Raw genomic sequence first — 57,671 nt, forward strand, 5'->3', positions numbered from 1 at the left:
CACCGGCATGCGTAGCGCCTCCAGCAGCCGCATGGCGGCCGAACCCGCGGCCTCCCGGGACGGCAGCCGCTGCAGAAGGACGGCGAACTCGTCGCCGCCGAGACGCCCGGCCAGGTCGCCGTGCTGGATGACGCCCCGCATGGCGTCGGCCGCGGCCACCAGCACGGCGTCGCCCGCCTCGTGACCGAAGGTGTCGTTGATGGGCTTGAACCGGTCGAGGTCGATGAGCAGCAGCGCGGTGTGCCGGCCCGGGCGGATCGCCTGGCCGGCGAGATGGTCCAGGCGCTCCGCGACCAGGATCCGGTTGGCCAGTCCGGTCAGGCCGTCGGTGACTGCCATCTCGCGGTTGTCCCGCAGAGCGTGCCACTGGCGGGCCATCACCAGCAGCGTGAGCACGGCCGAACCCAAGATCATTCCGCCGTACGGATTGAGTGGCAGACGCGCCGATTGAACGGCGAGCAGAAGGTAGGCGCCGATGCTGGCCGCGTACGGGAAGAGGAAGACCGCGTTGCGATCGCGCCGTCTCGGCGCGGGGTGCCGCGGACGGCGGTATTGCTGATCGGCGGCCAGCACCAGCAGAAAACAGCCGGCCAGCCACAGCAGGTCCGGCCAGGAGCCGCCGGTGAAACCGCCGTTCAGCTGGATCCAGCTGTACGACACGTCGGCGGTCACGGTCAGTGCGATCGACCCGGCGAGCAACCGGATCGGGGCCGGCGTGTCCGACTGGGGATGCCGCAGCATGGCGGTCGACATGGCCAGCACGAGCAGCAGGTCGCCGATCGGTAGCGCCGCGGTGAACGACCGCTGCCACGTGCTGAGTCCCGGCGCATTGAGAATCGGGCCGAGCAGCAGGTACCAGATCGCGATGAATCCGCCGGCGCCGACGATCAGCGCGTCCAGAGCCAGCTTCTGCCGGTCGCGGCGGCGCCGTAGCCGGCCGGGAAGCATCAGCAGCCCGGCGAACATCAACGGGGAGAAGATGAGTAGACAGTAGTCGGCGGTGGAGGGATAGCCGGTCGTGTACAAGATGTGCGACTGGACGAACCAAGCGACGTGGGCGGCCAACTGGCAGCCGAACGCGATGGTTATCACCAGCCAGGCTCGGCGGGTCCGCGGCTCCTGCCGTTTCGAGAGGGCCACCCGGGCGGCCAGCGCGGTGAAGAGTCACCCGGCCAGCGCGACGGCGACACGGTCACGGCCGGCTGTCTTCGCCTGGTACAGCGCCTGATCCGCCGCGCTCATCAGGGATTCCACCGCCCCGGCGGGGCCGGTGGCCACGCCGATGGACGCGGAGACCAGGATGCGCGTGCCGCCGGAGACAATGGGGGTCCTGGTGATGCTCTCCCGGATCCGCTCGGCCAGGGCCCGCGCCTCGGACTCGTCGGCGTCCGGGCAGAACACGACGAACTCCTCTCCGCCGTACCGGGCCACGACGTCGTTCGCCCGGCAGGCCGCGGCGATGCGGGCGGCGGACTCCCGCAACACCACGTCGCCGACGGGATGCCCGTACGTGTCGTTGACCGTCTTGAAGTGATCGAGATCGATGACGAGCAGGCTGACACGGTGGTCGTCCGGACCGGAGCCCCCCTCGGCGGCCATCCGCTCGGTCAGGAAGCGACGGTTGTGCAGACCGGTCAGCCCGTCGGTGACGGCCAGGCGCTGCTGTTCCCGTACGGCTTGGCGCAGCTCTCCGGCCAGGCTCGCACGGTCGGCCGCGAACAGGTACTGCCGGGTCAGCATGGCCAGGCAGAGCACGCCGGCGATGACCAGCGTCAGGACGCTCGTCGTGCCGGTGGTCACCCGCTCGACGATGACAAGCGTGAAGGAGGCCAGCGTCGCGGTCAGAACCGGCAGCACCGTGAAGCCGCGGTCGAAGGTGCGGCGTTGAGCCACCGGCTCCCGGAACCGGATGGCCACCACGGCGGCCACGAAGGAACAGGTCGCGCTGGCTTCGAAGGCGACGTCGACCCAGCTGCCGCTGGCGTAGTTGCTGAATACCAGTTGATACGTGTAGAGCATGTCGCTGATCGCGTTGAGTCCGCCCGCGTAGCCGACCAAGCGCACCGACAGGGGCAACTGGCGGTGACCGCCGATCCCGACGATGCCGAGACAGCAGATCAGAACGATGTCCAGCAACGGGTAGGCGACGGTGAAGACGTTCGACAGCGCCATCCCCTCGGACAGCTGGGGCCGGATGAGAATCTGCCAGCCCATCGCACCCGCACTGACGATCAGCAGCAAGGTGTCCAGGAGGCCACGCAGATGCCGCAGCCGGCCGGCTCCACCGAAACCGACCAGGATCGCCACAACGGTCACCACGGACGCGGTCAGATAACAGACGTCGGCGAAGGACGGGTCGGGCGGCCCACTCGGCGTCAGATAGTCGTAGCCGGTATAGACGAGTTCCCCGGCCAGCTGAGCCCCGTACGCGATCGCGAGCAGTCGCCACAGCGCACGGTGCCGCCCGGTCAGGCGGCGGGCGGCCACAGCGGAAGCCACGGCGCCGGCGGTGATGGGCAGCAGATAGAGGACGTCACCGACGAACATGGCGCGGCTCGGGTTGTCCGCACTGAGCATGGTGAGCAGCGCGTAGCAGACCATCCAGCCGACTCCGGCCAGCACCGCGATCCGGGACGGGACATCGGCCAGGATCCTTCGGCCGGCGATGGACAGCCTCGCCACGGGTACCGCCCTCCCCCCGGCCGCGACGCGACCCCGGGACATCTCATCGGACGGCAGCCATCGCGGTTGAGGCTTTCACCGGCCAGTCGCGCAGCGTCGAACGGATCAGGCCTTCTGATCCTGCGTGGCGCCGTTGATCGATACCGCCTTGACCGCGCCGCTGCTCAGGTTCCAGCGCTGCAGCAGATCGGCGTAGATGCCCTCGGCGACCACGCGGTCCAGCGCACCCTTGACCGCGTCCCGGAGCTGACTGTTGCCTTTGGCGAACGGGATGCCGATCAAGCCCGGATCGTACTGGGTGGTCGACGCCAGCTCGTAGTAATCCTTGGTCCGCGAGTCGGTCGCCAGGTGGGTCGCCGTCGGGAAGTCGTTGAGTACCGCGACCGCGCGCCCGGTCCGCAGCTGCAGCAGCGCGTCGGCATTCGTCGTGTATTCGTTGATTTTCATCGGCCGGCCGTCGCACCCGCTCTGCGAGCGGTGCAGGAGATCGGCCTGGATGGTGCCCTTCTCGATGGCGACCACGGTGCCGCACAGGCCGGTCAGATCGGCGATGCGGTGCGGATTGCCGCGCTGCACGATGATCGACGATCCGGCCGAGAAGTAGTTGACGAAATCGGCCTTCTTCTCGCGCTCGGCGGTGTCGGTCATCGCCGACAGCACGCCCTCGTAGGTGCCGTCGGCCACCTTGTCCAGGGCGGTCTGGAAGGGGCCGGTCACGATCTGGATTTTGATGCCGAGAACCTGGCCGATGGCGTCGGCGAGATCCGGTTCGAACCCCACGATCGTCCGGCCGTCGGCCGCGAACGATTCCATCGGCGCGTAACTGGCGTCGGTGACGAAGCGGATGTAGCCGCGGTCGCGCACCGCCTGCGGCAGCGAGTCGTGCAGCGCCTGGTCGACTTGGACGGCGCCCTGCCCGGTCGCCTCGTCGGCTTTGGTGCCGCACCCCGCGAGGAGGGCGAGCGCGAGCATCGGGATCAGCAGCTTCTTCATCGGACCGCCTCCGGCATCGGTACGGAAATCTGGGTCCACGGCATCGGCCGCGAGTAGTGATAGCCCTGCGCCTCGTCGCAGCCGGCCGCAGCGAGCCAGTCGGCGATCTCGGCCGTCTCCACACCCTCGGCGGTGACTCGGCAGCCGAGCCCCCGGGACAGGGCGATGACCGCGTGGACGATCGCCTGGTTCTCCTTTTCCTCGAGCACCGTCGCCACGAAGGTTCGGTCGATCTTGAGCTCGACCAGTGGCATCCCGCGCAGCCGTTCCAGGCTGGTGTAGCCGGTGCCGAAGTCGTCCACCGAGAATCCGATACCCCGGCCGGCGAGCCGATCGATCGCGGCCATCGAGGTCGCCCGGTCGTCGACCATCGCTGTCTCGGTGACCTCGAGGACCAGCCGGTCCGGCGCGGTGCCGAACTCGGCCAGCATCGCCTCCACCATCCCGGCGAAGTCGGCGGCCTCGAGGTTGCGGGCCGAGACGTTCACCGAGACCGTCCAGTCCCGGCCGGCTGCCACCCACGCCACCTGGTCGGTCAGCGCCCGTCGCAGCACCCACGCGGTCAGCGGCTCGATCAGTCCGGACTGCTCGGCCGCCGGGAGGAACTCCGACGGCGGCAGCAGACCGCGTTCCGGGTGCTGCCAGCGCACCAGCGCCTCCACCCCGCAGATCGTGCCGTCGTCCAGGCTCACCTTCGGCTGGTAGAACAGCACCAGCTCGTCGCGGTCCAGGGCGTGCCGCAGCTCCGCTTGCACCACCAGCCACTGGGTGGGATGGCGGGTCCGCTCGCCGGCCCAGACGACGATGTCGGCTGTTCCGCGCTTGCCCTGATACATGGCTGCGTCGGCGTGCCGGAGCAGTTCCTCGACCTCGGTGCCGTGCGCGGGGTAGAGCGCGATCCCGAAACTGGCCTCGATCGTGAGCGGCACGCCGTCCAGGACCACTTCGCTGCTGAGCACCGTCCGCAGCGACTCGAGCATCGCCCGTACGTCATCGGCGCCCGCCGCCGGCACGATGAGAGCGAACTCGTCGCCGCCCAGCCGGGCCACCGTGTCCTGCTGCCGCACGCCGCCCCGCAACCGCGCGGTGATCACCTTCAGCAGCTCGTCGCCGGCGTGGTGGCCGAGGGTGTCGTTGACCTCCTTGAACCGGTTGAGGTCGACGACGACCACCGCGCCGCCCTTCTCCTCGCGCAGCGCGGCCGTGGCCCGCTGCCGGAACGCCTCCCTGTTCGGCAGCCCGGTCAGCCCGTCGTGCAGCGCCTCGTGCTCCTGCCGGGCGGCGTAGCGCCGCAACGACCGGGTCGTCGACCAGGAGATCAGACCCAGCGCCAGGTAGAGCACGCCCAGACCACCGCCGAGCCGCCAGTAGGTGACCGCCATCTGTTCGTGCAGCCGCTGGTCGATCTTGTCGTACGGCAGGTAGAGCTCGAGCACCCCGATCGCCTCACCGGATGCTCGCGCGAACACCGGTTGCAACACCCGGATGACCTTCCCACCGGCTTCGGTGGCGTCCTCGATCGTGGTCGCCCCGGCCACCCCCACGGTCGCCGAGTGAAAGGCCGGATCGGAGACCGGTACGCCGCCCGAGGTGGACCCGTCGTCGGAGTAGACGACCTGACCGGTGAAGGTGCGCAACCGCATCCGCAGGACCGAACCGTGGATGAGCGCCAGATCGGTCGCCCTGGCCAGCGAGTCGCGCTCGCTCTCGGTCAGTCCCCGGCTCAGATCCGCGGCGTCGAGCGCCGGCGCCACCGCCATCTCGGCGATGACGGCCGCCTGCGCGACCCCCTGATCCCGCCCCTGCTTGGCCGCATCCTCCTGCACGCCGTTGAGCAACACCGTGGCCAGCGCCCCGATCGGCAACAGGCTGGCCCCGAGGTACGTCACGAACAACCGCGAACCGGATCGCGCCGCTCGTCGCCTTCCTCCGGGTAACCACACGGCCGCATCATCGGCTGAATCGCCTTTCTGCTGAGGGAATCGACCTCAGCGGCAACGGCCGAGGTTCAGCTCACCACCACGGCCGCTCCAGGGCCCGGTCCGTGCCGCCGGTGGCGTCCAAGCCGTCCAGCGCGTCCATGTCGGCGGAGGTCAGCTCGAAGTCGAAGACCTGTGCGTTCTGCTCGATCCGCTCGCGGTGGGTGGACTTGGGGAGCACGATGAGACCGCGCTGCAGCGCCCAGCGGATCAGCACCTGCGCCGGGGTCCGGCCCAGCCGCTCGGCGATCTCGGCCACCTGCTGATCGCGCAGGTGCCGGCCCGTGCCCAACGGGCTGTAGGCCTCGAGCGCCAGGCCGCGGGCTTCGCAGGCCGCCAGCAGTTCCCGGCGGAACTCGAACGGACTGAACTGCACCTGGTTGACGACCGGGGCGACGTCGGCCACCTTGAGCAGCGCGTCGACCTCGGACGCGCTGAAGTTGGAGATACCGATCGAGCGCGCGTAGCCGCGCTCGTGCGCACGCTGCATACCCTCCCAGGCCCAGGTCGGCCCGCCCTGCGGCCAGTGCACGATGTAAAGGTCGACGGAATCGACGCCGAGGCGCTCGAGGCTGCGCTGCGCCTCGGCTTCCGGGTCACTCGAACCGGGGAAGAACTTCGTCGTGAGGAAGACGTCCTCGCGGGCGACGCCGCTGTCCCGCAGCGCCCGCCCCACGCTGGCCTCGTTCCCGTACGCCTGTGCGGTGTCGATGTGGCGATAGCCGGCTTCCAGCGCCCAGCGCACCGCGTTCTCGCACTCGGGCCCGTCCGGCACCTGCCACACACCGAGTGCGAGCAGCGGAATCTCCCTGCCGTCGGCGAGCACACGCGCCCGCCCGTTCCCGGTCAGCTCTCCTGCAGCCATCGTTGTCCTCTCCCGCTTCTGTGATCAGCACCGGCCGGCGCCCCCCTCTGCACTGCCCCAGCCGGCGCCGAGGAAACACAGGAATCGTTCAGGAAATGTCGTTCAGCGGTGAACCTGTGGCGTTCGTCATCGTCATGGTGATCGAGACCGCAACGCCGCCGGCCACCGGAAATGGATTCCACAAATATTGCACTTCGTTTCCAGATCTCTGTAACACCGGAATTCATAACCTTTCCCCACGCTCAATGCGAGAAAGGTCTTGATATCCATGACGGTGACGATGGTCGCGTCCCACGGCACGTCGACGGCCGGGCGCCGCCGTGACGACGAATTGCTGATGGAATCGGTGCACGCGACCCATTACCGGCCCTTGCTGCGTTTCCTGCTCGGGCTGACCCGCAACGAACGCCCGGCGGCCGAGGACCTGCTGCAGGAAACGATGCTCCGGGTCTGGCGTCACCTCGACTCGCTGCCCGCGGAGGAGGAGAACGCCCGTAAATGGTTGTTCACCATCGCCCGGCGCGTCGCCATCGACGCCGCTCGGTCCCGGCAGGCCCGGCCGTCGGAGGTCAGCCTGATGGAGGCCGACCAGATGAGCACGGTCGACAGCGTCTCCGGAACACTGGCGTTGCGCGACCTCACGGACGCTTTCCACCGGCTGAGCACCGAACATCGCATGGTTCTGCAGGAATTGCATTTCCGCGGCGCTTCCGTCGAGGAGGCCGCGCAACGGCTCGGCGTTCCGGCCGGCACAGTCAAGTCCCGCGCGCATTACGCGATGCGATTGCTCCGGACGGCGCTCGATCCCACCGTATGAGTCCGGCCGGCTCGAAGTGTTTTCCCTGAGGTGAGCGACCAGGCGGCACGGCCATCCGGCGCGTACCGTTGCGGCGAGGATTTCGAGCAGCCGTGACAAGCCGGAGCGCGCGACAGTGCCAGACGTACGATTCACCCTGCTCGGTCCGCTGCGGGCCTGGCGGGGCGACGGGGAGCTCGCCCTCGGCGCGAGGCAGCAGCGGCTCATCCTGGCGCTGCTGCTCGCTCGCGCCGGCGAGCAGGTCAGCGTGTTCGATCTGGTCGAGCTGGTGTGGGTCGAGCGGCCGCCCAGCAGCGCCGTCAACGTGGTGCACCGCTACGTCGGGGCACTGCGCCGGCTGCTGGAACCCGATCTGCCGCGCCGGGGCGAGGGTCACTGGCTGGCCGGCGGTGCGGGCAGTTACCAGCTGAAGGTCGGCGCCGGCTCCCTCGACCTGCTCGCCTTCCGCCAGGACGTGGACAGGGGCCGGTCGCAGGCGCGATCGGGCCGCCCGGAGCAGGCCTTGGCACTGTTCGGCTCGGCGCTCGCGCTGTGGCGGGACCGCTGCGCCGCCGGGCTCGACGTCGCGGTGGACAACCATCCGACGTTCGTCGCCCTCGAGAACGAATGCACCTCCGTCGCGCGGGAAGCAGCACGGCTGGCGATGGATCTGGGGCAACCCGCCGCCGTCCTTCCGGCACTGCGCCGGTCGGCGGCGCGCAACCCCTTCGACGAGGCGCTCCAGGCCGACCTCATGCGCCTGCTGGCCGCGGACGGGAAGCAGGCCGACGCCATCCGGCTCTACCAACAGGTCAATCGGCAGCTGGACGACCAGCTGGGGGTGGTCGCGGGAACGGAGCTCCAAGCGTCGCTGCAAGCCGTTCTGCACGGTGCTGACAGCGCCCGGGACGACGAGCCCGCGCCGAAGCAGGCGTACGCCATTCGTCCGGCGCAACTCCCCTCCGACCATCCGTACTTCACCGGCCGCGACGACGCCCTCGACAAGCTGCTGGGGTACGCGCGCCGGCGTACCGAATCGACGGTCGTGCTGGGAATCGACGGCATACCGGGGGTCGGCAAGACCACCCTGGGGATCCATCTGGCCCATCGGCTCGCCGCCGAATACCCCGATGGGCAGCTCTACGCCGACCTGCGAGGTTTCGACGGCCACCGGGCACCGGTCGACCCGGGCGACGTCCTGCTCGCCTTCTTCTCCGCGCTGGGCGTCGTGGAACCGCCCGGCAACGCCGGCGTCGAGTCCCGGGCCGCGCTCTACCGCAGTGTCCTCGCCGACCGTCGCCTACTCGTGATGCTGGACAACGCCTACGCCGCCGAGCAGATCGAACCGCTGCTTCCGGGCACGCCGAACTGCCTGGTCATCGTGACCAGCCGCACCCGGCTCGCTCCCCTGGCCGCCACGATCGGCGCCAACCTGCTGACGCTGGACACGCCCGGCGCCGAGGAGGCCCGAGCCGGCTTTGTCAACCGGATCGGACCCGACCGCGCCCGGACCGAGAAGGCGGCTCTCGACGAGATCATCGAACGCTGCGGACGCCTCCCCCTGGCCATGGCGGTGGTCGCCGCCCGGGCCGCCGATCAGCCGTTGAGCACCATCCTGTCGGAGCTGCGGGAGGCGCGGCTGACTCTCGACGCCTTCGCCGACGACAACCTGGACAACGACCTCCGCGCGATCTTCTCCTGGTCCTACCGACGGCTCACGCCGGCCGCCGCCCGCCTGTTCCGGCTGCTGTCGCTTCATCCGGGGCCGGACATCACCGCGCCGTCGGCGTCCGCCCTGGCCGGCACCGATGGCGGGCGGACCCGCGGGCTGCTGGCCGAACTGTTGCGCACACGACTCGTGACCCAGCACCGGCCGCAGCGCTATCGCCTGCACCTGCTGGTGCGCACCTACGCGCTGGAGCTGGCCCAGGAGAACGATTCCCGGGACACGCGGGAGGTCGCGCTCCACCGGCTCCAGGACTTCTACCAGGACGGGGCCGACTCGGCCAACCGCCTCATCGAGGGCTCCGGCCAGGTGCCCCCGCTCCCCCGCGACGCGGCGGAATCCGCCGACGGAACCCCCGCGATGGAATGGTTCCTCACCGAGCACGACGTGCTCCGGGCGATCGTCGAGGACGCCGTACGCCGGGGTGAGGCTTCCCGGGCGTGGCCGCTCGTGCTGTCCATGCAGCTCTTCTACCACCGCTACTGCTGGTGGAGCGAGTGGCGCGACGTCGCTCAGCTGGCGCTCGACGCGGCCACCGCGGCCGGTGACGTGGAGGGCCGGGCGCACATGGACCGGTCGGTGGCCGGCGCCCTGTTCTTCCTGGGCCACTACGACGAGGCACTGAGGCATCTCCGCTCGGCCCTCGACCTCTTCGACCAGGCCGGGATGGACCCCGAACGGGCCCACGTGCTGATGAACCTCTCCCGCGTCCTGCTCACCACGGGCGCCTACGCCGAGGCCATCCGCTCGCACCGCACGGCCATCCTGCTGCTGCGCAAGCATGGCCTGCGCACCGCCGAGGCCAGCGCACTGCAGGTCATGGCCAACTATCTCGTCACGGAGCGCCCGCAGGCGGCGGAGTCCCTCGCCCGTCGCGCCGCCGAGATCTGCACCGCGACCGGCGACGTCCAGGGTCTGGCGATCTGCGACGAGCTGCTGGCCCGCAGCGCCCTGACCCAGGGCCGGCTCGCCGACGCGCTGAGCTTCTCGCAGCGCGGGATCGACCGTCTCACCGGAACGCATTACCGCATCACCCAGGCCGAGGCGTTCACCACCAACGGCGACATCCTCGCGGCGTCCGGCCGGTGGGACGCCGCCCAAGAGGCCTGGGAGAAGGCGCTCACCTCTTTCGACGACACCCGCACCAAGTACGCGCTGGAGCTGGTCGGCCGGCTGCGGAGCGCCCGGGACCGCGACTGACCGGCGTACCGGCGCGCACGCCGTGGTGACGCTATCCGGCGGCACCGGTCGGGTCACCCAGACCCTGGCCTGACCCGTGGGCGTGCACCAATTGCATGCGTGAGGTGTAGCCGAGCTTCCGCAGGATCCGGGTGACGTGGGTCTGCACGGTCCGGGGCGACAGGAAGAGCTCCTTCGCCACATCCGGGTTGGTCCGGCCCTGGGCGACCAGCTCGGCCACCCGGCGCTCGGCCGCGGTCAGCGCCTCCCCGCCCCCGGCCGGCCGCTGGTCGAGTGTGCGGCTGCCCCGCCGGATGCCGTGGGGACGCAACCGGGAGTCGGCCCGGCGCAGGTCTCCGGCGGCGCCGAGCGCGAAGTATCCCCGTACGGCGTCGTTGAAGACCTCCCGCGCCTCGCTGCCGTGGCCGGTCGCGGCCAACCGGACCGCCAGCTCCTCGGCGGCGAACGCCGCCATGTAGCGCCAGCCGTGGTGCTCGTAGACGCCGATCACCCGGCGCAGCTCGGCGGTGTCGTCCTCGAACTGGGCGCGGGTCAGCCGCGCCGCCGCGCGTTGCATCGGAAGAGCGTCGGCCGCCGCGGCGTCCTCGGCCGCCGCGGCGACGGCCGTGGCCGCGAGTTGCCGATCGCCGATGGCCGACGACACCCGGGTCAGGCCGGGCAGCCACATGTACCGCTCGCGCCCTTCGATGCCGATGGCCGGTTCGACCCACGTGGCCAGCAGCTCGGCGGCCTGCCGCGGGTCGCCGTCCGCCTCCGCGCGCATGGCCTTCGCCGCGACGAGGTAGCCGGAATAGATGTGCGTGTCCGCGCCGGCGATCGTGATGGCCGACCCGGCCGCCAGCTCGAGCGTGGCCTCGCTCCACCGCTGCTGGTGAGCCAGGATCAGCGCGGCCTGCCCATGTCGTCCCATACGTAGCGCGGCGGGCAGTTCGTCCGGCATCAGGCGCAGGTACGACAGCGCGTCGTCCCAGTCCCCGATGTCGTAACTGCCCATGGCCACGCTGAGCACCAGCATCGCGGCCCGGTTGCGCCCGGTGCGCCGGATCAGCTCCGGAACGGTGCGGGCCGCCTCCCGGAACTCCGCCGGGTGGCCGAGGTTGTTCAAGGCGGCCAGACGGTTGTTGAGGAGCATCATGTGCAGGGCGGGTCGCTCACCGGTCACTCCGGCCTCGTCGAGCGCGGCCAGTCCGGCGTCCAGATGGACCAGGGCCGCGCCCGGGTCGTGCCCGATGGCGGCCAGGGCCTGGTGGGCGTACCCGACGGCGACGGCGTCATCGGCCGCTTCCGCCTCGGCCAGAGCCCGGCTGCCTTCGGCCTCGCCGGCCGCGAGCGCACCGCTCTTGAGCAGATACAGGGCCCGGCGGGACCGGATCCAGGCCCGGCTTCCGGCCGTCAGCAGCGGATCGGCCAGGGCCTTCTCGCTCAGCGCGAGCGCCTCCGGGAACCGGCCGGTCCGATTGGTCACGGCCAGCCGGGCCAGCCAGGCGTCGGCCCGGCGGACCGGGTCGGCTGAGATGCGCAGCAGGCCGGCGGCCGCCTCGGTGGTCTGCGCGTCCCGGCCCAGGGCCTGCACGATCGGCATCAGCCGGGCGGCCAGCACCTCGCGCAGGGCGGGCGGCGTGGCTGCTCCCTCGAGAGCCGCCGACAGCAGCACGGCGGCGGGCTCGGGCGAGACACGCAGGACCCATTCGCGGAGCTCGGCCAGCCAGCTCGCGACCCACGGCGCCTGCTGACCGGGCACCGCGAGCAAGTGTGCGGCGACCGAGGCGAAGGGCATGCCGTGCTGGGCGAGGGCCTCGGCGAACTGCTGGTGCAGCGCGGTGCGCAGGGAGGCCGAGAGCTCATCGGTGAGGGCGCGGCGGATCAGTCCGTGCCGGAAGGCGAGCCGCCCGTCGCCGGTCTCGACAATCACGTCGGCGGCGTGGGCCTCCCGCAGGTTCTCGACCAGGCCGGCGGCCGGACGGTCGAGCACGATGGCCAGCTCCTGCGCGTCGAACTCCCCGCCGAGCAGCGCGGCCATCCGCAGCAACCGGTGGGTCTCGTCGCTGAGCAGCCGCAGGCGCCGGTGCAGGGCGGCCCCGAGCGAGGCGGGTGGCTCGGCTCCACCCGTACGCAATTCGGCCTCGCCGCCCCGCTCGGTGAGCAAGCCCTCCCGGACCAGGGACCGCGCGAGCTCGGACACGTAGAACGGATTGCCGCCCGCCTCGGCGAGCAACAAGCGCAGTCGCGGTCCCGGTCTCGTGCCCAGCTCCCGGGAGAACAGGTCGAGCGCCTCGCCGGGGTCGAGGGGGCTGAGCTCCATCACCGTCCCGCCCGCGGCGACGACAGCTGTCCGGGGGCGCCAGGTCCGGCGGTCGATGTCCGGTGCTGTCGCGGCCGTTCCGACCAGCAGAATGCGGTGATGCGACGCCTCGCGGATCAGCCGTAACCACGTCGTCAGCGAATCGGGGTCGGCCCACTGCAGGTCCTCGAGCGCGATCAGGACCGGACCGCGGGCGCTGCGGCGCAGCACGTCGTCGACGATCTCCTCGACCGCCACCAGGAGGGGATCGGGGCCACCGGCGGTGCTCACCGCAGCGGGCGCCTGGTTGCCGAGCAGGCCGCCGAACAGCCGTAGCGGAAAGGTCTGCAGCGCTTCCTCGGCCGTCGCCCGATAGATGTCCATGCCCTCGGTCCGGGCCGCCTCGATCGCCGTGTCGAGCAGGGCGGTCTTGCCGATCCCGGGCTCGCCCTCCAGCCAGAACAGGCCACCCCGGCCGCGGCGCAGATCGCGGACCGCCGCGGTCAGCGAGGCCAGTTCCGGCACACGTCCCAGCAACGGATCCATACCGGCATTCTAGATTCACACCGGCCGGGATCCACTGCTCAGCAGCGGAGGCGGAGCTCTCACCAGGCCGGTGCGGCGATGGGCCGGACGGGCTTGGCGGGGGTGGTCGAGGTGGTGGCGACAGGCATGTAGCTACCGTCGCCGACCGGCTGATACGCGGGCATCCGCCGACACGCGTACATCTCACCGGGCGGCGCTTGCGCTCCCCGTCACTCTCCGTGCCGGGGCAGGGGCAGGCCGGGGCCGAGCATCTCGATACCGTGCTGCGCGGCGACGGCCGCCAGCGTCGCGGCGTCCGCCGGCCCGGTTCCCGCCGAGGCGATGCTCAGATCGCGGACGAAGCGATCGAAGCCGCCGGGCGTGTGCACGGTCAGATACCGGACCGACGGGCTGACCACGACGAAGCTGTGCGGGATGCCGCGCGGCAGGATCGCGACGTGACCCGCCGCGGCCTCCCGGCGTTCGTCACCCACCTCGATGATCATCTCGCCCGCGAGCAGGATGAAGGTCTCGGTGGCTCGCAGGTGCCGGTGCCGGGGCGTGGAATGCCCGCGGTTCCCGGTGCTTTCGACCACGGTGAGCTCGCCCTCGGTCTGTTGCTCGGTGGCCAGCATCCGGGCGTCCGAGTTGAGGAGCCGGTACACCGGCTGATCGTCCGGGGTGGTGAAGACTGACATGACGTCCCTCCGGTAGTTCCTGGGAAGAACGACGGTTCACCGGCCGCATGGTTCGATTCATCAACACCGTGGATGCGGGCGAACTTCGACCGGTCCGGTGCGTCGTCCTGCTCGTGAACTCACTGACTCCCGTTGTCTCCTCCGTCCGGGATCTGGCCCCGCAACTGGCCAACAACCGCGCCTACTGGCTCAGCTGGGGCAGCGCCGACGACACCGATGCCGAACTGCCGATCTACCGCAGCGGTCTCCGGCACGGACTGCTCAACGGCGTCCTGCGGGCCCGCGGCATCGACATCGACACCGCGGTGCGCCGGGCCCGCGAGGTGCTCGAGGGCACCAGCTGGATGTGGTGGAACCATCCCGTTGACAGCGATCCGGACGTCGCGGATCTGCTCCTGAGCCGGGGCGCTTCCCTCGCCGGAGTCGTCCCCGTGATGGCGGCGCGGCTGGACGGTGTGCCCGCCGTGCCGGCACCGGACGGCATCCGCATCGAGCAGGCGCACACCGATGCCGAACTCGCCGCGTTCGCCGCGACCTATCCGGTGCCGAACGGTATGTCCGCGGCCGACACGGACGCCACCACCCAGGTCGAGCTCGCCCGGGACGGCCGGCACGAGGAACAGCTGCGCTACGTCGCGTGGGCCGGCGACCGGCCGGTCGCCTGCGGCGTGCTGTCGATCAGTCATGGTGTGGCCGGCATCTACAACATGGCGACGATCGCGAAGTTCGAGAGCCGTGGCATCGCGACCGCGCTGACCGCGGAACTGCTGCGCGAGGCGAAGGGCCGGGGACTGAAGGTCGCCACCCTGACGGCAAGCCCTCGAGGCGCCATGGTCTATCAGCGCCTGGGCTTCGACCAGGTCAGCGAATACCGTTTGTTCGCCTGGTGACGCGGAGCCGGCCGCCCATGGGCGGCCGGCTGCTCAACCGAGATAGACGCTCGTCATGGCGTCCCGGATGCGCGCCATCGCCTCCCCGGGCTGCCCGAGCGACAAACCGCCGTCCACGACCAGATCCAGGCCCGTCACGTACGAGCTGGCCTCGCTCGCCAGGTAGACCGCCGCCCCGGCGACGTCCGGGCCGAAACCCGGCCGGGGAATGGCCTGCAGGGACCGGGCCTGCTCCCGCGCGTACGCCTCGAGCGCCTCGAGGCGGGCCTGCGCCTGTTCCTCGGTGACGCCGGCCGCCTTGCCGAAACGCCCGGTCGTGATGAACCCCGGGGAGATGCTGTTCACCCGGATCCCGTCCTGGCCCAGGTCGGCCGCCGCCCACTTGGTGAGGTTGATGAGCGCGGCCTTGGAGACCGAGTACGCGACACCGGCGTAGACGACCCGCTGCCCCGTGATGCTGGCCATGTTGATGATGCTGCCGCCGGTCCGGCGCAGGTGGCCGACCGCGTGCTTGATGCCGTACAGCGCGCCCATGACGTTCACCTCCTGGGTGGCGCGGAACGCCGCGACGTCGACGTCCTCGATGCGGCCCAGGTGCGAGGGTGACCCGGCGTTGTTGACCAGCACGTCAAGCCGGCCGTGCCGCCGCACGGCGAAGTCCAGCAGGGCCGCGACGTCGTCCTCGCGCGACACGTCGGCCGTCAGGAACGACGCGGCCGGCCCCAGCTCCACGGCCACGGCCTCCCCCTCGGTCCGCCGTCGCCCGGCCAGGACGACCTGAGCCCCCTCGTGCACGAACGCCCGCGCCACGTCCACCCCGATGCCGCTGGTCGCCCCCGTGACCACGGCGACCTTGCCGGTCAACGCGTTCATTGCGGCCCCTTCCCGATCCGGCGGGCACATCCCGCTCTCCGTCCCGCACGACGGCGTCCGCGACGAGGGGTTCGGCCGGGTCGCGGGTGAACTTCGTCTCCCGCCGCCCGTCGCCGGTGGTATGGACATCATGGTGATCGGGGCCGGACCGACCGGTTCCTTCCTCGCACTCGCTCTGGCCCGGCGCGGACACGCGGTGACCGTGCTGGACCGGGACCCCGGCCCCGCCGCGGACGGCTCCTGGGAGCGTCCCGGGGTCCCGCAGTTCCGCCAACCGCACGCGTTTCGCTCGCAGATCGCCGAGGCGCTGCGGGCGGAGCTGCCGGGGGTGCTGGAGGCGCTCGTGGCCGACGGTGCCTATCTCGCCGAGGGGCAGATGGGGGTGCGGCGGAGCGTGTACGAGGCGGTCTTCCGCCGGGCCCTGAGCGGCGAGCCCGGCGTCACGATGCTCGCCGGCAGCGCCCGGGACATCCGGACCGATGCCGCCGGACGGCCGGTGCTGATCAGCGACACCGGCATCAGCACGGCTGATCTCGTTCTGAACGCCACCGGCCGGGCCCGGTTCCTGAAACATCGGCGTACGGCCGGTCTGGATGTCGATTCCGGCCTGGCCTACGTGTCCCGCGAGTATCAGGTGGCACCCGGGGCACGCGACGAGTTCTACGCCGGCGCCCGGCACATCTGGAATCTCCCCGGATACCTGGTCCGCGTCTTTCCCAGTGACAGCAACGTCATCTCGACGCTGTTCGTGCGCCGCGCGGACGACCGCGACCTGACCGTGCTGCGGCACCCGGAGGCCTACGAGGCGGCGACCGCGGCCGTACCGCCGCTCGCCGCGCTCATGACAGCCGACAAGGTGCGGCCCATCTCCCGCGTGTACCCCGGCGGCGCGATGCGCAACATCTATCGGGGCCAGCTCACGAAGGACGAGATCGACACGCCCGGGGTGATACACGTCGGTGACGCGGTCTTCTCCCCGAGCCCGATGTACGGCCGCGGGATCGCCACATCCCTGATACAGGCCCGGGCCCTGCTCGAGCTCATCGACGCCGGCCACGACCGGGACAGCGTGACCCGCCGGTTCGACGCCTGGTGCACCGGCCGGATGCTGCCCTGGTTCCACGACCAGGTGCTCGACGACGCCGGCGTCATCGGGATGTGGGACGGGGGCGACCTGGAGATCGACGGCCGGCTGCCCTCCGCGACCATCACCCGAGCCGTCGCCGGTGAGCCACGATGGCGCGACGTCATCGGGCAGTACCTGGACATGCGGGTGCTGCCGTCCGCGTTGGCCCCGGTGGAAGTCGCGGCACGGGAACGCATCGCCGCGGGATGGCGGCCCGCCTTCGCCGACGGGCCCGATCGTCAGGAGCTGTTGCGGGTGATCCGAGGCTCCGTCAACCGGACCTCCCCGGTCAGGCCGGCGTTCGCAGCTCGATCGGCCGGCTCATCGGGCCATAAGTCGCCCGGTACGTCCGGGGCAGCATGATCCGGCGGATCCAGGCCGGCGTGCCGGCGCCGCGGCTGGTCAGGTCGGTCATCTTCGCGATGTGGTCGACCCTCGCCCGGCGCCGCGCCTCGAATCGGGGACCGGCCGCATCCCCGTCGGTGTCGCTGAGGACATCGGCCAGCACCAGCGCGTCCTCCATGGCCAGCCCGGCCCCGGCGCCCCAGACCGGCGCGGTGGCGTGCGCGGCATCGCCGATCAGCACGCAGCGCCCCTTGCTCCAGGCCGGGATGCGGACCTCGGTGACAGGCGAGTGGTACAGCCGGGAGGGCTCGGCCAGCAGGGCGTCGACCACCTCGGGAACCGGGCCGGCGAAGTCGCGGAACGTCTGCTCCAGCCAAGCCGGATCGTCCTCGACCGGGCCACCGTCGACCGACGAGGCGTAGAAGTAGACCTCCTCGTCGGACAGCGGGATGAGCAAGGCGGCGCTTCGCCGTCCGGTCCAGGCGCTCAGGCAGTCCACGCCGGGGTTGGGCGCCATGCCCCGCCAGCTGGCCGTGCTGAGCAGCGCACTGCGCGTGCCCGCCGTACCCAGAACCTGCGAGCGGACGACCGAATGCACGCCGTCCGCCCCGACCACCAGGTCGTGATCCTCCACGTGGCGATCGGCGAAGGTCACCGCTGCGCCCTCCGGGGTCAGGCGCACCGCCTCCACCGCGGCGGACCGGCTCGGCGTCCCGCCGCCCGGCGCGTCCTGGAGAAGGGCCATCAGATCCGAGCGGCGGACGAGCCGGGGCCGGCTCCCGGGCCGCCACATCGCCTCCTCGTCCATCGTGCACAGAAGGCGCCCGGTCTCGTTGCGGTATTCCCGGTGGCGGACCGGGCGGCCGAGCTGCTCGACGCCGTCGCCCAGCCCGAGCAGGTGCAGCGCGGCGATCGCGTTACCGGTCAGGTGGATGGCGAGGCCGCTGCGGCCGCCGTCCGGAAAGCGCTCCACCACTGTCGAGGCGATGCCGCGCCGGCGCAGCGCGCGCCGCAGTGCGAGTCCGGCGATGCCACCGCCGACGATCAGTATGGACTTGTCGGCCACGGATCTCCCCCGAGTCGGTCGGTGTGCGATTGCGGCTGCCTTACTCGCCGAGCAGCATGAGCGCGTCGCCTTCGAACCAGGCGTTGGCGATGTCGAGGTGCCGGATGCGCCACTGCTCGCCGTCCCGGACCATGGTGGCGGTGTAGCGGTTCATCATTAAGGCGTGACGGGTCACCGCCGGGTCGGAACCAGCGCCCGGCTTGAAGTGCTGCGCCTGGGCGTAGGCGAGCACCGTGGCGCGGTCGCCGTCGATCGTGATGCGGACGTTGCTGATGGAGTGGCTGGAGTCCAGCGGCCCCACCGCACCGATCAGGGTGGTGACGACGGTCTCCCGCGGGGCGAGCGCGGGGAAGTCGTACCCGATGCGCCGCATGGCCGGGCCGAGATCGACGACGGCGTCCTCGGTGAGCGAGGAGGTGAGCAGGCCGGCGTCGTTGAGATCGAGGCCGGCGGCGTAGCGGTGGAGGGTGTCGGTGATGGCGGCCCGGTCGAGAAGGGCGGCGAGGGTCGCGGGGGTGGTGATCGTGTCAGTCATGATTTGATCCCATCAAGCCGGCGCCGACGCAACGCCGACGAAACGTTGACGCCGGGCCGGCGGATCCGGGCCGCGATCTCCGGCGCGGCCAGTGCGGACGCCGGGTCGACGAGATGGAAGACCCGGAGGAACGCCCGCGCGACGTCGGGATCGGTTGCCGTCGCCGCACGGACCGCACCGAGGTAGGCGGCCTGGGCCGGATCGACCGGCCGGCGAACCCCCACCGCCTGCGGGAAGCGCAGATCGTTGGACGTCGCCGCGGCCCAGGGGCCGTCCAGGACGGCGTCGGCGGCGGCGAAGAACCGGTCACCCAGCTTGTCCGTCCCCGCCCTGAGCACCTCCGCGAGCGCCTGCGCCTGCAAGGCCGCGACGGTCATCCCCTGCCCGTAGACATAACTCAGCGAGCACAGCGCGTCGCCCGCCACCAGATAGTTCCCGGGCCGGCCGGCCAGATCGGCGTACCGGCGCCGCACCGCGTGCGGGAAGCGCATGAACGCCGGCTCGCCGATCGGCTCGGCATCTCGGATGATCTCCGCGAGGTCCGGGTTGTCGAGTGTCCCGGCGTAGGCCAGCATCCCGGCCAGGTCCGTCGGCGGTGTCTCGGAGAACCAGCCGTTCATCGAGACCACCCAGGTGTCGTTCTCCTCGGCCAGCACCAGACCGCTGTGCGGCTGACCCGGATGGGCCGGTGAGTTGCCGCCGAGCCGGCCGTCCAGGTGACGGCCCCGGCTCCGGAAATGCCGCGACACCGAGCTGAGGCCGAGCTCCACCGTCTCCCGCGGGACCTCGGGCAGCCCCAGATCGGCCAGCCACCTCGGGCTGCGGGATCCCCGGCCGCCCGCGTCGACCACCAGATCCGCGTCCACCGGCCGGTCCGCTCCGGCCAGCCGGACGCCGGTCACCAGGGACCCGTCCCCGCTGACTCGCAGGCCGGTCACCTCGGTCGCATCGACGATCCGCACGTTCGCGATGGCGGCGACCCGCTGCCGCACCACGTGCTCGACCAGCGCGCGGCCGGCCATGACGGCCGGCAGGCCGGACTCCTGGGCCAGGATCGGCCGGCCGTCCAGATACCAGCGGATGTCGTTCGCGGCGTCGCCGATCGAGGCACCGGCGGCCACGACGTCCGACTCGAAACCCCCGATCAGCGACTCGATCGTCATCGCGCCCCGGGCCAGCAGGCCGTGCGCCTGACGCCCCTGCGGCACACCACGGCGAGGCACCGGCCGCTCCGGGAGCACGTCCCGGTCGAGGACCACCACCTGCTCGTAGACGTCGCTCAGCACCCGGGCGGCCAGCAGGCCGGCCAGCGACCCACCGACCACCACGGCCTGGCCATTGCGTTCCCTCGTGACGTGCGACATGACAGTCCTCCTCACCCGGTCGGCGCCGGATGGCGCCTCTCCAGGTGAGACGGTCGGTGGCCCTGCTGGTTCGAGGTGAACCTTCTCTCCACGCCGACGTAGTTCCCGGCAAATCCTCCGACAGACAAGGGATCCCATGACCGACACCATGAACTCGATGGCCGCACAGGCCGAGGCCGCAGCCTTCGCGTCTCTTTGGGACGCTGCTCCCACGGCGGACGCACGACGGCTCGGCATGGTCTCGGCTCGCGCCGGCGCGCGCGTGACCCTGGCCATGCGGACCGACCCGACGGGCGGTTATTGGAACCGCGCGCTCGGGCTGGGACTCGACCGGCCGGTCGACGACGACGTTCTCGACGAGACCATCGGTTTCTTCCGCGACGCCGGGGTCACCTCGGCCGTGCTCTCGATTCCGGACGCCTTGCTGCCGCAGGGATGGGACCACCTCCGCGACCGGTACGGCATCGGCACCGGCGCCGCCATGGTCAAGCTCGTCCGCGCCGTCGAGCCGCTGCCGGTGGCGGTCACGGACCTGCGGATCGAGCGCGTCGACGAGGCGACGAGCGCCGAGGTGGCCGACGTCTACCCCCGGGGATTCGGGATGTCGGAGGACCTGCGCGGGCTCATGACCGCCAGCTTCGCCTGGCCCGGGACGATCGCCTACGGGGCGTGGGCGGGCACGGAGGCGGTCGGCGCCTCGGTTCTCGTCGCCGACGGAGAGGTCGCATCGCTGAGCGGGGCCGTGACCCTGCCCGCCCATCGGCGCCGGGGTGGCCAGTCCGCCATGCTCGCCGCCCGCGCGGCGGCCGCGGCGGCCCAGGGCGTCCGATGGCTGTTCGTCGACGTCGAGGAGCCCGAGTCTCCGGGATCGAACCAGTCCTACAACACCATGTTGCGGTTCGGCTTCCGACCGTTGCGGATCGGCCGGGACTGGGTCTGGCGGGAGGTCCGGGACTGAGCGCGGAAGCCGGGCACTCAGGCCACCGCGACCAGCCTGCGGCTCAGGCCGGCCAGCGCCGCCCGGCAGCGGTCCGGGCCTTCGACCTGCTCGGCCCGGCGCCGCGCGAAGGCCTGGATCAGCACCGCGTACCGGTAGGTGTCGATGTCCAGCGCCTCCACCAGGTGGGCATCCACCAGCTCCTCCAGAGCCCCGCGCGCCTCGATCCGGGTGAGCCCGGTCATCGCGGTCACTTCGGCCACGGTACGGATCGGTGATGCGGCAAGAGCGGCGAGACGGAACACCTCGGCCGCCACCGGCCCGAGCCGCGCCTCCGCCCGCCGGATCGGCTCGTCGACGATCTTGCAGTCCTCGTGCATGACGACCGGCGCCCGCAGATCGCCGGCCAGCTGCTCCATGATCTGCCGGATCGTCCACAACGGCCGGTCCAGCAGCCGGGCGGCGGCCACCCGGACCGACAAGGCGTGCCCGGAGCAGGCGGTGACCAGCTCCCGGGCCGCATCCGGTTCGGCGCCGACCCGCCGGTGCCCGGCGATCTCGCCGAGAAGGCGCAGCGACTCCTGGTCGCTGAGCGGGCCGAGCCGCTGCCACGCCACCGCCGGCAGCTCCAGCAGCCGGCGGCTCGCCGTCACCACCACCGCGCAGCCCGGCAACAGCGGCTCCACCTGCTCGCTGGTGTCCGCATCATCGAGAACGACCAACATCCGGCGCCCGGCCGTCATCGTGCGCCACAGAGCGGAGCGCTCGGCTGCCGTGCCGGGCAGCGAGATGTCCGGCCGGAGCGAGCGGAGCAGCGATCCGAGGGCCTCCTGCGCACTCACGGCCCGGCCGGTGCGGGCGCGCAGATCGAGGTACATCCGCCCGTCCGGGAAGCGGTCGGCCAGGAGATGGGCCACGTGGACGGCCAGGGTCGTCTTGCCCGCCCCGCCGAGACCGGTGAGGCCGGCGACCGGTATCCCGCCGTCCTCGGTGAGCACCCGGCACAGCTGGTCGACCTCGGCGTGACGGCCGGTGAAATCCCGTACGTCCGGAGGTATCTGAACCGGCCGGGCCGCCGGCCGCGAGGCGGTCACCTCGGGCTCGCCGACGGCCTCGTCGCCCTGCAGCAGACGCTGATGCAGCCGCTGCAGCTCGGCACCGGGTTCGAGACCGAGCTGGTCGTGCAGCCCGGTGCGCAGCCGGCGGAACGCCTCGAGCGCCTCCACCGTCCGCCCGGAGCGGTGCAGGGCGGCCATCCAGAGCTCGGTCAGGCGCTCGTCCAACGGCCGGTCGGCCACGGCCGCGCCCAGATCCGCGCGGATCGCCTCGTGCCGGCCGAGCGCCAATTCCGCGTCGAACAGCTGTTCACGAGCGGCGCGCCGGGATTCCTCGAGCCGGGTGCGCTGGGTGGCGGCGAAATCGGCTCGGACGCCGCCCAGCGCCGGACCGGACCAGACCTCGAGTGCGGCGCGCAGCGCGGTGGCGGCGCCGGCGATGTCCCCGGAGTGACGGGACTCGCGGGCGGTGCCGACGAGCCGGTCGAACTCGTCCGCGTCGACACCGGCCCCGTTGCGCGCGAGGTGGTAGCCGCTCGCCGACCGCCGCAGTTCGGCCCCACCACCGGCGAGGACGTGCCGCAGACGGGCGGCGTAGGTGCGAACGGTGCTGTGCGCCGACGCCGGGGGGTCCTCGCCCCACAGCGCGTCCACGATGTCGTCGATCGGCACCGGCGTGTTCCGCAGGAGCAGCAGGGCCAGCAGTCCGCGCTGCTGGGGTGTCCCCAGAGCCACGTCTCCGGCATCCATGACGACCCGCACCGGGCCCAGCAGAGTGAAGCGCACCATGCGACGGACGACGGATGCCGCCGCCGGGGGTTCACCGTGATTCAGGCAACTGCCGCAGCCGGCCGGATGTTGTGGTTGAGGTGGAAGACGTTCGCCGGGTCGTATACGGCCTTCGCTCGCGCCAGCCTGCCGTAGACAGCGGCCGGATAGGCCGCGCGGACCGCTTCCTCGGCCAGATCCTCCTGACCGATGAAGTTGAGGTGCTTGCCTTCCAGTGCCCACGGCTTCAAACCGTCGAACAGCTCACCGGTCCAGCGCAGAGCCGGCCCGGTCAGGTCGGGTCCGCCGACGGTGACGACCCACAGGACGAATTCCGCCGTACGCAGGCCGGCCGCCCCGGCGCCGTCCGGGGTGTCGCGCAGCGCACCGCCGAGGTGACGCAGTTCGATGATGTTGGCCGGCACGTCGGCCGCGGGTCCGATGGCCGCGATCAGCCGCGCCACCAGGTCGTCGGTCAGCGGTGGCAGGCTCAGCGTGCGCTCGGCGAACGGCGCCGGGCCCTCCGGGTCGGAGTAGATGGCGGCGAAGTCGGTGTACGGCATGTCGCCGACGGTGTCGATCATGATCGGTGCGGCCGCCCGGAGTGGCGCCAGCAGCGTGTCCGCGTCCGCGGCGGCCCCGAGGAACGAAACCCGCACGTGCACCGTGAAGGTGCCGCGCAACGGCTCCGGGAACACCGGCACGTCCGGCAGCCGCATGAACGCGATCGAGGTGGTCAGCTCGTCCGGCGCCTGGGCGGTCAGGGCGGCGTAGGCCCGCAGCACCGCTCCGGCCTGGTCGCCCGGGAAGATCAGCACCCCGCCGGTCAACCGGGTGACCGGGAACAGCTCGAACTCCATGGCGGTGACGACGCCCAGGTTGCTCTTCGAGCCGCGGACGGCCCAGAACAGCTCCGGCTCAACGTCGGCGTCGGCGTGCCGCAGCTGCCCGTCCGCGGTGACGATGTCGAGCGCGGTGACGTGGTCCGAGGCCCAGCCGTGTTTGCGGCCCATCGTGGCGCTCAGGCCGCCGCCCAGGGTGTAGCCGACGACGCCGACGAGCGGTGAGGAGCCGTTGAGCGGCGCGAGCCCGTGCTCGGCCGCGGCGTCGACGACCTGCTGCCAGCGCACGCCGGCGCCGACCCGGGCCCGGCGGGCATCCGGATCGATGGTGACCTCGTCCATCCGGCGGGTCGTGATCAGCAGCGTGCGGCCGGCCGCGACGACGGTGGTGTGCCCGGTGTTCATCACCGCCACGGCGAGGTCGTGGTCCTTCGCGTACGCCAGCGCGGCCTGGACGTCGGACGGGCCGGCGGCGCCCACCACCACGGCCGGGTTGTTGGGCACGGCCGGGTTGTACGTCGCGCATTCCTCGGCGTAGCCCTCGTCACCCGGGAGCAGAACGGCGCCGGCGACACGGCGGGCGAGCTCGTCGGCGGTGGTCCGGAGGTCTTCGATCGCATCAGTCATGTCCCCAGCCCAGCAGCGCCGTGCCGACGGAACGCCGACGAAACGTTGACGGCCACCCATCCGTACGGCCTGCCGCCTTCGACGCGGTCTGCGAGAACGGTTCGCCGGCCTGTGACGGAGCAGCGCTGAACGCCGCACGCCGGGCGCCGTCGAACGACGTATGACGAACCTGCAGAGCCAGTCCTCGGTCCGCTCACTGACCCTGGGCGGGGTGCGATTCACCTACGTTGTCGACGGCGCCATGGCCTTCCCCCCGGCCAGTTTCTTCCCGTCCATACCGCCCGGCGAGTGGACGCCCGACCTGCTGGACGAGCGGGGCCTGGTGCCGATGTCGGCCGGCGGTCTGCTGGTCGAGACCGGCGAGCGGCGGCTGCTGATCGACGCCGGGCTGGGGCCGATGCAAGGCGAGGCCGGCGGAGGCTTGGTCAACAGCGGCTCCCTGCTGGACACGCTGGCCGTCCTCGGCCACGACCCGTCGGCGGTCGACCTGCTCGCGCTCACCCACCTGCACCCCGACCACGTGGGCTGGGCCGGGGCCTTCGGACGTCACGCGGTCGCCGCGGCGGAGTGGAAGGCCACGCCGGAGATGGCGTCACTGGCCGGCGCCGACCTGCTCGAGGACGGCGACGAGGTGGCCCCCGGCGTCCGAGCGATCGTCACTCCCGGCCACAGCCCGGGTCACACGTCCTACCTCGTCACGGCGGGCACCGAGCGGCTGCTCTGCTTCGGCGACGCCTTCCACCACCCGCTGCAGCTGAACCACCTCGCGTGGGGCGCGGGTCCGGACTGGCACGGCGACAGCGTCCCGGCCGCCCGGCGGCGCCTGATCGACGAGATGCTGGTGCCGGGCACTGTCGCGTTCGCCTTCCACTTCGGCGACCAGCCCTTCGGCCGCGTCGCCCGCGCAGCGGACGGGACGATCACCTGGAATCCGTTCCCCAGCACCGTGATCGCCGGCCCGCCGCGCCTGCTGAGCCAGTCCTCGGAGCCCACCGGCCGCTCGGCGTGAGGAACTAGTCGTCGTGCTGGATCAATGCCCGGGGACGTGTTCGTGCCTAGCGTCGTCACCATGAAGGACGAAACTGAGGTAATCATCGTCGGGGGCGGTCCGGTCGGGTTGATGCTGGCCGCCGAGCTCCGGCTGGGCGGAGTGTCCACCGTGGTATTGGAACGGGCGGACGCCCGGGCCGGACATCCCCGCGCGCTCGGCCTGCACGCCCGTACGCTGGAGCAGCTGGCCATGCGCGGCCTGCAGGAACCGTTCCTGGCCAAGGGAATTCGCGTGCCGTCGTGGCATTTCGGCTTCCTGCGCGAGCGGCTCGACCTGACCCGCCTGGACAGCCCGTACCCGTTCATGCTGGCCTTCCCGCAGGACCGCACGGAGGCGATCCTCGAGCAGCGCGCTCTCGAGCTGGGCGCCCGGGTGCTGCGGGGCGTGTCGGTCACCGGTCTGACCCAGGACGCGGACGGCGTGCGGGTCAGCGTCGACGGCGGTCCCGACCGGCGCGCGGCCTGGGTGGTCGGGGCCGACGGCGCGGGCAGCACCGTGCGGCGCAGCGCCGGCATCGCCTTCCCGGGCACGGACGCCGACACCTACGCGTACCTGGGTGATGTCCGGGCCGACGCGCCGCCCGCCCCCGGCTACGGCCTGCAGAACGAGAAGGGCGCGCTGATTGTGGCGCCGGTGCCGGGCGGGCTGTTGCGGTTCACCGGCTACGACCCCGAGGACCAGGACGCCGGGCGGCGGGAGCTGACCCTGGAGGACCTGCGGGAGATCACCGTACGCATCGGTGGCACCGATTTCGGCCTGCACGACCCGGCCTGGCTGAGCCGCTTCGGCAACGCCACCCGGGTCGCCGGCCAGTATCGCCACGGCCGCGTGCTGCTGGCTGGGGACGCCGCCCACATGCACTTCCCGGCCGGTGGGGTCGGCCTCAACCTGGGCCTGCAGGACGCGATGAACCTCGGCTGGAAGCTGGCCGACGTCGCGCGCGGCCGGGCCGGTGACGACCTGCTGGACACCTACCACGACGAGCGCCGGCCGTGGGCCGAGGACGTCGCCGAACACACCCTCGCCCAGACCGCGTTGATCACCGCGACCAGCCCGACCGGCCAGGCCCTGCGCCACCTGCTCGGCAGCCTGATCGACCGGTTGCCCGACCTCTCCCTGATCTTGGCTCGCCGTCTGGCCGCGCTCGACGTGCACTACGGCAAGGAAGGACAGCCGGTCGGATCCCGGGTGGCTGAGACCGGCGACGCGCTGCTCGACGGCCGGCCCGCGGAACTGGTCGTCGACGACCGCCGGGTGATGGTCCGTCCCGACGGGTACGTCGGAAGCCTTATCGACTGACGGCGACCTGCCGGTGCGTCGCGGCGGTGTGTCCCCACCAGCGCCGGGCGCACCGGCTCAGCACGGCGGGCTCGGCGAAGCCCAGACCGGCGGCGATCTCGGCCAGCGGCCGGTCGGTGCCGGCCAGCAGGGCTTCGGCGCGCTCCCGCCGTACGCAATCGAGGATCTCGGCGAATGTCAGGCCCTCGTCGATGAGGCCGCGCTGGATCGTCCGCGGGTGGACCGCGAGCATCCGGGCCACATCGGCCAGCGCGGTCGACCGCACGCCGAGCCGATCGCCCAGCGCGTGCCGGACCCGCCAGGCGAGGCCGGAGCGCTCGACCTGACCGGAGAGCACCCCGGCCGGCACCCGCAGCACAGCGAACGGGCGACCGAAACGTACCTTGGCCCCGAAGGCCTCGCTGTAGCCGTGCGTCCCAGCGGCCGGGGTGCCCGGCAGGTCGACCGACCGGGGACCGTAGTCGCCCCGGAGCCGGCGCAAATCGTGGTGCAGGGCGAGCAGCGCGTGCACGGGCCGGCCCACATCATCGGGCAGGCGCAGGCCGACGACGTGCCGTGCACCGCCGGGATCGGCCACCACGGAGAACGCGGGGGCCGGCATCCGTTACGCGCCCTTGGTGATCGGCTGGACGTGGCCGCCCGACTGGCCGGTGTCGCGGCACGCGTCCTGCGGCCGGCTCACGAAGACCGACGTGACCTGGTCCGGCGGCATGACCCGGAAGCCGCGGACCTGGACCGGGCGGCAGGCGTTGGGCGCGTCGGTGACGACGATGGTCGCGTGAGCTTGTCCGCCCGCCTTCAGGGTGACCCGCGGGGTGGTCGCGCTGTCGCGGATGAAGCCACGGCCGACCTGTGTCCCGTTGTCACCGGCCACGAAGGAGACGCCGGGGTAGCCCTGCTCGAAACAGCTGCGTCCGGAGACATTGGTGAAGACCAGGCGGTCGGCGTGCCGCAACGCCGAACCCGCATAGGTGCCGGGGACGGCCACGAGGGACACCCTGAGGTCGCTGGTACGGCACTCGCGCACGGTGGCCGTCGCGCCGGTGTGGCCACCGCTCCCGGTTGCGGCCCCAGCCTTCGTCCCGGCTCCGCCTCCTGCCCCGGACGGATTGCCGCCGCCGGCCGCGTTGCCGCCGCCGGCCGGTGCCGGCGAGGTGGCCGGCGCCGATGCCGGTGCCGGTGCCGACGAGCCACCCGTGGGCGCCGGGCCCGGATCGGCACACGCCGCCGCCGACATCACCAGGCCGGCCAGTCCGGCCAGAACCACCGTCGTTCGTTTGACGTTCCGCATGTCGCATCTCCTCGTGATGACGCCTTCACTCCTACCGACGGAGGCCTCCACCGGCGGTTCACCTCCGGGCTGAGGTGTGCGTCACGGAACGAACCCGGCTCACCCGGCCTCCGCCCGAGGGTCCGACCGGGTCCGGATGGACCGCGCCGAGCAGCCCACGAGAATCGGCAGCGGCACGCCGAGCACACGCCGGAGCCGACCGAAACCGCCATCAGCCGGCCCAGCGTGATCGGAAATCCCTCGGCCGGCTCGAGCCGCAGGTCGTAGTCCCATTCCCTGGGCCGGCCGGCACCAACCTGCGGACACCGGTCCCTGCTCGTCGCGGGCCGTCGGGATGGTCAGACGCTCGTACGGCGATCCGAGGAGGTCCGCGTGGCTCTCCGCGCTCATGCCTGGAGGAGCCGGGCGACCACCCACGCCGCGTCGTCGGGCATACCCGACAGGAACGCGGAGGCGAAGGTGCTCTGCAACGGCATGCCGACGAACCCCAGGCCGGGCGTCGAGGTGGACACGCCGCGCCGGTGCACGGGCCACCCGTCCGGGCCGAGGGCGCCGGGAGCGAGCCAGCCGTAGCCGGGCCGGAATCCGGTGCACCAGACGACGTTGGCCACCGTCAGCACGCGGTCGTCGGCCAGCCGAGGCCGGCCGTCGCTCACACCGACCACGCGCGGGACCCGCCGGATCCCCGCGGCGCGCAGCGAGGCGGGCGATTGCCAGACCAGCGGCGCCGCACGACGGCCTCGTTCCCGTACGAGCTGCCCCAGCCGGCCCGCCGGAACCCGGCGGCCGAACACCAGCTGTCGGACGAGCGGGCTGCGCGCCAGCGCGACCGGCACGGAGCCGGTGCTGCGACCGGCCATCCACACCTGGTGATCACCGACGAGATCCATGGCGATGTCGGCGCCGGACGTGCCCGCGCCCACCACCAGCACCGGTCCCGGCACCAGATCGGCCGGACGCCGGTAGCCGGCGGAGTGCATCTGCCGCACCGAGGGGTCGAGCTCGGTGGCGAATGCCGGCACCGCCGGCACGTCGAACGCCCCGGTGGCGGCGATCACCGCGTTCGTCCCGATCACCGCTCCGTCGTCCGTGGTGAGCCGATGCCGGCCGTCGACGACGGTGTGCGCCCGCACGCCGACGCCGGTGCGCACCGGCAACGCGAAACGGGCCGCGTAGTCACTCAGATAATCGGCCATCTCGGCGCGATCGGGATGGGCCCGGGGATCGAGCGGGAACGACCACCCCGGCAACTCGCAGAATCGGGCCGGCGTGAACAACCGGAGCGAGTCGGGACGTCGCCGCCACGTGTCTCCGGGCCGCTCATCACGTTCCAGCACCACGAAGCGGGCACCGGCCGCGCGCAGCTGCCACGCCGCCGCCAATCCGGCCATGCCCGCGCCCACCACGACCGCGTCGAATGTCTCCACGTCGGGATGACGGGCGCGGTGCCGCAAAGTTCGACGGCCCGTCGCCCGGCCGAACCCGTGACATATCCTTCATCGGTGAGTGAGTGGCTGGACGCCGACCAGCAGCGGGCCTGGCTGGCCTTCATGCGTGTCCAGCATCGGATCAACTTCGAGGCGAACCGCCAGCTGCAGGCCGACAGCGGGCTGTCCCTGGCCGATTACGACATCCTGAACGTGTTGGTCACGGGCCCTTTGTCGATCACGGACATGGCTCGGCTGCTCGGCTGGGAGCGCAGTCGCGTCTCGCACCACACCAAGCGGATGGCGACCCGCGGCCTGGTCCGCACCCGCCCGCACGACGACGACCGCCGGATCACCGTGGTCGAGGCGACCGAGGCCGGGCGCCAGGCCAACCGGGACGCCGCGCCCGGTCATGTGGCTCTCGTGCGGGAGCTCTTCTTCGACGGGCTTTCCCCACGGACCGTACGCCAGTTGGCGGCGATCCTCGAGACGGTGCACGAGAACCTCGGGCCGCCTTAGATCTGCTCGGCTCCGCCGTCCACGAACACTTCGGCACCGGTCATGAAGCTGGACTGCTCGGACACCAGGAAGAGCGCCACGTTGGCGATTTCCTCGGGCCGCGCGAGCCGGCCCATCGGGATCTGCGAGGCGAGCTGCTGGAACAGCCCCTGCGGGTTGTCCGGCGCGAGACCACCCAGACCCGGCGTCTCGGTCGCGCCGGGAACGATCGTGTTGACCCGGACGCCACGGCTGACCAGTTCGCCGGCCCAGGTGCGGCCCAGTGAGCGGATCGCGGCCTTGCTGGCGGCGTAGAGGCCGAACGCCGGCTGGCCGTTGCCGGCCGAGGTGGAGCCGGTCAGAACGATGGCCGCGCCGGGGTTGAGCAGCGGCAGCACCTTCTGCACGGTGAAGATGACGCCGCCCACGTTGGTGTTGAACGTCTGCTGGTAATCCTGCCACCCGACCGAATCGAGCGTCGCGAACTCGCCGCCGCCCGCGTTGACGAAGACCGCGTCGAGCCCCTTCCCGTGGTCACCGATCGCGGCGGCGAGCCGGTCGAGGTCCTCGGGGTTGCTGACGTCGCTCGTGATGCCGGTGGCGTTCGGCACTTCCTTGACGGCGGCGTCGAGGCGCCCCTGATCGCGCCCGGTGATGAAGACGTGCGCGCCCTCGGCGGCGAACCGGTGCGCGGTGGCCAGCCCGATCCCGCTCGTACCTCCGGTGACCAGCGCCGTCTTGCCGTCCAGCTGTCCCATGGCGTTTCCCTTCGCGGTTTTGAGTGACATGTCATGCATACCCCTCCGTCGCGTTGAATGACATGTCACGTACGTCACGAAGGCCGGGTGTGAACCTTGCGAAGTGGCCACCGCGCGTTCGCCGACGCGGCCGTCCCCGGCATGCGCCCTCAGGACGAGTCCGGCAGGACGTCGGGCCTGACCGCCGAGACCTACTCGACGAGCTGGTTCCTCACATCCCGGGGCACCCGCACGCCGCGAGCCCGCAGGTCGGCGATGAAGCGGGCAGCGAGCGGGTCGGGCTCCCCCGCCGTCACCGCGACCAGTTGCCGGGCCCACCGGGGCGAGAAGGAGCGGACCACGCCCGGGAAACCCGCGCTGACGGCACTGACCGGGCTGATCGCGATGCCGAGTCCGGCCGCCGCGAGCTGGGGCGCCGCGGAGGTGACCGACGTTCTCAGCACCGGCTTGAGGCGAACGCCGGCGGCGCTGAGGGACCAGTCGAGCCAGCTGCTCAAGCCGTTGCCCGGCGCGAAGTGCACCAGATCCTCGCCGTCGAGCTCGGGCAGTCCCACCGCGCTCCGCCCGGCCAGCCGATGATCCTTCGACGCCGTCAGCACGATCTCCTCCTCGACGTTGACCGTCGAGGTGTAACGGCCGTCGACCGGACCGGGCGGGTATCCGCTGGTGCTGCAGGGCAGGCCGCCGTCGGCGGCCATGATCACCAAGGTCTGGGCGGCCCCGGCGGCGTCCACGGCGCCGACGAAGTACGTGCCCGGCTCGGTGACCTTGAGCGTGCGGCAGCGGACAGCGTCCGGAGAACCGCACGCACAGCGGCCGGCTCGGCGGCGTACGCGGTGCTGGTGAGCCCGGAAGCCAGAATCAGGCCGCACGCCAGTGCGGCACCCCAACGTTTCAAGTCGGCTGCTCGGCTGTCCCGCTCCCGAGGACAGCCGAGCAGCCTCGTCGAAATCAGCGGGACCTCGCGGCCCCCGACTTGAAGGTGATGGCGAGTGGCGTCGCCAGGAACACCGACGAGTACGTGCCCACCAGGATCCCGATCAGCAGGGCGATCGCGAAGTCGACCAGTGACGGCCCGCCCAGCACCGCCAGGGCAGCCAGGATGAACACCGCCCCGAGTCCGGTGTTGACCGTCCGCGGGACGGTCTGAAGACAGGCCTGGTTGGCCACCGAGGCGAAGGGGGTGCGAAGCCGGGGGCTCGTGCCCGGCCGGCCGCGGACCAGTTCCCGGATCCGGTCGAAGACCACCACGGAGTCGTTGACCGAGTACCCGATGACGGTCAGCAGCGCCGCCAGGAACACCCCGTCGACGGGCTTGCCGAGCCAGGCGAACACCCCGATGAGGATGACCACGTCGTGAGCCATCGCCAGCACCGCCGCGGCGCCCCAGCGCCACGGGAACCGCAACGACAGGTACGCCATCTGCGCCGCCAGCGCGATGCCCAGTGCGAGCAGCGCCTTGTTCCGCAGCTCGGCGCCGAGGCTGGGCCCGACCTTGTCGTCGCGGAGGCGCTGCACATCACCACCCCCGCGGGCGGTGAGGGCGTCGCGTACCCGTTGCTCCGCGGCGTCGTCGAACGCTCCGGCGCGTACCGAGAGGTTGCCCTCACCGACCTTGCTGACGATCCCCCGGTCCAGGCCCGCGGCCGTCACCGCCTCCCGGGCGGCCTCGGTGGTCAGGGGCCGGCTGGTCGTGTACTCGACCAGTCGGCCGCCGACGAACTCCACACCCAGATCCACGCCGCGGGTGGCGACACCGGCGAAGGCGAGCAGCACCGCCGCCGCCGAGATGGCCAGCCACCATCGGCGCCGGCCCATCAGGTCCGGGGCACGGGTGACGAGGGTCCGCCGCACCCAGCCTTGATGGGCCAGGCCGCTCCAGCGGGGCCGGACGGTCAGCCACCGACGCCGCAGCAGTGCCTCGGCCGGGAGCCGGGTGAGGACCAGCGCGGTGAACATGGAGGCCAGTACGCCGATGCCCAGGGTGATGCCGAAGCCACGTACCGGGCCGGACGCCAGCAGGAACAGCAGCGCAGCGGCCACCAGGGTGGTGACGTTGGAGTCCGCGATCGCCGACCAGGCCCGGCTGAAGCCGTCCCGGATGGCGGTACGCAGGGACGGCTTGGCGGCGTACTCCTCCCGGGCTCGTTCGAAGACCAGGACGTTCGCATCGACCGCCATCCCGATCGCCAGCACGAACCCGGCCAGCCCGGGCAGGGTCAGGGTGGCACCGATCGCCAGCAGGGCCGCGTAGGAGACCAACCCGTACGCCATCAGCGCCACCGCCGCCAGCGCACCGACCAGGCGGTACACCGCAACGATGAACAGGACGGTGGCGAGCGCGCCGAGCAGCGCCGCCCTCGCCGAGTCGTCAATCGCCTGTTTCCCGAGGGTAGGGCCGACCACCTGCTGCTGGATGACGTCGACCGGCACGGGCAGCGCACCGGCCCGGATCAGCAGGGCCAGGTCGCGGGCTTCGTCCGCGGTGAAGGAACCGGTGATCCGCATGGCCGGTCCGGCGAACCCGACCTCGCAGGTCGCCTCCGGGCTGACCTGTGGGGACGAGACCACCTCGTCGTCGAGCAGGATCGCGACCCGGCGCCCCGGGTCACCCGGTGGTGAGCAGGCGGCTCGAGCGGTCAGCCGTTGCCAGGCCCGGGTGCCGTCACCGGCGAAGTCGACCGCGACCTGCCAGCCGGCCGGCGGTTCGGTGGTGGCCTGAGCGCCGTCGATCTGCCGGCCGGAGAGCGCCGGCGGCCCCAGCAGCACGGGCCTGCCCGTCTCGTCGGGAACAGCGAGCCCACCAGCCGGCGGCTTGGCGGGTCCGGGGCCGGCGGGGGCGAGGACCGGCCGGAAAGACAATTGGGCGGTGCGGCCGATGACTTCGGCGGCCTCCCGGGGATCGGTGACTCCGGGCAGTTCCACGATGATCCGCCGCTCGCCGGAACGGACCAGCGTCGGATCGCTCACACCGAGCTGGTCGACCCGCCTGCGCAGCACTTCCATGGCCTGGTCGGTGGTGGTGGCGTCGGCCCGGGTCTGGTCGCCGTCCCGGGTCTGCAACACGATCTGGGTTCCGCCACGCAGATCGAGCCCGAGCCGCGCCGGCCGGGTGGCGACAAGCCACCCGGAGACGACAAGCACGACAAGGGCAAGAAATGCGCGCACGGCAGTAGCGCGCGACACGATGAGTTCTCCTAGGGCAGGGGTGGCGCGCGGCCGGCGGGACCGGCCGCGGCGCCGGGGTCAGGACGAAGCGTCTGCTGCACGCCGTCCTGGCGGTCCCCTGACCTGAGCTGTCTCCCGGCCCGTCCGCGCCCAGTGCCCGTCGCCGTCGCGTCGCAGGTGCCACCACGCGGTGGTCCTGGTGCCGGCCCGGTCCGACAGCCAGGCGAACACCGTCAGATCCGGGGCGACCCGCCCGTGTCCACCGTGGTCGGTCACCCGGAGATCGGGTCGCTGCCCCATGGCATGCGGAGGCGACACGATGACGGCCTGAAGCACCGACGGCACCGGGACAGGTTCGGTGGCCCGCGCTGTCTGCGGGGTCGCGGCAATCACCGACGTGGCGAAGAACAGCGCGACGACGACCGGCAGGCCCGCCCATCGACGCCACCATGCCGTACGCGACGCGCACTGCGCGGACATGAACTGCACGCTACGGTGGCCGCGCCAGTACCGCCAGGCACTTCAGTACCCGGCAAACCACGCCGGCTGATCTGCCGCGAGGAAAACTGCGAAGGCTGTGCGGTGGGGTGGCGATCTGCTGGAGGATGGCCTGAAAATGACTCGGCGGATCGGGCGAATAGGGGCGTCGAGTGGGCGAGCAGGCGGAGACGCGGGATGAAGGCGCGCTGACCGGGTCCGGGCGGCTATGATGGCCGGCGAACAGCGGTTCCGGGCGCGTTTCGACCAGACGCCGGTCCCCCAGGCGATGCTGGCCCTGGACGGCACGATGGTGCTCGTGAACGACGCGCTGTGCCGGCTTCTCGGCCGCGACCGCGCCGAGCTCGAGGGCCTCGACGTTCGTCGGCTGCGCCATCCCAGAGGCGTTCAACCGATACCCGACCCCCTGCCCGCGGTACTCGCCGGAACGGTCGACGCGGGCACGTGGGAGCGGACGCTGACCGGGCCCGACGGCGCCGCCATACCCACGATGATCAACGCAGCGCTGCTCCGGGACGCCGATGGCGTGCCCTACGGGGTCGCCACCTTCGTCCAGGATCTGAGCGAGCTACGCCGGGCCGAACGCGCCTTGACCCGGCGCGAGGCGCTGTTCGAAGCGCTGCAGCGGCAAGCCAACGACTGGACCATGGTGATCGACGCGGATGCGGTCCTGACGTACATCTCCCCCGGAGTGCAGGGTGCGCTCGGCTACGTTCCCGAGTCGATCACCGGCCGCTCCGGGTGGGATTTCGTCCACCCCGACAACCTGCCCGAGGTTCAGCGCTCGGTCGCCCGGGTGGCCGGCCGCCCCGGCGCCGGCGAGACGGTCGTGTTCCGCGGCCCCGATGCGACGGGGGCCTGGCGATGGATGGAGAACGTCTTCACCAACTACCTCGACGACCCGGACATCGCCGGCATCGTCTGCACCGGTCGCGACGTCACCGCCCGGGTCGAGGCGCAGGAGGAACTACGCCGGCGGGCACTGCGCGACGAGCTCACCGGCCTGGCCAACCGGACCCTGCTGAGCGACCGCCTCGACCAGGCCCTCGCCCGCGCCGCCCGCACGGGCAACACGCCGGTTGCGGTCATCTTCGCCGACCTCGACCAGTTCAAGCTCGTCAACGACTCCTGGGGGCACGCCGCCGGTGACCAGCTCCTGGTTCAGGTCGCCGGACGATTGGCCGACGCCGCGCGCCAGGCCGACACGGTCGCGCGGTTCGGTGGCGACGAGTTCGTCGTCGTCTGCGAGGACACCGACCCACCGGCCGCCCAGGCCGTCGCGGAACGACTGCAGGAAGCGCTCGCCGAACCGTTCGATCTCGACGGCCGGCGAGCCTACATCCGGGCCAGCATGGGCGTCGCCGTCTCGCCGCCGCACTCCGCCCCGGACCTGCTCCGCTTCGCCGACGCCGCCATGTACGCCGCCAAGTCCGCCGGACCGGGCCGGGTGCAGCTCTTCGACATGACGCTCGCCGAGGATGCCGCCGACCGGCTGACGCTCGGGAACGACCTGCGCGACGCGCTCGCCCGCGACGAGCTGGCGCTGCACTACCAACCGGTGGTGGAGCTCGCGACCGGTCTGGTGGTCGGCGTGGAGGCCCTCGCCCGCTGGCCGCACCCCACCCGCGGACTGGTGTCTCCGCAACGGTTCGTCGAGGTCGCCGAGACCGGCGGATTTGTGTCCGCCCTCAACCGGTGGGCGCTGCACCGCGCGCACCGCGATGCCGGCCAGCTCCGCACCCGCATACCGGCCCTGCCCCGCATCGCCGTGAACATCTCTGTCCGGCACCTCTTGGACGCCGACCTCGAGACCGACGTCATGTCCGCGGTCTCCGGCGACGAGCTGCGTCCCGGCGACCTGACACTGGAGATCACCGAAAGCGCCCTGATGGACAACCCCGACCGCACCTGCGGACTGCTCGAACGGCTGCGGGCCATCGGGGTGAAGACGGCCATCGACGATTTCGGCACCGGATACAGCTCGCTCGCCTACCTCAATCGGCTGCCGGTGGCGACGTTGAAGATCGACCGCAGCTTCATCCGCAACATCACCACCGACGCCGACTCGCTGGCGATCACCACCACGGTCATCGGACTGGCCCGCTCGATGGGGCTCACCACCATCGCCGAAGGCGTGGAGACCACCGAACAGCTCACTCTCCTGCAAAGCCTCGGTTGCTCGGCCGGCCAAGGTTTCCTGTGGAGCCCGGCACTCGCTCCTGATGCGCTCGCCGATTTGCTCAACCGGCTGCCGGACGGCCGGTTCGCCGTCGGAACGGCCGAGATCAGCAGAGGCAGCAGCCCACGGTCATCGCTGGGTTAGGACGGGTTCTGCACCTCGATCGCTCCGTCCGGGAGCCGGTCGGCCACCTGTACGGTCCACCCCGCACCGTCAGCTGCGTGATCCACGATGATCCAGCGGCCGCCGTCGTGCGCCGGGACGTGCACGGCGGCCAGGCGAGCGGCCTCGGCGCTGGTCAGCGTGGCCGGCAGCCGGATCGCCGTCCGGGTCTGCGGATCCGCGAGGATCAGCGGCGCCTCAGGGGCGGCAGGTGGCGGGCTCGCGCGTCGGCGGGTGAGCAAGTCCCGGATCTTGGCGTAGACGTCCTCGCCGGCCTTGGTCGCCACGGCCTGCAGGAACGGGGCGAGCGCGGAACCGGCGAGCACACCGAGCAGCAGGTCGCCGCCGCCACGCTCGCCACCGAAGCCGGGTTCCGGAGCGGTGGTGTTGAAGCTATCCATGCCGATCATTCTTTCAGGCCGCCCCTGGCGCTGCGATACTGCGCGTCATGAGCCGAGAATCCGGTGCCGCGAAGCTCAACGCGACTGTCGCAGGCCTGGAACGCCGCGCTGCCGCGATGCTGGCGCAGCACGGCGACGGACTTCCGCCGGACGCGTTGGACACCATCATCGACGCGTTGTCGTCCGTCACCGACATGCCCGGCGTGATCCCCGAGGTGGCCGGCCGCGCCTCGGTGACTCTCGGGTTCGCGCTCAAGAGCCGATACATGGCCCAGCTGCACCAGACATCGAGTACCGCGGACATCGACCGGTCGATCGCCATCTACCGCGCCGCCGCGCTCCGGGAAGGCGCGGACTATGCGCTGCTGTCCAACCTGGCCCAGGCGTACCTCGCGCGCAGCGTCAAGGCGCACGATGTCGCCACCGCCCGGAACACCCTGCTGGCACACGCGTACGCCCTCGATGCGGTTTCCGCCGCCGACCCGCACTTCGCCTCCGCGGTGGAGTTCGCCGCCACGCTGGTGCAGCTGCCCTTGGTGGATCACCGCGGCGATGTGGGTCTCGAGACGCTGGCTGCGTCGTTGCTGCGGGCTCAGCGCATCGCTGTTCGCGGAAGTCGCTCGGCACAGGAGTGCGCACGCGCGCTGTACGGTCTCGGTGAGCGTCTGCTGATCCGCTATGCCGACGGCGGGACGCCCTCGCATCTGGAACACGCCATCGCCGCCCTGACCGGGGCGATACCCGGCCTGGCCGCCGAGCCGGGCGCCTTCGTCGTCCTGGGGCTGGCCTTCAGTCAGCGAGCCGCGCTGCGCGGACCGGAGCGCGGCGGCGAAGATCTGGACGCGGCGGTGACCGCGATGCGTACGGCGATGCGCCTCGCCACCACCGGCGAGCAACGCCATGACTGCGCGGCCCACCTGGTGGCCTTCCTCGTCCACCGCTTCGAGACAAGCCGCCAGCGGGACGACCTCGACGAGGCGATCACCCTCGGCATGCGGGTGCAGGCGCAGTCCGGCGAGGCCGGCCCGGCCGCCAAGAAGTTCTGCACCCCGCTGCTGGAAAAGGCTCTGACGCTGCGCGCGCAACTCGACAACAGCGCCGGGGACGCCCAGCGCGCCTATCTGTTGCGCCATTTCGATCCGCGGCTCACCGACTTCCACGATGACGAGCGGCGGGCCGACCGGCCGATGGGAAAGCTCAAGAGGATCTTCCGCGAGCCGTACCTCACCCTGGCCCAGAAGCGGCGGGAGCACACCCACCCCGACCTCGAGCTCGCGGCGGAGACGGAACAGGAGATCGACCGGCTGACCGAGGCCATCACGGGAGCGACCGATGACACCACCCGCAGCCAGATCCGGGAAGCCCTGGTCGACGCCCTGTCCGGACAGTACATTGCCCGGCCGGACACCCGGGGACTCGACGAGTTGATCAATCAGTCCGCCCTGCTCATCGAGGAGCTTCCAGCCACCGATGCCGAGCACCGGGCGGATCACCGGATCAAGCTCGCGTACGCGCTCCGGCAGCGGTACGACACGCGTGGCCGCGCGGCCGACCTCGACGCCACCGCGGAGCACCTGCGACCGGTCCTGGACGACGAAAGGCTGCCGACCTGGCACCGGTTCGCCGCCGCCGTGCAGCTCGGCCAGGCCGAGGCGCAGGGCGGACGCTGGCCGGGCGCACGGGAAGCCCTCGGTGGCGCCGTCAACCTGCTGCCGCTCTTCGCCGGCCGGCAGCTCGCACCCGACGATCACCTGCGCGAGGTGGCCGACTGGTCGGAGGTGGCCTCGGACGCCGCGGCCGCCGCGGTGCGGGCCGGCGCGGTCGAGCACGCCCTCGAGCTTCTCGAGCGCGGCCGGGGGCTGCTCCTCGGGCGGGCCCTGGATTACCGGGAGACTTTCGAGCACATCCGGACGGCCGATCCGGAGCAGGGACCACGGCTCATCGAGGAGCTCCGCCGGCTCGGGACCCAACTGGCCGCGCCGCGCGGGCCTGGCGGTGTGGACCACCGGCGGGCGACCGTCGCCGCCTGGAACCGGACCGTGGACAGCATCCGGCGGCTGCCGGGTTGCGGTGACTTCCTGGCCCCGGTGACCGTCCGCGACCTGCACCCGGCGGCGGCCGGCGGCCCGGTGGTGACAGTCAACATCAGCCGGTACGGCAGTCACGCGCTGGTGCTGACCGCCACCACCGTCGAGGCCGTGCCGCTGCCGGACGCCACGGTGGAGGCCGTCCGCGAGCAGGAGACCGTGTTCTTCGACGCACTGGCCTTCGCCGAGCTGTCGCCCGCGGACCCGGCAGCCACCCACGACGCCCAGGAGCCGTTGCGCGATGTGCTCGCCTGGCTGGGGAGCGCCGTCGTCGGACCGGTGATGGCGCATCTCGGGCGGTCCGGCCCGGTCCCGGCCCGGATCTGGTGGGTCCCGACCGGCAATCTCGCCACCCTCCCGCTGCACGCCGCCGAGCTCGGAGAGGGCCGATCGGCCCTCGACCGGACGGTGTCGTCCTACGCGCCCACGGTCACCTCGCTGGCCCGTGCCGGGCGCCGTCCCGGCCCGCCGGCCCTCGGCGAGGTCCACCTGATCGCGGGTGGCCCGTCGTCCCTGGCCGGCGCCACCGCCGAAGTGGACCGGCTGGTCGAGCATTTCCCGGACGCCCACCGCATCCTCGGCGCCGACGCCACCCGGTCCCGGGTGGCCGCCGCGCTGCGGACGAGCAGTTGGCTGCACATCGCCTGCCACGCCACCAGCTATTGGAACGCCCCGATCCGCAGTGCCCTGCACCTGCACGACGGCCCACTGACCGTAGGGGATCTGCTGGCCGACCGGGCCCCGCGGGGTGAGCTGGTGTACCTGTCGGCCTGCGAGACGGTCCTGAGCAGCACGGTAGCCGCGGCCGAGGTGATGCACCTGGGGACGGCGTTCCACGTGGCCGGCTACCGGCAGGTGATCGGGACGCTGTGGCGGGTCACCGACGGGACCGCCGCCGAGACGGCCCGTCTCTTCTACGACCGGCTCGGCTCCCCACCGCAGGCCGGCACGGCCTCCCGGGCCCTGCACGAGACCGCCCAGGAGTTGCGCCGCCGGTATCCCGGCCTGCCCACCCGCTGGGCGGCGTACGTTCACATCGGCCCCTGACGGGACCGAGCTCCGGCAGACGCTGCAATCTCAGGTAGGGACGGGTGACCTTTTCGTGAGCACCGCTTTCTCCGTGCGGGACATCCCGTTCAGCTTTCCCGGCTCCTGGTTCGACATCTCCCCCGTCGTCGCGGAGAACACGTACGCCGACGACCTGCACCTGGTTTCGCACCAGACCGGCATGCATCCGGTTCTGCGGTTCACCGCGCCCGAGGGCGCCGATGTCGAGGCCACCCCCACCCGGCTGCGGTGGCAGCACCGCGGCGGGCGGGCCGAGTTGGTGTACGAGAACGCGACCACCGTCCGGCTGCGCGGTTCCGGCACCGGTCTGCGGATCGCGGCCGCGGCCGGGACGTTGACCCCGTTCTCGGGCACCTACCTCTACCGCGACCCGCGCGACGACGCGTACGTCTTCACCTCGTACGAGACCGGGCGCCGTTACCGGGTCACGGTTCTCACCGCGCCCCCGGGTGGTGCGGCCGGAGTCGAGCTGCTCGGCACCGCCGAACGGCACCTCGATCTGCCCGGCGACGGCGACTGGGAGGTCGCCGTGGAGGAGTACGAGACCAGCCGCGACCCCTACCGGGCCGAGGTGCCCTTCGACGAGGTGGCCCGCCGGGCCGAGGCGGCGTTTCACACGTACGTCGAAGCGGTGGCCCCGTGGCGCGACGCCGGCATACCGGCCGCCGAACTCGCCGCGTACGTGCTGTGGTCGGCGACCGTGGCACCGGCCGGGTTCCTGGCCCGTCCGGCCGTGCTGATGTCCAAACACTGGATGGACAAGGTGTGGAGCTGGGACCACTGCTTCAACGCTCTGGCCCTGGCCGCGGGTGATCCCGAGCTGGCCTGGCACCAGTTCCACCTGCCCTTCGACCACCAGGAGCCGACGGGCGCCCTGCCCGACTCGGTGACCCACTCCGAGGTCCTGTTCAATTTCGTCAAACCGCCCGTGCACGGCTGGGCCTTCGCTCGTCTGCGCCGCGAGCTGGGCCGGCCGCTGAGCCGCGACGAGCTGACCTTCACCTATCAGCGGTTGAGCCGCTGGACCACCTTCTGGCTCACCCAGCGCCGCGTCCCCGGTCAGGTGCTGCCGCACTACCAGCACGGCAACGACAGCGGCTGGGACAACGCCACCACGTTCGACGCCGGCCGGACGCTCGAGACGGCCGACCTCGCTGCCTTCCTGATCCTGCAACTGCGCGAACTGGCCGCGCTGGCCACCGAGCTCGGCGAGCCCACGGCCGCCGCCGACTGGCAGACCACGGCCGATCGATTGCGGGCCGAGCTGGTGTCGGCGTTGTGGGACGACGGCCGGTTCGTCGCCCGCGACGCCCGCACCGGGCAGGTGAGCGCCGGCCGGAGCCTGCTCGCGCTGGTGCCGATCGTTCTCGGCGACGACCTGCCGGCCGAGGTCCACACGGCTCTCGCGGCCGGACTCGAGGACCACCTGACGACGTACGGGTTGGCGACGGAACCACCCGGCTCACCGCACTACACCGCTGACGGCTACTGGCGCGGACCCATCTGGGCTCCGTCCACCATCCTGATCGAGGACGGGCTGCGCCGGGCCGGGCACACCGGCCTGGCCGACACCGTCAGCGAACGGTTCCGCGCCCTGTGCGAGAAGTCGGGCTTCGCCGAGAACTTCGACGCCGAGACCGGGGCCGGCCTGCGCGACCGTGCCTACACCTGGACGGCCGCGGCCTACCTGATTCTGGCCGCCGCCCATCAGCGCCGGGCGCCGGGCGGGCGGTGAGCGTCACCGCGGGCTGAGCGCGGTCAAGGTGAGCTGTTGAGGCTTTGGGAGCGCTCCCGTATCTTTCCAGACATCGGCTGTTATCGATAACAACTGTCCTCAGCGCCGGTCAGGAGAGAACCATGGTCCTATCGAGATCACACAAGGCCGCCCTGCTGGCAGGGGGCGCCGCGATGGTGGCGTCAGCGGCGGTCGCCGTGACGCCGGCGGCGGCCGCGGCCGCGGGCTGCTCGGTGAACTATGCCGTGTCGTCGTCCTGGCAGGGCGGGTTCGGCGCCACCGTGTCGATCACCAACCTGGGTGACGCTGTGTCCGGCTGGACGCTGACGTGGTCCTACGGCGCCGGGCAGCGCGTGACCCAGGCCTGGAACGCGACGGTGACCCAGAACGGCTCCGCCGTGACCGCCACCAACGCCGGTTACAACGGATCGGTCGCGACCGGCGGCACCGTCTCGTTCGGTTTCAACGGGTCGTGGACCGGCAGCAACCCGGCTCCGGCGGGCTTCGCCCTCAACGGCGTGACCTGCACGGGAGGCACCGTGCCGACAACCCCACCGCCGTCCACGCCGCCCCCGACCAGTCCACCGCCCACCGACCCGGGCGGCACGTGCACACTGCCGTCGAGCTACCGCTGGACCTCGACCGGCGCGCTGGCCCAGCCCAAGAACGGCTGGACGTCGCTGAAGGACTTCACCAACGTCGTCTACAACGGCAAGCACCTGGTGTACGCGTCCACCGTGTCCAACGGCTCGTACGGGTCGATGAACTTCGGCCTGTTCACCAACTGGTCGGACATGGCCTCGGCCGGCCAGAACAGCATGAGCCAGGGCACCGTGGCGCCGACCCTGTTCTATTTCGCTCCCCGGAACATCTGGGTGCTGGCCTATCAGTGGGGACCGACGTCGTTCAGTTACAAGACCTCCACCGACCCGGCCGACGCCAACGCCTGGTCGTCCGCGCAGACCTTGTTCACCGGCACGATTGCCGACGCCCCGTACGGCGTCATCGACCAGACGCTCATCGGTGACGCCGAGAACATGTACCTGTTCTTCGCGGGCGACAACGGCAAGATCTACCGGGCGAGCATGCCGATCGGGAACTTCCCCGGCAGCTTCGGCGCGTCCTACACCACGATCATGAGCGACTCCACGAACAACCTGTTCGAGGGGGTCGAGGTCTACAAGGTGGCCGGCCAGAACCAGTACCTGATGCTCGTCGAGGCGATCGGCAGCCAGGGCCGCTACTTCCGCTCCTTCACCGCGACCAGCCTGAACGGCACGTGGACCCCGGAGGCCGCCACCGAGAGCAACCCGTTCGCGGGCAAGGCCAACAGCGGCGCCACCTGGACCAACGACATCAGTCACGGCGACCTGGTCCGCAGCAACCCGGACCAGACCAAGACGGTCGACCCCTGCAACCTGCAGCTGCTCTATCAGGGCAAGGACCCCAACGCCGGCGGCGACTACAACAACCTGCCGTGGCGGCCCGGACTACTCACCCGGCAGCGATAGGGGTCCGGGAGGAGAAATCCCATCGATCGGGCTCCACCGCGCTCACTCGCTCGGCCCGCCCGGCGGAGCCTCGATCAGGTGGGCCGGCGCCGAGTCGCCGGCCCAGCCCGGCCGCGATCAGTGACCTCGGTCCCGGTGGAGGAAGCTCGACAGGAGTTGCCGGAACTCGTGCGGGTGCTCGATCGCCGGCACGTGCCCGCATCGGCCGAGCACGTGCAGACGGACATCGGGCAGATGGTCGAGCAGGGGCAGGGCGGCCGTCCCGAGCGGGGTGATCCGGTCCTGGGCGCCATGGACGAGCAGCACGGGCGCACGGACCGCGGCCAGCGTCTGCGCCGAGAGGGTGAGATCGTCGACCCACCGGGCCCGGGGCGGAGGGAACAGCGACGCGAACGCGCCCGCCCCCGCTCGCATCGCGGCGGCCCGGGCATCGACGGCCGCATCGGTCACGAGCGCCTGATCGAGGACGAGGCGACTCAGCATGTCCCGGGCCCCGAGCGGGCCGGCGGGGGCGGCCCAGATCGCCTCGAGATCGGCCGAGAGCGGCGCCCCGGGGGCGCCCATCGTCGAGACCGCCACGACCCGGGTGACCTGCTGGGGGCGGGCGGCCGCCAACGCCAGCGCCACGGCGCCGCCCATGGAGTGACCCACCACCGCGTAGCGCTCGGCACCAAGCGCATCCATCAGTTCCGCGGCCTGTCCCACCCACAGCCGGAGCCCACCCCGGGAGCCCGCCGGAACGGGTGTATCGCCGAATCCGGCCTGGTCGGGAGCCACCACGTGCCAGGACGGACCCAGCGCCTGCGCCGTCGCCGCCCAGGCGCCGGACCCGGTCGTGCCGGGTCCGGAGCCGTGCAGCATCAGCACCGCGGGCCCTGAACCGCTCTCCTGGACGTGGATGGGCGATCCGTCGACCGTGACGGTCCGCGGTGCCGTCACCGGGGCCGGGCCGGTGTGCTCATGCCGAGGGGGAGGTGACGGCCTTGGAGAAGACCTCCATCATCGCCCGGCCGAATTGCGGCATGTCGGGCCAGCCCCGGCAGGAGACGAGGTTGCCGTCCACGACGTCGGGTGCGTCGATGACCGTCGCGCCCGCGTTCTCCATGTCACCGGTGATCGGCGGGAAGCACGCTGTCTTCCGGCCTTTCAACAGCCCGTACACCGCCGGCACCTGCGCGCCGTGACACACCAGGGCGATGGGGAGGTTGCGGGCGAAGAAGTGCTCGGTGATGCGCCGGACGTCGGCGTCGACCCGGATCCACTCGGGGGCCCGTCCACCGGGGATGATGAGGGCGTCATAGCGCTCGACGTCGACCTCGGCCCAGGGCACGTCGACCGGCAGCTTCCGGCCGTTCTTCTCCACATAGGCGTCGGAGTCGGGGTCGAACTCGTGGATGACCAGTTGCACGTCACGCATCGTCCGTGACGAGACGTCGACGTCCCAGCCGCCCTCCTGCACGCGATAGTAGGGATACATGGTGTCGAGCTCCTCGGCGGCGTCGCCGGTCAGGAGCAGCGCTCGGGGCACCTGCTTCTCCTCGCATCTCGGGGCGGGTGGGCCTGGATCCAATCCGATCCGATCCCGGTCACGTCAGCATTCCCCGCCCCGGCCCGACCGTCAAGCCTCCACTGTCACCGCGTCCGCGTCCTTGACCTCGTCGAACAATCGCCGGAAACGGTCGCCGGACCGCAGAATGTGCCGGCGCATGGCATAGGCCGCCGCGTCGGGGTCACGGGCGGCGATCGCGGCCACCACCTCCTCGTGCTCGGCCATGGCCAGGTGGGTGACCTGGGTGTCGCGGTGCAGCCGGAACAGGTGCACGTGGCTGTGCAGACGAGCGAGCGTTTCGCGGATCACCTGGTTCTCCGCGCTCAGGGCGACCAGATCGTGAAAGGCGGCGTCGCGCAGCCCGAAGGCGCCGTAGGCCAGGGACCCGCTGCTCCCCTCGAGCTCGGCCATCTCCTTCAGCATCCGCCGCAGACCGCCCACCTGCTCCGGGGACGCGCGCTCGGCGGATCGGCGCGCCGCCGCCGGCTCGAGGAGGAGGCGGACCTCGAGCATGTCCTCGAATCGATGACGGGTGATCTGCGGCGGAATGCGGTAGCCGGCGTGGGGCACCCGCACGACCAGCCCCTCGGCCTCCATGCGGTTCAGCGCGTCGCGGATCGGCGTCTGGGAGACCCCCAGCTCTCGCGCGAGGACGTCGATGGTGACGCGGGAGTCCGGCTCGATCCGGAGCGACATCAGTTGTCCGAGCAGCGTGTCGTACACCTCGTCGGCCAGCCGGCCACGAGATCTTCCCGGCGGCGTTCCGCCCGTCGTCGCCCGGCCGTCCGGCGCGATCATCGCTTCGTCGTCCATCGTGACGTGAGGTCCTTTCTTGCGTCATCGCGAGCCTGTTGACATCGGTCACAACGCTGCGACATGCTGACGCCCACCAGATCGTATAGGAAAAGTGACGGATGATCTTCGTCCTGCATCTCCTTTGATCATCTGCAGCACCCGTCAGCATGCTCGACGTCCCGCGCGGTTGCCACCGGGCCGCACAGGGACCGGCGCCCTTCCCGACGGCAGCGAGACCCCGTACGCCGCGGCGTGCCCGTGACGCCGGTACGCAGCCCCGCGACTGCGCCGCCGCACGCCTGAAAACCCGGCAACTGCTCGGCGAAGAACCAGCGAGGCCGCAGAAGTCCCCTCCCAGAAAGCAGGCAGAGATATGCGGTATCCGACGCGAAGAGGACGATGGTCCGGTCCTGGTCGAAAGGTGCAGCTGGCCACCGCGGCCCTGCTGCTGATGGCCACCACCGTGGCGGCCTGTGGCGACGGCCAGGACAACGACGCGAAGGCGAGCGCCCCCAAGGCGCCGGCGACCATCCCGGAGCTCACCAAGGACCCGCTGACCCTCAGCTTCATCTGGTTCGAGTGGCCCCCCGCCCAAGCGCTGGAGGCCTTCGCGAACGAGGAGTACAAGAAGGTCCGGCCGAACGCGACCATCAAGGTCAACACCGTGCCGAACGCGAACTGGCACGACGCGATGTTCACCCAATTCGCCGCGCACAAGACCGACTTCGACATCGCGATCCTGGACTCGCAACACATCGGTGAGGCCGTCACGAACGGCAACATTCTCGACCTCACCGACTTCGTCAAGAACAACATCGACGTCGCCGCCTACAACCCCTACCTGCTGGCCGCCTACGGTCAGTTCCCCCAGGCGGAGACCGGCCGCCGTGACGAGAACGCCAGCCTGTACGGGCTGCCGCTGCTCGGCGACACCTGGACGATGATCTACCGCAAGGACCTGATCGGCGACAAGCCACCGCAGACGTGGGACGAGATGATCTCGGCCGCCGAGAAGTGCCAGGCTGACAACCCGGGCGTCAGCGGTCTGTCCTTCCACCAGGCCAACGGCTCCGACGCCGCGGCCGTCACCTACAACACGGTCAACGGCATCTACGGCGGCAACCTCTGGGACGCCAAGACGCGCAAGATCGACGGCGTCATGAACGACGCCGCGGGCCAGGAGGCGATGGACGTCCTGGTCAACAAGATGAAGCCGTTGACCGCCAAGGGCTCCGGCAACTGGTTCATCGACGAGGTGAACGCGTCGGTCGCCCAGGGCAAGGCCTGCATCGCGTTCAACTGGATCGCCGCGAGCGGCGGCCTGCTCGACCCGAAGGAGTCCACGCTCGGCAAGACGCGGGAGCAGATCCTCGACAAGCTGGGCTTCGCCACCCTGCCGACCCAGAAGACGAACCTGGTGCCTCTCGGCGGCATGGGGATGCACGTGTCGGCCTACTCCTCCGCGGCGAACCAGGCCGAGGCCCTGAACTTCATGAAGTGGTTCGAGCAGCCCGACATCCAGAAGAAGTGGGCCGCGGCCGGCGGCGTGCCGTCGCGTACGGATGCCCTGGAGTCACCCGAGTTCCTCAACGCCGGGCCGTTCAACAAGGTCTACGCCGACTCGGTTCCCCGGATGCGGGACATGTGGAACGTGCCGGAGTACGCACGCCTCGTCGACATCGAGAACACCAACGTGAACGCGGCTCTCAACGGCGCCAAGAAGCCGAAGGAGGCACTCGACGACATCGCCAAGGAGCAGCAGAGCGTGCTCGACTCCGGCAGCCGCAAGGGCGGCGGCGGGCTGTGAGTGACACCGTCCCTCTGACGACCGACAACCCCGGGCCGGTGGCGTCCGCGACACCGCCGGCCCGGGGCCGGTCCCGCTGGTTGAGCGACCGCCGGCTCGCCGTGGCTTTCATCGCGCCCGCCTTGCTGCTGTTGCTGGCCATGTCGGTGTTCCCGTTGCTGTGGGCGCTGTACCTGTCCTTCACCGACTACTCGGCCACCCGCGGCGGGCCCGCTCATTTCGTGTGGTTCGAGAACTACACCGCGATTCTGACGTCGGCGCAGGTCCATCTGCGGGCCCTGACGACGTTGATCTACGTGGTCGGCGCGGTCGTCCTGCAGACCGTGCTCGGTTTCACCATCGCGTATCTGATCTCCCGGCGCACGCATGGGCGAGGACTGCTGACCACTCTCTTCCTGGTCCCGATGATGCTGTCGCCGGTCGTGGTCGGGCTGTTCTGGCGCTTCATGCTCGACGCCCAGTTCGGCGTGATCAACAGCATCCTCGGCTCGCTCGGCCTGGGACAGGTGGAGTGGCTCACCCAGCAGCGGACGGCACTGATCTCGCTGATCGTGGTCGACACCTGGCAATGGACGCCGTTCATCATGCTCATCGCGCTGGCCGGCCTGACCGCGGTGCCCAAGTACCTCTACGAGGCCGCCTCGATCGACCGGGCGTCCGAGTGGTTCCGGTTCCGCACCATCACTCTGCCGCTGGTGTGGCCGCTGCTGCTCATCGCCGTGTTGTTCCGGGCCATCGAGGCCTTCCGGCTGTTCGACCTCGTCTACATCCTCACCAACGGAGGGCCCGGGGTCTCCACCGAGACGTTGTCGTTCCACGTCTACAAGGTCGCGTTCCTCGGCTTCAACACCGGAACCGCCTCGGCGTACGGGATTCTCATGGTCCTCGTCGTCATCGTCCTCACGCAGCTCTACCTGCGCTATCTGAACAAGCTCAAGGAGGACTGATGGCCGTCTCCGTCGACGAGGCCGTGTCCCCCGGCCCGGTCCGGGATCACCCGGCCCCCACGCGCCGCCGCAGCGGCCGGGGCCGCTCCGTGCTGGAGCTCGCGTTGCTGGTCGTGCTGGCCGCCGTGATGCTCTTTCCGGCGCTGTGGATGCTGGAGACGTCCATCAAGGAGAACCGCGACGTCTATGCCATCCCGGCCAAGTTCTTCGACTTCACGGTCACCCTGGACCATTTCCGGGACGTGTTCGTCGCCCCCGATGGCGGTCGCTCGGCCCTGTCCGTCTCGTTCCTCAACTCGGTCGTGGTCGCCGGGGTCTCCACGCTGCTGGCCACCGTGCTGGGGGTCCCGGCGGCCTGGGCCTACTCCCGCTTCTCGGTGAAGGCCAAGAAGGACCAGCTGTTCTTCATCCTGTCCACCCGGTTCATGCCGCCCGTGGTGGTGGTGATCCCGATCTTCCTCATGTACCGCCAGGTCGGATTGATCGACAGCAAGCTCGGCCTGATCCTCATCTACGCCGCGTTCAACGTCCCCTTCACGATCTGGATGATGAAGGGGTTCGTCGACGAGGTGCCGGCCGAGTACGAGGACGCCGCCATGCTCGACGGCTACACCCGCTTGCAGGCCTTCCGGAAGTTCACCCTCCCCCTGCTCGTGCCCGGCATCGCCGCGACGGCGGTCTTCGCCCTCATCTTCTCGTGGAACGAATTCGTGTTCGCCATTTTCCTCACCTCCAGCGACGAGGTGCGGACGGCCCCACCCGCCATCGCCGGCCTCATCGGTGGCACCACAGTGGATTGGGGTCTCGTGGCCGCCGCCTCCGTGGTGTTCGCCCTGCCGGTCCTCGTCTTCGCCTACCTGGTGCGCAAACACCTAGTCGCCGGTGTGACGCTCGGGGCGGTGCGACGCTGATGGCCGGTATCGAGGTGACCGCCCTGCACAAGCGCTACCCGGACGGCACGGTCGCGGTCGACCAGGTGGACCTTTCGATCCGCGACGGCGAGCTGTTCGTGATGCTCGGCCCGTCGGGGTGCGGCAAGACGACCACGCTGCGGGCCGTAGCCGGCCTGGAGAAGCAGACGGCGGGCGACATCCGGATCGGCGGCACGCTGGTCAACGACCTGCCGCCCGCCGAGCGCGACATCGCCATGGTGTTCCAGTTCTACGCTCTCTACCCGCATCTGAGAACCCGCGACAACCTCGCCTTCCCGCTGCGGGCCGAGGGACTGCCCAAGGCCGAGGTGCGCGAAAGGGTTGACGAGGCGGCCCGGCTGATGCGGCTCGGCCCACTCCTGAACCGCCGGCCGAGCCGGCTGTCCGGCGGGGAGCAGCAGCGTGTCGCGCTCGCCCGCGCCCTGGTGCGACGACCGCGCGCGTTCCTCATGGACGAGCCGCTGACCAACCTCGACGCCGAACTGAGGGCGGACATGCGTACGGAGATCAAGCACTTGCAGGGGGAACTGGGGACAACGATGGTCTACGTCACCCACGACCAGGTCGAGGCGATGTCGCTCGGTCACCGGATCGCCATCCTCAACAAGGGCCGGGTCGAGCAGATCGGTACGCCGCTGGAGGTCTACGACCGTCCGGCGAGCCTCTTCTGCGCCGCGTTCATCGGCTCCCCGCCGATGAACCTGATCGACGTCGAGGTGGCCGACGGGAAGCTGCGCAGTCCGGGCGGACTGGTCCTGACGCCACCGCCGGGTCTGCCGCGCGACCGCCGCCTGGTCGCCGGCGTCCGGCCGGAGGCCCTGGAGGTCACCGAAGCGGGGGCGCAACATTCCGTCCCGGCCCGCGTGGTCTCGGCGGAGTGGCTGGGCGACGAAATCATCTACGTGGTCGACCACGGCGGCCGGCGCGACTCCCGGGTGCGGATGGCACCGACCGTCCGTTTCGCCACCGACGCACCGGTCGGGCTGCGGCACACCGGCGGGACCCCGGCGGTCTACGACGTGAGCACGGAAGAGCTGGTGGCCTGATGGGAACCGTGGCAGCGCACGGGCTGCGTAAGTCCTTCGACAAGGTCCAGGCCCTGGACGGGGTGACGCTGGATGTGCCGGACGGCTCGTTCTTCGTCGTGCTCGGACCCTCCGGGGCAGGCAAGACGACGACCCTGCGAGCCATCGCCGGTCTGGAGAAGCTCGACGCCGGGTCGGTGCATCTGGACGGGCGGGACGCGACCGGTGACACCCCGGCCGCCCGTGACCTGGCCATGGTCTTCCAGAACTACGCCCTCTACCCACGGCGCACGGCGTACGAGAACATCGCCTCACCGCTGCGGGCACGCCGGTGCTCCTCGAGCGAGATCGCCGCTGCCGTCGAACGGATGTCGAGCCTGCTGCACATCGAACGTCTGCTGCAGCGCCGCCCCGCGCAGCTGTCGGGCGGTGAGATGCAGCGGGTCGCCCTGGCCCGGGCCCTGGTCCGCAGCCCGCGCGCGTTTCTCATGGACGAGCCGCTGACCAACCTCGACCTGAAGCTGCGCGTCGAGATGCGCACCGAGCTCACCCGCATCCACCGCAGCCTCGGAGCGACCTTCGTCTACGTGACCAACGACCAGGTCGAGGCCCTGTCCATGGCCGACCAGGTCGCGGTCCTGCAGGAGGGCAAGGTGCAACAGGTCGGAACACCGACCGAGGTGTACGAACGGCCGGCCAACCGCTGGGTCGCCGGATTCGTCGGGAGCCCGCCGATCAGCTTGCTCGCCTGCCATGCCGAGGGAGATCGTCTGGTCGGTGCGCAAGGCTGGACGCTGCCGCGGCCCCGCTGGACCACGGCCGAGGACGGTCGGGCGCTGCTGCTGGGCCTGCGCGCGGAAGACTTGTCCGTCGAGCAGCGTGGGGACGCGTCGTTGCCCGGAGAGCTTTACGGGCTCGAGCCGCTCGGTGACCGGACGGTGGTCGACGTCCGGGTAGGAACGGAGATCCTCAAGGTCAAGGCCCGGCCCACCGTCACCGGTACGCAGGGCGAGCGGCTCCAGGTCACGGTCGATCTGGACCGTGCGCATCTGTTCGACGCGGGCACCGGCCGGTCGCTGTCGCAGGCCGGGCGGTGACCGCGATGAGTGACCCGATGGACGCCCTGGCGCCCGAGCATCGGCGGCTCCGGATCGGCGACGCCTGGCGCGACGCCGCCGGCGGAGCCACCTTCGCCGTCGAGGACCCGGCCACCGGCAAGACCATCGCCGAGGTGGCGGACGCCGGCGTCGGTGACGGGCTCGCCGCTCTGGACGCGGCGACCGGGGCCATGGCGGAGTGGGCGGGGACCCCGCCGCGGAAGCGGTCGGAGTTGCTGACCGCGACGTACCGGGCCTTGACCGAGCGTTCCGACGAGGTCGCCCGGCTGATCACGCTCGAGATGGGCAAGCCGCTCGCCGAGGCCCGGGCCGAGGTGGCCTACGGCGCCGAGTTCTTCCGGTGGTTCGCCGAGGAGGCGGTGCGGGTCGAGGGGCGCTACAGCACTGCTCCCACAGGTGGATATCGCATCCTCACCGTGCCCAAGCCGGTCGGCCCGTGCGTCTTCGTGACGCCCTGGAACTTCCCGCTGGCCATGGGTGCCCGCAAGATCGCTCCGGCGCTGGCCGCGGGCTGCACGACGATCACCAAGCCGGCCGCCCAGACGCCACTGACCATGCTGTTGCTGGCCCGCATCATGGAAGAGGCCGGCGTTCCCGCGGGCGTCGTCAACGTGGTGACCACCAAGCGGGCCGGCGAGGTGGTCTCCGCACTCCTGGCCGACAGCCGAACCCGCAAGCTCTCGTTCACCGGGTCGACCGAGGTCGGGCGCGTGCTGCTCCGGCAGGCCGCGGACAACGTGCTGCGCACCTCCATGGAACTGGGCGGCAACGCGGCCTTGATCGTGTGTGCCGACGCCGACCTGGACGTCGCGCTCGACGGCGCCATGGTGGCCAAGATGCGCAACATCGGGGAGTCCTGCGTCGCGGCCAACCGGATCTACGTCGAGGAGCCGGTGCGCGAGGAGTTCACGGCGCGCTTCGCCGAGCGGATGGGCGCGCTGTCGATGGGCCATGGTCTCGACGACGGCGTGGACGTCGGGGCGTTGATCGACGAGGCCTCGGTCACCAAGATCGACAAGCTGGTCGCGGACGCGGTCGATCGCGGCGCCCGGGTCCTGGTGGGCGGCCGGCGTCCGGACGGGCCGGGCCACTTCTATCCGCCGACGGTCCTGGTCGACGTGCCCGGCGATGCGCTGATGCTCGGGGCGGAGATCTTCGGTCCGGTGGCGCCGATCATGGGGTTCACGTCCGACAACGAGGTGATGGCGAAGGCCAACGACACCGAGTACGGCCTGGTCGGCTATGTCTTCACCGGTGACCTCCAGCGGGCGCTCCGGTTCACCGAGGGGCTCGCCACGGGGATGCTCGGCGTCAACCGTGGCCTGATCTCCGACCCGTCGGCTCCGTTCGGAGGCGTGAAGCAGTCCGGGATCGGCAAGGAGGGATCGCACGAGGGCATCCTCGAGTACCTCGACCTCACCTACGCGGCGATCGACCTCCCGTGACCGACGTTTCTGAGAGGCACCGACATGCTTGAGACCGTCCGCGGACCACGCCAAGTGATGGTGGGCGAAGGAGTCGCGCAGAACATCCCACGAGTGGTGGCCGAGATGGGCTCACGAGTCCTGGTCGTGACCGACCGGGTACTCCTGGGGCAGCCGGGCGTGGCGGCGATCGTGGCCGCCGTACGGGAAAAGGTCGAGGTCCTCGAGGTGTTCCCGGACGCGACCCCGGACGTGCCACTGGCCGATGTCGGCCTGGCCGTCGCCGTCGCCGCCGCGGTGGACGCCGACGTGATCCTCGCCATCGGGGGTGGCACGGTGATCGACCTCGCCAAGATCGTCGGCGTCATCCGGCGCCACGGTGGGACGCCGCACGACTACTACGGCGAGTCGAAGGTGCCGGGGCCGACGATTCCGCTCATCGCGGTGCCGACGACCTCAGGCACCGGTTCCGAGCTCACACCGGTCTCGGTGCTGACCGACCCCGACCGCGAACTGAAGGTGGGAGTCTCCAGCGTCCACATCGTGCCCGACTTCGCCATCGTCGACCCCGAACTCACCTACACCTGCCCCGCGACCGTCACCGCCCACTCCGGCATCGACGCGTTCTGCCACGCGGTGGAGAGCTACACCGCGCGACCGCGGCCGCACGGACCGCGGGACCCGGTCGAGCAGGTCTTCCTCGGCCGCAACCCGATCACCGACCACTACGCGCTCCGGGCCGTGGAGCGGATCGCCCGGAGCCTGCGCCGCGTGGTCCGGGACGGAGGCGACACGGACGCCCGCGCGGACATGTCCTATGGGTCCATGCTCGCCGGGCTCGCCTTCGCCCACGCGGGCAACGCGGCCCCGCACGCCCTCCAGTACCCCATCGGCGCGGCCACGCACACGCCGCACGGCCTGGGCGTCGGGCTGCTCCTGCCCTATGCCCTGGACGCGGCCAGGGATGCCATCGGCAACCGGTTGGCCACCCTCGCCCGGGTGTGCGGGCTCGACGTGACCGACGCCTCGGACGCCGAGGCCGCGGACAGTTTCCTCACCTGGCTCGACGAGCTGCTGGCCGACATCGGCATCCCGCCCACCTTGGCCGACATCGGCGTGGCCCGCGCCGACCTGCCGCGCTTCGCGGAGATGGCCGGTGGTGTCACCCGCTTGATCCAGAACCATCCGGGCCCGACCGACACCGCGAGCCTGACCGCGATCCTCGAAGCGGCCTGGACCGGGGACCGAAGCCGGCACGTCCTGACTCAGTAGCGCCGAGCGCGGCTGCATTCGCCGACCGCTTCGGCCTGGCTGCTAAGGCGGGCCGGACCGCGGCCGAAGGAAAGTGAGGAGACCCACTTCGCTCAGCCCTTTCGAGGAGAGCTCGCTGTGTCGCATCCGTCCTTCATGCTCGACGCGGACGCCTCGGAGGCCCTGCAGCAGTCGGCCTTCCGGCTGCTCACCTCCGAGCGGCTGATCGTGGTGCTGAACGCCAAGAACGGCGTCATCAGCATGCTCAACGAGAAGGTGCTGGACACCACCGACCGGCCGCCGCGTGAGGTCGTGGGTCAGCGGCTCGAGGCCCTGTGGCGGCTGCCCTCGCAGGTGGTCGACAACCTGCTCGATCAGGCCCGCAGCGGCAAGACCATCGAGCAGGTCAACCCGATCATCGACTCCGGCGGCCGGCAGCGCTGGCTCCGGTTCAACGTCGGCCCGATCGGTGAGCCCGGCCGGGAGCCGGAGTCGATCCTGGTCACCGCGTACGACATCACCGAGGACCGGCGCCAGATGGCGGAGCTGCGCGGCAAGGGCGCCGCCATCGACCGGGCCCAGGCGGTGATCGAGTTCGACCTCAACGGCGTGATCCTCACCGCGAACGACAACTTCCTCAACCTCACCGGCTACGCCCTGGGCGACGTGGTCGGCGAACACCATCGCATGTTCGTGGAGGAGAAGTACGCCGAGAGCCCCGAGTACCTCAAATTCTGGGAGCGGCTGGCGCAGGGCGAGTTCGAGGTGGGCGAGTACAAGCGGATCGGTCGCGGCGGCCGGGAGCTGTGGCTGCGCGCCTCGTACAATCCGATCTTCGATCTCGAGGGGCGCCCCTTCAAGATCATCAAGTACGCCATGGACGTCACCGAGTCGAAGCTGCGCAACGCCGAGTACCAGGGCAAGGTCAAGGCGATCGGCAAGGCGCAGGCGGTCATCGAGTTCGACCTCGAGGGCAACATCCTGGACGCCAACGAGAACTTCCTGCAGACCGTCGGATACAGCCTCGACGAGGTCCTCGGCAAGCACCACCGCATGTTCGTCACGCCCGAGGAGGCCCGCGGCAACGCCTACCGGGCGTTCTGGCAGGGCCTGGCCCGGGGTGAGTTCGAGTCCGGCGAGTATCAGCGGATCGGCAAGGGCGGCCGCGAGGTGTGGCTCAGCGCCACCTACAACCCGATCTTCGATCTCAACGGACGGCCGTTCAAGGTGGTCAAATTCGCCACCGACGTCACCGCGGCCAAGATGCGCAACGCCGAGTACGAGGGCAAGGTCAACGCCATCGACCGCGCCCAGGCGGTCATCGAGTTCGAGCTCGACGGCACGGTCATCCGGGCCAACCGGTCGTTCCTGCAGACCATGGGCTACACGAACATCGACGAGATCAAGGGCAAGCACCACCGGATCTTCGTGACTCCCAAGGACGCCACCAGCGACGAATACCGCGCTTTCTGGGACCGGCTGGCCCGCGGCGAGTTCGAGTCCGGCGAGTACATGCGGGTCGGGCGGGGTGGCCGCGAGGTGTGGCTCAGCGCCACCTACAACCCGATCTTCGATCTCAACGGGCGGCCGGTCAAGGTGGTCAAGTTCGCCACCGACATCACCGCGGCCAAGATGCGCAACGCCGAGTTCGAGGGCAAGGTCAACGCGATCAGCCGATCGCAGGCGGTCGTCGAATTCGATCTCGACGGAAAGGTCCTCGAGGCCAACCGCAACTTCCTCGACCTGACCGGCTATTCGATCGAGGAGATTCGCGGCAAGCATCACAAGATCTTCGTTGATCCGGATGACGTGGCCGGTGAGGAGTACGGGGCCTTCTGGGACCGGCTGCGACGCGGCGAGTTCCAGTCCGGCGAGTACAAGCGGGTCGACAAGGACGGCCGGGAGATCTGGATCCAGGCCAGCTACAACCCGATCTACGACGTCCAGGGCAAGCCGTTCAAGATCGTGAAGTTCGCGCTCGACGTCACCGAGACCAAGACCCGCAACGCCGAGTTCGAGAGCAAGGTCAAGGCGATCAACCAGGCCCAGGCCGTCATCGAGTTCGACCTCGAGGGCAACGTGTTGTGGGCCAACGACAACTTCCTCCAGACCACCGGGTATTCGCTGCGGGAGATCGTCGGTCAGCACCACAGCATGTTCTGCACGCAGGAGTACGTCGTCTCCGAGGAGTACCGGGGCTTCTGGCTGCGGCTGAGCCGGGGCGAGTTCATCGCCGGCGAGTTCGAGCGGGTCGGCAAGTTCCGCCGGACCGTGTACCTCAAGGCCGCGTACAACCCGGTCCTCGACCTCAAGGGTGAGCCGACCAAGGTCGTCAAGTACGCCTACGACGTGACCCAGCAGGTGCGCCTGCGCGAGCGCCTGGCCGACAAGTCCGAGGACATGAACGAGTCGATCGATCGGCTGGGCGCCTCCACCGAGCAGATCGTGACCAACGCCCGGCTGGCCGATGAACTGGCCCAGCAGACGCTGGCCAACGCGACACGCGGCAACAAGGAGGTGGCCAACTCCATCGAGACGATCGAACTGATGGAGAAGTCGGCGGGCGAGATCGCCTCCATCGTGCAGGTGATCGGTGAGATCGCCGGCCAGACCAACCTGCTGGCGTTCAACGCCTCGATCGAGGCCGCCCGGGCTGGTGAGCACGGCATCGGCTTCTCCGTCGTGGCCGGTGAGGTCCGCAAGCTCGCCGAACGCTCGTCGGAGGCGGCCCGGGAGATCGGCCGGCTGATCAAGGAGTCGGCGGCCCGGGTCGAGCAGGGCGCCCAGGTGTCGCGCCGGGCTCAGGAGGCCTTCAACGAGATCCTGGTCAGCGTCGACCGCACCAGCGAGACCATCGGCCGCATCACGACGGGCACCGACGACCAGCAGAACGAGTCGCAGACCGTCCAATCCCTGATCGTCGAGCTGACCAGCGACGTGCAGTGACCGCCACCGACCTGGTTCGCGCCGGTCAGGACACCCGGGACGGCAAGTACGGTGTCTTCGCGATCGGCCATTTCCAGCTCGCCCTGCCGCTGGAGGAACTGCGGGAGGTGATCCCGCGGCCGGTCACCTTCGAACCGCTGGCGGCCGGCGCCGCGGGTCTGATCGGCGCGGTGAACCTTCGCCACCAGGTGGTACCGGTGCTCGACCTGCGGCCTGCCATGGGGATCGCCGGCGACGACGCGCCGATGGACATCATCGTCGTGGTGATCCACGAGGACCACATCTTCGGCCTGCTCGCCGGCGACGTCCGGGGAGTGGTCGACCGGGCCGCACGGGCTGTTCCCACCGACAGCGCCGGGCTCACCACCGACGTCTTCGAACGGCCCGAGGACGGCAGCGTGGTGAGCCTGCTGAACAGCGCGGCGGTCCGCCGGCTGCCGGGCCTGCCGGCGGTGCGCGTCATCGAGCCCCGCACCGGCGACGACCTCGACGAGAACACCGGGGCGGCCGCCCCGCGGCGCACCATCATCCTGCTCAACACCGCGGCGATCGGGTTGTGCATCGACGTCAA

At 70.9% G+C, this 57,671-nt stretch carries 45 protein-coding genes (2 of these 45 only partly in view); 21 read left to right on the forward strand and 24 right to left on the reverse strand.

Annotation, left to right across the window (positions count from 1 at the left end; genetic code table 11):
* The 5 genes from NAG42_RS44990 to NAG42_RS21920 form a co-directional block, all read right to left on the reverse strand.
* On the reverse strand, positions 1-1,092 hold the 5' portion of the coding sequence (locus NAG42_RS44990) for a putative bifunctional diguanylate cyclase/phosphodiesterase (RefSeq protein WP_250032557.1). 846 nt of this gene lie to the left of the window's left edge; only the first 1,092 of its 1,938 coding nucleotides appear in the window; it begins with the start codon at positions 1,090-1,092; its stop codon lies beyond the left edge, outside the window.
* A gap of 72 nt (positions 1,093-1,164) precedes the next feature.
* Positions 1,165-2,682, reverse strand: coding sequence for a GGDEF domain-containing protein (locus NAG42_RS21905; protein ID WP_250032560.1), 1,518 nt, complete (start codon positions 2,680-2,682; stop codon positions 1,165-1,167).
* Positions 2,683-2,787: 105 nt separating this feature from the next.
* Positions 2,788-3,675, reverse strand: a complete 888-nt coding sequence (locus NAG42_RS21910) for an ABC transporter substrate-binding protein (RefSeq protein WP_250032566.1) — start codon at positions 3,673-3,675, stop codon at positions 2,788-2,790.
* The gene (locus NAG42_RS21915; RefSeq protein ID WP_250032568.1) at positions 3,672-5,564 is read right to left on the reverse strand and encodes a putative bifunctional diguanylate cyclase/phosphodiesterase; all 1,893 of its coding nucleotides are present in this window, start codon (positions 5,562-5,564) and stop codon (positions 3,672-3,674) included. Before NAG42_RS21915 ends, NAG42_RS21910 begins: the two co-directional genes overlap by 4 nt.
* A 124-nt stretch (positions 5,565-5,688) precedes the next feature.
* Positions 5,689-6,519 carry an aldo/keto reductase gene (locus NAG42_RS21920; protein WP_250032570.1) on the reverse strand — a complete coding sequence of 277 codons (831 nt, stop codon included), beginning with the start codon at positions 6,517-6,519 and terminating at the stop codon, positions 5,689-5,691.
* A gap of 268 nt (positions 6,520-6,787) precedes the next feature.
* Here NAG42_RS21920 and NAG42_RS21925 point away from each other — a divergent pair, with 268 nt between their 5' ends.
* Both NAG42_RS21925 and NAG42_RS21930 read left to right on the forward strand, forming a co-directional pair.
* Positions 6,788-7,336 (forward strand): sigma-70 family RNA polymerase sigma factor, encoded by a 549-nt coding sequence (locus NAG42_RS21925; RefSeq protein ID WP_250032572.1) that lies wholly within the window; start codon positions 6,788-6,790, stop codon positions 7,334-7,336.
* Between the two features lie 115 nt (positions 7,337-7,451).
* On the forward strand, positions 7,452-10,241 hold the full coding sequence (locus NAG42_RS21930) for an AfsR/SARP family transcriptional regulator (RefSeq protein ID WP_250032574.1): 2,790 nt from the start codon (positions 7,452-7,454) through the stop codon (positions 10,239-10,241).
* A gap of 31 nt (positions 10,242-10,272) precedes the next feature.
* On the opposite strand, the gene NAG42_RS21935 is transcribed toward NAG42_RS21930, so the two are convergent.
* Together NAG42_RS21935 and NAG42_RS21940 are read right to left on the reverse strand one after the other, a co-directional pair.
* Entirely contained in the window at positions 10,273-13,068 is a 2,796-nt protein-coding gene (locus NAG42_RS21935; RefSeq protein WP_250032591.1) for a helix-turn-helix transcriptional regulator, read from the reverse strand.
* A 209-nt stretch (positions 13,069-13,277) separates the two neighbouring features.
* On the reverse strand, positions 13,278-13,745 hold the full coding sequence (locus NAG42_RS21940) for a cupin domain-containing protein (RefSeq protein ID WP_250032593.1): 468 nt from the start codon (positions 13,743-13,745) through the stop codon (positions 13,278-13,280).
* Positions 13,746-13,792: 47 nt separating this feature from the next.
* Here NAG42_RS21940 and NAG42_RS21945 point away from each other — a divergent pair, with 47 nt between their 5' ends.
* The gene (locus NAG42_RS21945; protein WP_250032595.1) at positions 13,793-14,635 is read left to right on the forward strand and encodes a GNAT family N-acetyltransferase; all 843 of its coding nucleotides are present in this window, start codon (positions 13,793-13,795) and stop codon (positions 14,633-14,635) included.
* A gap of 33 nt (positions 14,636-14,668) precedes the next feature.
* Here the strand turns inward: NAG42_RS21945 and NAG42_RS21950 are convergent, their stop codons facing one another.
* Positions 14,669-15,508, reverse strand: coding sequence for an SDR family NAD(P)-dependent oxidoreductase (locus NAG42_RS21950; protein WP_250032597.1), 840 nt, complete (start codon positions 15,506-15,508; stop codon positions 14,669-14,671).
* On the opposite strand from NAG42_RS21950, the gene NAG42_RS21955 reads away from it, so the two are divergent.
* Entirely contained in the window at positions 15,474-16,997 is a 1,524-nt protein-coding gene (locus NAG42_RS21955) for an FAD-dependent oxidoreductase (RefSeq protein WP_250032599.1), read from the forward strand. The two genes, NAG42_RS21950 and NAG42_RS21955, sit on opposite strands and share 35 nt — an antisense overlap.
* Here the strand turns inward: NAG42_RS21955 and NAG42_RS21960 are convergent.
* Genes NAG42_RS21960 through NAG42_RS21970 form a run of 3 tightly spaced genes read right to left on the reverse strand, consistent with a single transcriptional unit; the run spans position 16,924 to position 19,944 of the window.
* Entirely contained in the window at positions 16,924-18,045 is a 1,122-nt protein-coding gene (locus NAG42_RS21960; protein WP_250032601.1) for an FAD-dependent monooxygenase, read from the reverse strand. The two genes, NAG42_RS21955 and NAG42_RS21960, sit on opposite strands and share 74 nt — an antisense overlap.
* 40 nt (positions 18,046-18,085) lie before the next feature.
* Entirely contained in the window at positions 18,086-18,580 is a 495-nt protein-coding gene (locus NAG42_RS21965) for a nuclear transport factor 2 family protein (RefSeq protein WP_250032603.1), read from the reverse strand.
* Positions 18,577-19,944: an FAD-dependent monooxygenase family protein gene (locus tag NAG42_RS21970; protein WP_250032605.1), complete on the reverse strand. Its 1,368-nt coding sequence runs from the start codon at positions 19,942-19,944 to the stop codon at positions 18,577-18,579. Before NAG42_RS21970 ends, NAG42_RS21965 begins: the two co-directional genes overlap by 4 nt.
* Positions 19,945-20,080: 136 nt before the next feature.
* Between NAG42_RS21970 and NAG42_RS21975 the strand changes: the two genes are divergently transcribed.
* Positions 20,081-20,902, forward strand: a complete 822-nt coding sequence (locus NAG42_RS21975) for a hypothetical protein (RefSeq protein WP_250032607.1) — start codon at positions 20,081-20,083, stop codon at positions 20,900-20,902.
* Positions 20,903-20,919: 17 nt separating this feature from the next.
* Here the strand turns inward: NAG42_RS21975 and NAG42_RS21980 are convergent, their stop codons facing one another.
* Positions 20,920-22,725 carry an AfsR/SARP family transcriptional regulator gene (locus NAG42_RS21980; RefSeq protein ID WP_250032609.1) on the reverse strand — a complete coding sequence of 602 codons (1,806 nt, stop codon included), beginning with the start codon at positions 22,723-22,725 and terminating at the stop codon, positions 20,920-20,922.
* 41 nt (positions 22,726-22,766) lie between these two features.
* Entirely contained in the window at positions 22,767-24,173 is a 1,407-nt protein-coding gene (locus NAG42_RS21985; RefSeq protein WP_250032612.1) for an FAD-binding oxidoreductase, read from the reverse strand.
* A 160-nt stretch (positions 24,174-24,333) separates the two neighbouring features.
* On the opposite strand from NAG42_RS21985, the gene NAG42_RS21990 reads away from it, so the two are divergent.
* Positions 24,334-25,182 carry an MBL fold metallo-hydrolase gene (locus NAG42_RS21990; RefSeq protein ID WP_250032614.1) on the forward strand — a complete coding sequence of 283 codons (849 nt, stop codon included), beginning with the start codon at positions 24,334-24,336 and terminating at the stop codon, positions 25,180-25,182.
* Positions 25,183-25,242: 60 nt separating this feature from the next.
* Entirely contained in the window at positions 25,243-26,523 is a 1,281-nt protein-coding gene (locus NAG42_RS21995) for an FAD-dependent monooxygenase (RefSeq protein WP_250032616.1), read from the forward strand.
* Here the strand turns inward: NAG42_RS21995 and NAG42_RS22000 are convergent.
* The 3 genes from NAG42_RS22000 to NAG42_RS22010 all read right to left on the reverse strand — a co-directional run bounded on the left by NAG42_RS22000 (position 26,513) and on the right by NAG42_RS22010 (position 29,241).
* Entirely contained in the window at positions 26,513-27,124 is a 612-nt protein-coding gene (locus NAG42_RS22000; protein WP_250032618.1) for a helix-turn-helix transcriptional regulator, read from the reverse strand. The genes NAG42_RS21995 and NAG42_RS22000 overlap by 11 nt on opposite strands.
* 3 nt (positions 27,125-27,127) lie before the next feature.
* Positions 27,128-27,814: a DUF4232 domain-containing protein gene (locus NAG42_RS22005; protein WP_250032620.1), complete on the reverse strand. Its 687-nt coding sequence runs from the start codon at positions 27,812-27,814 to the stop codon at positions 27,128-27,130.
* 386 nt (positions 27,815-28,200) lie between these two features.
* Positions 28,201-29,241: a flavin-containing monooxygenase gene (locus tag NAG42_RS22010; protein WP_250032621.1), complete on the reverse strand. Its 1,041-nt coding sequence runs from the start codon at positions 29,239-29,241 to the stop codon at positions 28,201-28,203.
* 75 nt (positions 29,242-29,316) lie between these two features.
* On the opposite strand from NAG42_RS22010, the gene NAG42_RS22015 reads away from it, so the two are divergent.
* Positions 29,317-29,760 (forward strand): MarR family winged helix-turn-helix transcriptional regulator, encoded by a 444-nt coding sequence (locus NAG42_RS22015; RefSeq protein WP_250032622.1) that lies wholly within the window; start codon positions 29,317-29,319, stop codon positions 29,758-29,760.
* Here NAG42_RS22015 and NAG42_RS22020 read toward each other — a convergent pair.
* The 4 genes from NAG42_RS22020 to NAG42_RS22035 form a co-directional block, all read right to left on the reverse strand.
* Positions 29,757-30,497 carry an SDR family NAD(P)-dependent oxidoreductase gene (locus NAG42_RS22020; RefSeq protein ID WP_250032623.1) on the reverse strand — a complete coding sequence of 247 codons (741 nt, stop codon included), beginning with the start codon at positions 30,495-30,497 and terminating at the stop codon, positions 29,757-29,759. The two genes, NAG42_RS22015 and NAG42_RS22020, sit on opposite strands and share 4 nt — an antisense overlap.
* A gap of 191 nt (positions 30,498-30,688) precedes the next feature.
* Positions 30,689-31,369: a LysR family transcriptional regulator substrate-binding protein gene (locus NAG42_RS22025; RefSeq protein ID WP_250032624.1), complete on the reverse strand. Its 681-nt coding sequence runs from the start codon at positions 31,367-31,369 to the stop codon at positions 30,689-30,691.
* A 79-nt stretch (positions 31,370-31,448) separates the two neighbouring features.
* Complete coding sequence (secD, locus tag NAG42_RS22030; protein ID WP_250032625.1) at positions 31,449-33,665, reverse strand: protein translocase subunit SecD; 2,217 nt, start codon at positions 33,663-33,665, stop codon at positions 31,449-31,451.
* 78 nt (positions 33,666-33,743) lie between these two features.
* A complete protein-coding gene (locus NAG42_RS22035; RefSeq protein ID WP_250032627.1) occupies positions 33,744-34,145 on the reverse strand; it encodes a hypothetical protein in 402 nt (133 codons plus the stop codon).
* A 229-nt stretch (positions 34,146-34,374) separates the two neighbouring features.
* Between NAG42_RS22035 and NAG42_RS22040 the strand changes: the two genes are divergently transcribed.
* A complete protein-coding gene (locus NAG42_RS22040; RefSeq protein WP_250032628.1) occupies positions 34,375-36,486 on the forward strand; it encodes a putative bifunctional diguanylate cyclase/phosphodiesterase in 2,112 nt (703 codons plus the stop codon).
* On the opposite strand, the gene NAG42_RS22045 is transcribed toward NAG42_RS22040, so the two are convergent.
* Positions 36,483-36,905, reverse strand: coding sequence for a hypothetical protein (locus NAG42_RS22045; RefSeq protein ID WP_250032632.1), 423 nt, complete (start codon positions 36,903-36,905; stop codon positions 36,483-36,485). The two genes, NAG42_RS22040 and NAG42_RS22045, sit on opposite strands and share 4 nt — an antisense overlap.
* A 47-nt stretch (positions 36,906-36,952) precedes the next feature.
* Here NAG42_RS22045 and NAG42_RS22050 point away from each other — a divergent pair, with 47 nt between their 5' ends.
* From NAG42_RS22050 to NAG42_RS22060, 3 genes are all read left to right on the forward strand, one after another.
* Positions 36,953-40,039 carry a CHAT domain-containing protein gene (locus NAG42_RS22050; RefSeq protein ID WP_250032634.1) on the forward strand — a complete coding sequence of 1,029 codons (3,087 nt, stop codon included), beginning with the start codon at positions 36,953-36,955 and terminating at the stop codon, positions 40,037-40,039.
* Positions 40,040-40,094: 55 nt separating this feature from the next.
* Positions 40,095-41,795, forward strand: coding sequence for an amylo-alpha-1,6-glucosidase (locus tag NAG42_RS44995; protein ID WP_250032635.1), 1,701 nt, complete (start codon positions 40,095-40,097; stop codon positions 41,793-41,795).
* A 122-nt stretch (positions 41,796-41,917) separates the two neighbouring features.
* Positions 41,918-43,306: a non-reducing end alpha-L-arabinofuranosidase family hydrolase gene (locus tag NAG42_RS22060; RefSeq protein WP_250032639.1), complete on the forward strand. Its 1,389-nt coding sequence runs from the start codon at positions 41,918-41,920 to the stop codon at positions 43,304-43,306.
* 117 nt (positions 43,307-43,423) lie between these two features.
* Here the strand turns inward: NAG42_RS22060 and NAG42_RS22065 are convergent, their stop codons facing one another.
* From NAG42_RS22065 to NAG42_RS22075, 3 genes are all read right to left on the reverse strand, one after another.
* Entirely contained in the window at positions 43,424-44,245 is an 822-nt protein-coding gene (locus NAG42_RS22065; RefSeq protein WP_250032641.1) for an alpha/beta fold hydrolase, read from the reverse strand.
* A 19-nt stretch (positions 44,246-44,264) separates the two neighbouring features.
* Positions 44,265-44,834, reverse strand: a complete 570-nt coding sequence (locus NAG42_RS22070) for a DJ-1/PfpI family protein (protein ID WP_250032643.1) — start codon at positions 44,832-44,834, stop codon at positions 44,265-44,267.
* A 90-nt stretch (positions 44,835-44,924) separates the two neighbouring features.
* Complete coding sequence (locus NAG42_RS22075; RefSeq protein ID WP_250032645.1) at positions 44,925-45,668, reverse strand: GntR family transcriptional regulator; 744 nt, start codon at positions 45,666-45,668, stop codon at positions 44,925-44,927.
* A 403-nt stretch (positions 45,669-46,071) separates the two neighbouring features.
* Between NAG42_RS22075 and NAG42_RS22080 the strand changes: the two genes are divergently transcribed.
* The 9 genes from NAG42_RS22080 to NAG42_RS22120 form a co-directional block, all read left to right on the forward strand.
* Complete coding sequence (locus NAG42_RS22080) at positions 46,072-47,457, forward strand: extracellular solute-binding protein (protein ID WP_250032648.1); 1,386 nt, start codon at positions 46,072-46,074, stop codon at positions 47,455-47,457.
* Positions 47,454-48,404 (forward strand): carbohydrate ABC transporter permease, encoded by a 951-nt coding sequence (locus NAG42_RS22085; RefSeq protein WP_250032650.1) that lies wholly within the window; start codon positions 47,454-47,456, stop codon positions 48,402-48,404. Before NAG42_RS22080 ends, NAG42_RS22085 begins: the two co-directional genes overlap by 4 nt.
* Positions 48,404-49,315, forward strand: a complete 912-nt coding sequence (locus NAG42_RS22090; RefSeq protein ID WP_250032651.1) for a carbohydrate ABC transporter permease — start codon at positions 48,404-48,406, stop codon at positions 49,313-49,315. The genes NAG42_RS22085 and NAG42_RS22090 overlap by 1 nt, the downstream gene beginning before the upstream one ends.
* The gene (locus tag NAG42_RS22095; RefSeq protein ID WP_250032653.1) at positions 49,315-50,382 is read left to right on the forward strand and encodes an ABC transporter ATP-binding protein; all 1,068 of its coding nucleotides are present in this window, start codon (positions 49,315-49,317) and stop codon (positions 50,380-50,382) included. The genes NAG42_RS22090 and NAG42_RS22095 overlap by 1 nt, the downstream gene beginning before the upstream one ends.
* On the forward strand, positions 50,382-51,458 hold the full coding sequence (locus NAG42_RS22100; RefSeq protein ID WP_250032656.1) for an ABC transporter ATP-binding protein: 1,077 nt from the start codon (positions 50,382-50,384) through the stop codon (positions 51,456-51,458). Before NAG42_RS22095 ends, NAG42_RS22100 begins: the two co-directional genes overlap by 1 nt.
* A gap of 5 nt (positions 51,459-51,463) precedes the next feature.
* Positions 51,464-52,924, forward strand: a complete 1,461-nt coding sequence (locus NAG42_RS22105) for an NAD-dependent succinate-semialdehyde dehydrogenase (protein ID WP_250032658.1) — start codon at positions 51,464-51,466, stop codon at positions 52,922-52,924.
* Positions 52,925-52,981: 57 nt separating this feature from the next.
* The gene (locus NAG42_RS22110) at positions 52,982-54,175 is read left to right on the forward strand and encodes an iron-containing alcohol dehydrogenase (RefSeq protein ID WP_284045744.1); all 1,194 of its coding nucleotides are present in this window, start codon (positions 52,982-52,984) and stop codon (positions 54,173-54,175) included.
* Between the two features lie 117 nt (positions 54,176-54,292).
* Positions 54,293-57,100 (forward strand): methyl-accepting chemotaxis protein, encoded by a 2,808-nt coding sequence (locus NAG42_RS22115; protein WP_250032663.1) that lies wholly within the window; start codon positions 54,293-54,295, stop codon positions 57,098-57,100.
* A protein-coding gene (locus NAG42_RS22120) for a chemotaxis protein CheW (RefSeq protein ID WP_250032666.1) crosses the window boundary here: on the forward strand, positions 57,097-57,671 show its 5' portion. It continues 874 nt past the right edge of the window; the window shows 575 of its 1,449 coding nt (coding positions 1-575); it begins with the start codon at positions 57,097-57,099; its stop codon lies beyond the right edge, outside the window. The genes NAG42_RS22115 and NAG42_RS22120 overlap by 4 nt, the downstream gene beginning before the upstream one ends.

This window comes from Paractinoplanes maris (assembly GCF_023544465.1).
GTDB lineage: Bacteria > Actinomycetota > Actinomycetes > Mycobacteriales > Micromonosporaceae > Actinoplanes > Actinoplanes maris.

Bases quoted from the DNA above. Each gene is read 5' to 3' on its own strand.
- NAG42_RS21985 (WP_250032612.1), bottom strand. From the start codon at position 24,173: ATGACTGATGCGATCGAAGACCTCCGGACCACCGCCGACGAGCTCGCC.
- NAG42_RS21980 (WP_250032609.1), bottom strand. From the start codon at position 22,725: ATGGTGCGCTTCACTCTGCTGGGCCCGGTGCGGGTCGTCATGGATGCC.
- NAG42_RS21925 (WP_250032572.1), top strand. From the start codon at position 6,788: ATGACGGTGACGATGGTCGCGTCCCACGGCACGTCGACGGCCGGGCGC.
- NAG42_RS22060 (WP_250032639.1), top strand. From the start codon at position 41,918: ATGGTCCTATCGAGATCACACAAGGCCGCCCTGCTGGCAGGGGGCGCC.
- NAG42_RS21910 (WP_250032566.1), bottom strand. From the start codon at position 3,675: ATGAAGAAGCTGCTGATCCCGATGCTCGCGCTCGCCCTCCTCGCGGGG.
- NAG42_RS22105 (WP_250032658.1), top strand. From the start codon at position 51,464: ATGAGTGACCCGATGGACGCCCTGGCGCCCGAGCATCGGCGGCTCCGG.
- NAG42_RS21995 (WP_250032616.1), top strand. From the start codon at position 25,243: ATGAAGGACGAAACTGAGGTAATCATCGTCGGGGGCGGTCCGGTCGGG.
- NAG42_RS21970 (WP_250032605.1), bottom strand. From the start codon at position 19,944: ATGTCGCACGTCACGAGGGAACGCAATGGCCAGGCCGTGGTGGTCGGT.
- NAG42_RS22045 (WP_250032632.1), bottom strand. From the start codon at position 36,905: ATGGATAGCTTCAACACCACCGCTCCGGAACCCGGCTTCGGTGGCGAG.
- NAG42_RS21990 (WP_250032614.1), top strand. From the start codon at position 24,334: ATGACGAACCTGCAGAGCCAGTCCTCGGTCCGCTCACTGACCCTGGGC.
- NAG42_RS21965 (WP_250032603.1), bottom strand. From the start codon at position 18,580: ATGACTGACACGATCACCACCCCCGCGACCCTCGCCGCCCTTCTCGAC.
- NAG42_RS21935 (WP_250032591.1), bottom strand. From the start codon at position 13,068: ATGGATCCGTTGCTGGGACGTGTGCCGGAACTGGCCTCGCTGACCGCG.
- NAG42_RS22005 (WP_250032620.1), bottom strand. From the start codon at position 27,814: ATGCGGAACGTCAAACGAACGACGGTGGTTCTGGCCGGACTGGCCGGC.
- NAG42_RS22090 (WP_250032651.1), top strand. From the start codon at position 48,404: ATGGCCGTCTCCGTCGACGAGGCCGTGTCCCCCGGCCCGGTCCGGGAT.
- NAG42_RS22100 (WP_250032656.1), top strand. From the start codon at position 50,382: ATGGGAACCGTGGCAGCGCACGGGCTGCGTAAGTCCTTCGACAAGGTC.
- NAG42_RS22040 (WP_250032628.1), top strand. From the start codon at position 34,375: ATGGCCGGCGAACAGCGGTTCCGGGCGCGTTTCGACCAGACGCCGGTC.
- NAG42_RS21940 (WP_250032593.1), bottom strand. From the start codon at position 13,745: ATGTCAGTCTTCACCACCCCGGACGATCAGCCGGTGTACCGGCTCCTC.
- NAG42_RS21975 (WP_250032607.1), top strand. From the start codon at position 20,081: ATGACCGACACCATGAACTCGATGGCCGCACAGGCCGAGGCCGCAGCC.
- NAG42_RS22050 (WP_250032634.1), top strand. From the start codon at position 36,953: ATGAGCCGAGAATCCGGTGCCGCGAAGCTCAACGCGACTGTCGCAGGC.
- NAG42_RS22075 (WP_250032645.1), bottom strand. From the start codon at position 45,668: ATGGACGACGAAGCGATGATCGCGCCGGACGGCCGGGCGACGACGGGC.
- NAG42_RS22020 (WP_250032623.1), bottom strand. From the start codon at position 30,497: ATGGGACAGCTGGACGGCAAGACGGCGCTGGTCACCGGAGGTACGAGC.
- NAG42_RS22000 (WP_250032618.1), bottom strand. From the start codon at position 27,124: ATGCCGGCCCCCGCGTTCTCCGTGGTGGCCGATCCCGGCGGTGCACGG.
- NAG42_RS22110 (WP_284045744.1), top strand. From the start codon at position 52,982: ATGGTGGGCGAAGGAGTCGCGCAGAACATCCCACGAGTGGTGGCCGAG.
- NAG42_RS22035 (WP_250032627.1), bottom strand. From the start codon at position 34,145: ATGTCCGCGCAGTGCGCGTCGCGTACGGCATGGTGGCGTCGATGGGCG.
- NAG42_RS21920 (WP_250032570.1), bottom strand. From the start codon at position 6,519: ATGGCTGCAGGAGAGCTGACCGGGAACGGGCGGGCGCGTGTGCTCGCC.
- NAG42_RS21945 (WP_250032595.1), top strand. From the start codon at position 13,793: ATGGTTCGATTCATCAACACCGTGGATGCGGGCGAACTTCGACCGGTC.
- NAG42_RS22095 (WP_250032653.1), top strand. From the start codon at position 49,315: ATGGCCGGTATCGAGGTGACCGCCCTGCACAAGCGCTACCCGGACGGC.
- NAG42_RS21950 (WP_250032597.1), bottom strand. From the start codon at position 15,508: ATGAACGCGTTGACCGGCAAGGTCGCCGTGGTCACGGGGGCGACCAGC.